The 51814-nt window shown below is 41.4% G+C and carries 40 protein-coding genes, 2 tRNA genes and 2 rRNA genes (2 of these 44 cut by a window edge); 26 read left to right on the top strand and 18 right to left on the bottom strand.

Annotation, left to right across the window (positions count from 1 at the left end; all coding sequences use genetic code 11):
• The 4 genes from OCV73_RS09130 to OCV73_RS09115 form a co-directional block, all read right to left on the bottom strand.
• Positions 1-1649: ribosomal RNA gene (locus tag OCV73_RS09130) — 23S ribosomal RNA — on the bottom strand (it extends 1226 nt beyond the left edge of the window).
• Positions 1650-1758: 109 nt separating this feature from the next.
• Positions 1759-1832: transfer RNA gene (locus OCV73_RS09125), tRNA-Ala, on the bottom strand.
• 20 nt (positions 1833-1852) lie between these two features.
• A tRNA-Ile gene (locus OCV73_RS09120) sits at positions 1853-1929 on the bottom strand.
• A gap of 116 nt (positions 1930-2045) precedes the next feature.
• Positions 2046-3572: ribosomal RNA gene (locus tag OCV73_RS09115) — 16S ribosomal RNA — on the bottom strand.
• The 16S and 23S rRNA genes sit together here with 2 tRNA genes alongside, the layout of an rRNA operon.
• A gap of 492 nt (positions 3573-4064) precedes the next feature.
• On the opposite strand from OCV73_RS09115, the gene panB reads away from it, so the two are divergent.
• Positions 4065-4883: a 3-methyl-2-oxobutanoate hydroxymethyltransferase gene (gene panB, locus OCV73_RS09110; protein WP_147551485.1), complete on the top strand. Its 819-nt coding sequence runs from the start codon at positions 4065-4067 to the stop codon at positions 4881-4883.
• Between the two features lie 45 nt (positions 4884-4928).
• Here the strand turns inward: panB and mscL are convergent, their stop codons facing one another.
• Positions 4929-5363: a large-conductance mechanosensitive channel protein MscL gene (gene mscL / locus OCV73_RS09105; protein ID WP_147551483.1), complete on the bottom strand. Its 435-nt coding sequence runs from the start codon at positions 5361-5363 to the stop codon at positions 4929-4931.
• A 341-nt stretch (positions 5364-5704) separates the two neighbouring features.
• Between mscL and gap the strand changes: the two genes are divergently transcribed.
• Complete coding sequence (gene gap / locus OCV73_RS09100; protein WP_147551481.1) at positions 5705-6715, top strand: type I glyceraldehyde-3-phosphate dehydrogenase; 1011 nt, start codon at positions 5705-5707, stop codon at positions 6713-6715.
• 249 nt (positions 6716-6964) lie between these two features.
• On the opposite strand, the gene OCV73_RS09095 is transcribed toward gap, so the two are convergent.
• Entirely contained in the window at positions 6965-7129 is a 165-nt protein-coding gene (locus OCV73_RS09095; protein ID WP_167551239.1) for a hypothetical protein, read from the bottom strand.
• A gap of 605 nt (positions 7130-7734) precedes the next feature.
• Here OCV73_RS09095 and OCV73_RS09090 point away from each other — a divergent pair.
• From OCV73_RS09090 to OCV73_RS09035, 12 genes are all read left to right on the top strand, one after another.
• Positions 7735-8421: an XRE family transcriptional regulator gene (locus tag OCV73_RS09090; RefSeq protein WP_147551479.1), complete on the top strand. Its 687-nt coding sequence runs from the start codon at positions 7735-7737 to the stop codon at positions 8419-8421.
• Positions 8422-8653: 232 nt separating this feature from the next.
• Positions 8654-9418, top strand: a complete 765-nt coding sequence (gene trmB, locus OCV73_RS09085; RefSeq protein ID WP_147551477.1) for a tRNA (guanosine(46)-N7)-methyltransferase TrmB — start codon at positions 8654-8656, stop codon at positions 9416-9418.
• Positions 9419-9464: 46 nt separating this feature from the next.
• The gene (locus tag OCV73_RS09080) at positions 9465-10568 is read left to right on the top strand and encodes an Mrp/NBP35 family ATP-binding protein (protein WP_147551515.1); all 1104 of its coding nucleotides are present in this window, start codon (positions 9465-9467) and stop codon (positions 10566-10568) included.
• 303 nt (positions 10569-10871) lie between these two features.
• The gene (locus tag OCV73_RS09075; RefSeq protein WP_167551237.1) at positions 10872-11336 is read left to right on the top strand and encodes a T9SS type A sorting domain-containing protein; all 465 of its coding nucleotides are present in this window, start codon (positions 10872-10874) and stop codon (positions 11334-11336) included.
• Between the two features lie 37 nt (positions 11337-11373).
• Positions 11374-12732, top strand: coding sequence for a hypothetical protein (locus OCV73_RS09070; protein WP_147551474.1), 1359 nt, complete (start codon positions 11374-11376; stop codon positions 12730-12732).
• A gap of 13 nt (positions 12733-12745) precedes the next feature.
• Complete coding sequence (locus OCV73_RS09065; RefSeq protein ID WP_147551472.1) at positions 12746-18826, top strand: FG-GAP-like repeat-containing protein; 6081 nt, start codon at positions 12746-12748, stop codon at positions 18824-18826.
• Positions 18807-19277: a hypothetical protein gene (locus OCV73_RS09060; protein ID WP_147551470.1), complete on the top strand. Its 471-nt coding sequence runs from the start codon at positions 18807-18809 to the stop codon at positions 19275-19277. Before OCV73_RS09065 ends, OCV73_RS09060 begins: the two co-directional genes overlap by 20 nt.
• 339 nt (positions 19278-19616) lie before the next feature.
• Entirely contained in the window at positions 19617-23279 is a 3663-nt protein-coding gene (cas9, locus tag OCV73_RS09055; protein ID WP_167551236.1) for a type II CRISPR RNA-guided endonuclease Cas9, read from the top strand.
• A complete protein-coding gene (gene cas1 / locus OCV73_RS09050; RefSeq protein WP_147551467.1) occupies positions 23272-24204 on the top strand; it encodes a type II CRISPR-associated endonuclease Cas1 in 933 nt (310 codons plus the stop codon). The genes cas9 and cas1 overlap by 8 nt, the downstream gene beginning before the upstream one ends.
• A complete protein-coding gene (gene cas2, locus OCV73_RS09045; protein WP_147551465.1) occupies positions 24205-24537 on the top strand; it encodes a CRISPR-associated endonuclease Cas2 in 333 nt (110 codons plus the stop codon). It begins immediately after the preceding gene.
• Positions 24538-24805: 268 nt separating this feature from the next.
• The gene (locus OCV73_RS09040) at positions 24806-26038 is read left to right on the top strand and encodes a site-specific integrase (protein WP_147551463.1); all 1233 of its coding nucleotides are present in this window, start codon (positions 24806-24808) and stop codon (positions 26036-26038) included.
• Between the two features lie 20 nt (positions 26039-26058).
• On the top strand, positions 26059-26451 hold the full coding sequence (locus OCV73_RS09035; protein WP_147551462.1) for a hypothetical protein: 393 nt from the start codon (positions 26059-26061) through the stop codon (positions 26449-26451).
• Positions 26452-26518: 67 nt separating this feature from the next.
• Here the strand turns inward: OCV73_RS09035 and OCV73_RS09030 are convergent, their stop codons facing one another.
• Positions 26519-27007 carry a hypothetical protein gene (locus OCV73_RS09030; RefSeq protein ID WP_167551235.1) on the bottom strand — a complete coding sequence of 163 codons (489 nt, stop codon included), beginning with the start codon at positions 27005-27007 and terminating at the stop codon, positions 26519-26521.
• Between the two features lie 33 nt (positions 27008-27040).
• On the opposite strand from OCV73_RS09030, the gene mobV reads away from it, so the two are divergent.
• The 4 genes from mobV (at position 27041) to OCV73_RS09010 (ending at position 30321) form a co-directional block, all read left to right on the top strand.
• The gene (mobV, locus tag OCV73_RS09025; protein ID WP_147551460.1) at positions 27041-28408 is read left to right on the top strand and encodes a MobV family relaxase; all 1368 of its coding nucleotides are present in this window, start codon (positions 27041-27043) and stop codon (positions 28406-28408) included.
• 100 nt (positions 28409-28508) lie between these two features.
• On the top strand, positions 28509-29081 hold the full coding sequence (locus OCV73_RS09020; RefSeq protein ID WP_147292164.1) for a hypothetical protein: 573 nt from the start codon (positions 28509-28511) through the stop codon (positions 29079-29081).
• Positions 29082-29444: 363 nt separating this feature from the next.
• Entirely contained in the window at positions 29445-29900 is a 456-nt protein-coding gene (locus OCV73_RS09015) for a hypothetical protein (RefSeq protein WP_147551458.1), read from the top strand.
• Positions 29884-30321 (top strand): hypothetical protein, encoded by a 438-nt coding sequence (locus OCV73_RS09010; protein WP_115501425.1) that lies wholly within the window; start codon positions 29884-29886, stop codon positions 30319-30321. The genes OCV73_RS09015 and OCV73_RS09010 overlap by 17 nt, the downstream gene beginning before the upstream one ends.
• Positions 30322-30412: 91 nt before the next feature.
• On the opposite strand, the gene OCV73_RS09005 is transcribed toward OCV73_RS09010, so the two are convergent.
• From OCV73_RS09005 to OCV73_RS08970, 8 genes are all read right to left on the bottom strand, one after another.
• Positions 30413-30919, bottom strand: coding sequence for a cupin domain-containing protein (locus tag OCV73_RS09005; protein WP_115501424.1), 507 nt, complete (start codon positions 30917-30919; stop codon positions 30413-30415).
• A 996-nt stretch (positions 30920-31915) separates the two neighbouring features.
• Positions 31916-32311 carry a type II toxin-antitoxin system HicB family antitoxin gene (locus tag OCV73_RS09000; protein WP_147551456.1) on the bottom strand — a complete coding sequence of 132 codons (396 nt, stop codon included), beginning with the start codon at positions 32309-32311 and terminating at the stop codon, positions 31916-31918.
• Between the two features lie 417 nt (positions 32312-32728).
• Positions 32729-34573, bottom strand: a complete 1845-nt coding sequence (locus tag OCV73_RS08995) for an SLC13 family permease (RefSeq protein WP_262512935.1) — start codon at positions 34571-34573, stop codon at positions 32729-32731.
• A 160-nt stretch (positions 34574-34733) separates the two neighbouring features.
• Positions 34734-35750 (bottom strand): 2-oxoacid:ferredoxin oxidoreductase subunit beta, encoded by a 1017-nt coding sequence (locus tag OCV73_RS08990; RefSeq protein WP_147551454.1) that lies wholly within the window; start codon positions 35748-35750, stop codon positions 34734-34736.
• Between the two features lie 3 nt (positions 35751-35753).
• Complete coding sequence (locus OCV73_RS08985; protein WP_147551452.1) at positions 35754-37607, bottom strand: 2-oxoacid:acceptor oxidoreductase subunit alpha; 1854 nt, start codon at positions 37605-37607, stop codon at positions 35754-35756.
• 150 nt (positions 37608-37757) lie between these two features.
• Entirely contained in the window at positions 37758-38954 is a 1197-nt protein-coding gene (locus OCV73_RS08980; RefSeq protein ID WP_147551450.1) for an alanine dehydrogenase, read from the bottom strand.
• Positions 38955-39030: 76 nt separating this feature from the next.
• Positions 39031-39600 (bottom strand): shikimate kinase, encoded by a 570-nt coding sequence (locus OCV73_RS08975; protein WP_147551449.1) that lies wholly within the window; start codon positions 39598-39600, stop codon positions 39031-39033.
• Positions 39601-39611: 11 nt separating this feature from the next.
• Positions 39612-40235 carry a tetratricopeptide repeat protein gene (locus OCV73_RS08970; protein WP_147551446.1) on the bottom strand — a complete coding sequence of 208 codons (624 nt, stop codon included), beginning with the start codon at positions 40233-40235 and terminating at the stop codon, positions 39612-39614.
• A gap of 79 nt (positions 40236-40314) precedes the next feature.
• Here OCV73_RS08970 and OCV73_RS08965 point away from each other — a divergent pair, with 79 nt between their 5' ends.
• From OCV73_RS08965 to OCV73_RS08950, 4 genes are all read left to right on the top strand, one after another.
• On the top strand, positions 40315-40974 hold the full coding sequence (locus tag OCV73_RS08965) for a ribonuclease H1 domain-containing protein (protein WP_147551444.1): 660 nt from the start codon (positions 40315-40317) through the stop codon (positions 40972-40974).
• Positions 40975-41017: 43 nt separating this feature from the next.
• Positions 41018-42238, top strand: a complete 1221-nt coding sequence (locus tag OCV73_RS08960; RefSeq protein WP_147551511.1) for a M16 family metallopeptidase — start codon at positions 41018-41020, stop codon at positions 42236-42238.
• Positions 42239-42725: 487 nt separating this feature from the next.
• Positions 42726-43712 (top strand): tRNA dihydrouridine synthase DusB, encoded by a 987-nt coding sequence (gene dusB / locus OCV73_RS08955; RefSeq protein WP_147551442.1) that lies wholly within the window; start codon positions 42726-42728, stop codon positions 43710-43712.
• 23 nt (positions 43713-43735) lie between these two features.
• Positions 43736-44491, top strand: a complete 756-nt coding sequence (locus OCV73_RS08950; RefSeq protein WP_147551440.1) for a GIN domain-containing protein — start codon at positions 43736-43738, stop codon at positions 44489-44491.
• 68 nt (positions 44492-44559) lie between these two features.
• On the opposite strand, the gene OCV73_RS08945 is transcribed toward OCV73_RS08950, so the two are convergent.
• The 3 genes from OCV73_RS08945 to OCV73_RS08935 form a co-directional block, all read right to left on the bottom strand.
• Entirely contained in the window at positions 44560-45648 is a 1089-nt protein-coding gene (locus OCV73_RS08945; RefSeq protein WP_147551438.1) for a WG repeat-containing protein, read from the bottom strand.
• A 126-nt stretch (positions 45649-45774) separates the two neighbouring features.
• The gene (locus OCV73_RS08940; RefSeq protein WP_147551436.1) at positions 45775-46722 is read right to left on the bottom strand and encodes a GNAT family N-acetyltransferase; all 948 of its coding nucleotides are present in this window, start codon (positions 46720-46722) and stop codon (positions 45775-45777) included.
• A gap of 13 nt (positions 46723-46735) precedes the next feature.
• Entirely contained in the window at positions 46736-47560 is an 825-nt protein-coding gene (locus OCV73_RS08935; RefSeq protein WP_147551434.1) for a 1-acyl-sn-glycerol-3-phosphate acyltransferase, read from the bottom strand.
• A 279-nt stretch (positions 47561-47839) separates the two neighbouring features.
• Here OCV73_RS08935 and rsmH point away from each other — a divergent pair, with 279 nt between their 5' ends.
• The 4 genes in view from rsmH to OCV73_RS08915 are tightly spaced (at most 24 nt apart) and all read left to right on the top strand, a layout consistent with a single transcriptional unit that may run on beyond the window.
• A complete protein-coding gene (gene rsmH, locus OCV73_RS08930) occupies positions 47840-48748 on the top strand; it encodes a 16S rRNA (cytosine(1402)-N(4))-methyltransferase RsmH (RefSeq protein ID WP_147551432.1) in 909 nt (302 codons plus the stop codon).
• A gap of 24 nt (positions 48749-48772) precedes the next feature.
• On the top strand, positions 48773-49147 hold the full coding sequence (locus OCV73_RS08925) for an FtsL-like putative cell division protein (protein WP_147551430.1): 375 nt from the start codon (positions 48773-48775) through the stop codon (positions 49145-49147).
• Entirely contained in the window at positions 49131-51233 is a 2103-nt protein-coding gene (locus tag OCV73_RS08920) for a penicillin-binding protein (RefSeq protein ID WP_147551428.1), read from the top strand. Before OCV73_RS08925 ends, OCV73_RS08920 begins: the two co-directional genes overlap by 17 nt.
• Before the next feature lie 13 nt (positions 51234-51246).
• A protein-coding gene (locus tag OCV73_RS08915; protein WP_147551426.1) for a UDP-N-acetylmuramoyl-L-alanyl-D-glutamate--2,6-diaminopimelate ligase crosses the window boundary here: on the top strand, positions 51247-51814 show its start. Its footprint extends 896 nt past the window's final position; the window shows 568 of its 1464 coding nt (coding positions 1-568); its start codon is at positions 51247-51249; the stop codon falls past the right edge of the window.

Here is a 51814-nt window from a genome sequence, read left to right as displayed (position 1 = left end):
ACTACGTGTGTCCGTTTAGGGTACGGGTGGTTATGGGATATGCTTAGCGGATTTTCTTGGAAGTCTGTTTACCACCGCTATCTGATTGCCCGGGGGCGCTCAGTACTATCAAGGTCGACTGAAAAGGCGGATTTGCCTGCCTTTCCATTATCTACACTCTTTAACCTGCTATTCCGTCTGCAGGCGGGTGTGTCACTGCTTCGTCTCCACATCGCTCTCATAACCAGTAACGGAATGTTGACCGTTTCTTCCATCGGATGCGCCGTTTGGCTATTCCTTAGGTCCCGACTGAACCTGATCCGATTAGCGTTGATCAGGAATCCTTAGTCTTTCGGCGAGGAAGTTTCTCGCTTCCTTTATCGTTACTTATACCTACATTTGCTTTTCCATTTCCTCCAGTCGTCCTCGAGGACGGCCTTCTGCGGCGGATGGAATGCTCCCCTACCATATCTTGCGATATCCATAGCTTCGGTAACCGGCTTATGCCCGATTATTATCCATGCAAAACTCCTCGACTAGTGAGCTGTTACGCACTCTTTAAATGAATGGCTGCTTCCAAGCCAACATCCTAGCTGTCTCTGCAGTCTTACTTCGTTAGTGCAACTTAGCCGGTATTTCGGGACCTTAGCTGATGGTCTGAGTTGTTCCTCTTTCGGACATGGACCTTAGCACCCATGCCCTCACTCCCGGAATCAATGAAATAGTATTCGGAGTTTATCAAGACTTGATAGGCGGTGAAGCCCTCGCATCTTATCAGTCGCTCTACCTCTATTTCACAATCTCCGAGGCTGCACCTAAATGCATTTCGGGGAGTACGAGCTATCTCCAAGTTTGATTGGCCTTTCACTCCTACCCTCAGGTCATCCGAAAGCTTTTCAACGCTTACCGGTGCGGTCCTCCAGTTAGTGTTACCTAACCTTCAACCTGCCCAAGGGTAGATCACTTGGTTTCGCGTCTACTCCTACTGACTCTGACGCCGCTTGGGACTCGCTTTCGCTTCGGCTGCGGAACTGAATTCCTTAACCTTGCCAGTAAGAGTAACTCGTAGGTTCATTATGCAAAAGGCACGCCGTCACAGCTGATGCTGCTCCGACCGCTTGTAGGCGCATGGTTTCAGGGTCTATTTCACTCCTCTGTTCGAGGTTCTTTTCACCTTTCCTTCACAGTACTGGTTCGCTATCGGTCTCTCGGGAGTATTTAGCCTTACGGGATGGGCCCCGCTGGTTCTCACAGGATTTCTCGTGTCCCGCGATACTCAGGATTCCACTGGGCTGCCGGCCGGAGTCGTCTACTGGGCTTTCACCGTCTCTGGCGCAACTTTCCAGTTGCTTCGACTTCCGTTCGTTTTGCCGTATCGTGGTCCTACAACCCCGCTCATGCCGAAACATCAGCGGTTTGGGCTCTTCCGCGTTCGCTCGCCACTACTTGCGGAATCATTTTTATTTTCTTTTCCTGCGGGTACTTAGATGTTTCAGTTCCCCGCGTTTGCTTCACACTTAGTGTGATGACAGTTGCCTGCCGGGTTGCCCCATTCGGATATCTGCGGATCTATGGATATTTGCTCCTCCCCGCAGCTTTTCGCAGCTTATCACGTCCTTCTTCGCCTCCGAGAGCCTAGGCATCCTCCATGCGCCCTTAATTACTTTCGTTTTGCCATCTGCTTAAGCAGACGGACGTAGGGTTCGATGTTTTCCTAATTTGCTCGTGTTTTGTTTTTACTCTTTGCTTTCAATATGTCAAGGATCTCTTTTTTTTTCGTGGAGAATAACGGATTCGAACCGTTGACCCTCTGCGTGCAAGGCAGATGCTCTAGCCAGCTGAGCTAATCCCCCAAACGGCCCTCTTGGCTGTCTGGTAGTCCCAGGCAGATTTGAACTGCCGACCTCTACATTATCAGTGTAGCGCTCTAACCTACTGAGCTATAGGACTGTCAAATCGACCTCTTCGGGCGTGATCTTTATACTTGCTAATTCCAACAGACAATGCGTAGTACAAGACTGAAAATCTTTTTCAGTCAACTTTTTCCGTTCACGATTCTTCTCCAGAAAGGAGGTGTTCCAGCCGCACCTTCCGGTACGGCTACCTTGTTACGACTTAGCCCCAGTCACCAGTTTTACCCTAGGACGCTCCTTGCGGTTGCATACTTCAGGTACCCCCGGCTCCCATGGCTTGACGGGCGGTGTGTACAAGGCCCGGGAACGTATTCACCGCGCCATGGCTGATGCGCGATTACTAGCGAATCCAGCTTCATGGAGTCGAGTTGCAGACTCCAATCCGAACTGAGACAGGCTTTCGAGATTCGCTCCACATTGCTGTGTGGCTGCCCTCTGTACCTGCCATTGTAACACGTGTGTCGCCCCGGACGTAAGGGCCGTGCTGATTTGACGTCATCCCCACCTTCCTCGCAGCTTGCGCTGGCAGTCTCGACAGAGTCCTCAGCTTAACCTGTTAGTAACTGTCGATAGGGGTTGCGCTCGTTATGGCACTTAAGCCGACACCTCACGGCACGAGCTGACGACAACCATGCAGCACCTCGACACAGACCATTGCTGGAGACAGACTTTCATCTGCTGTCCTGTGTCGTTTGAGCCCGGGTAAGGTTCCTCGCGTATCATCGAATTAAACCACATGTTCCTCCGCTTGTGCGGGCCCCCGTCAATTCCTTTGAGTTTCACCGTTGCCGGCGTACTCCCCAGGTGGAATACTTAACGCTTTCGCTGTACCGCTTACATTGTATCGCAAACAGTTAGTATTCATCGTTTACTGCGTGGACTACCAGGGTATCTAATCCTGTTCGATACCCACGCTTTCGTGCCTCAGCGTCAGTTGTATCCCAGCAGGCTGCCTTCGCAATCGGAGTTCTGCGTGATATCTATGCATTTCACCGCTACACCACGCATTCCGCCTACCTCATTTACACTCTAGAACGCCAGTTTCAACGGCAGTGTCCATGTTGAGCATGGAGATTTCACCGCTGACTTGGAATTCCGCCTACGCACCCTTTAAACCCAATAAATCCGGATAACGCTTGCATCCTCCGTATTACCGCGGCTGCTGGCACGGAGTTAGCCGATGCTTTTTCTTCGGATACTTGCAATACACTACACGTAGTGCACTTTACTCTCCGATAAAAGAAGTTTACAACCTGTAAGGCCGTCTTCCTTCACGCGACTTGGCTGGTTCAGGCTATCGCCCATTGACCAATATTCCTCACTGCTGCCTCCCGTAGGAGTTTGGACCGTGTCTCAGTTCCAATGTGGGGGACCTTCCTCTCAGAACCCCTATCCATCGTCGTCTTGGTGGGCCGTTACCTCACCAACTAACTAATGGAACGCATGCCCATCCGTAACCGATATTCTTTAACCTATTCCGCAGGCGCAAAATAGGTATTATGCGGTATTAGGCCGGATTTCTCCGGGTTATCCCCCTGTTACGGGCAGGTTGCATACGTGTTACTCACCCGTGCGCCGGTCGCCAGCAAAAGTATTGCTACTTCTCTGTTGCCCCTCGACTTGCATGTGTTAGGCCTGTCGCTAGCGTTCATCCTGAGCCAGGATCAAACTCTTCGTTGTATATCTTTTTTATTTCTTTTATACTTTCAAAGATTCGCTCCGGAACTCAAAACTCTAACTTATTGTTCTTGTCTTGACGTTGACTTTTTTTATTTCCCTTTTTCCCGACAGGGGGTTAAACCTGTCAAAAAAAAACGTCTCGTACTACTTTGTCTATTGTAATTATTTCAATGAACTTTTATTTTTGAACTATTCGGTTATTTCCCGAAAGCGGATGCAAAGGTAGGGCTTTTTATTTATCTCACAAACTTTTTCTGCCTTTTTTTGAAAAAAAATTCTACAACAATAATCAATATGCTGTAAATCAAATATTTATATCAAACAACGGAAAAACATCCTTCTATTAGACCTTTTGCTTCTTATTGCTTGACTATATATAAAAGAATGCACCGGACTGTAACTTTAACATATTTATGTACCTTTTCTTCGGTTGCATATAAAATAAATGTACCTTTGCCGTCCTATTTAAAACCCAAACAAACACTTAACGAAATGTCAACTTACACAGAAGATTTACGTAAAGTTACCACAAGACGTCTTATTGAGATGAAACAACGTGGAGAAAAAATCTCGATGCTTACAGCTTACGACTATTCCATGGCCACATTAATCGACCAGGCAGGAATGGACGTCATATTAGTCGGAGACTCGGCTTCCAATGTCATGTGCGGAAATATAACCACTTTACCCATTACCCTCGACCAGATGATATATCATGGCAGAGCCGTAATGAACGCGGTAAAACGTGCACTTGTTGTCGTAGATATGCCTTTCGGTTCTTATCAGGGAAACTCAAAAGAAGCAGTGGCTTCTGCCATACGTATTATGAAAGAGACAGGAGCCGATTGTGTGAAGTTAGAAGGCGGAGCAGAAATAAAAGAATCTATCGAACGCATTTTAAGCGCAGGAATTCCTATCATGGGACATCTGGGACTTACTCCACAATCTATAAATAAGTTCGGCACATACACTGTTCGGGCGAAAGAAAAAGCTGAAGCTCAAAAATTAATAGAAGATGCACATCTTCTGGAAGAATTGGGATGTTTTGCCATCGTATTGGAAAAAATCCCGGCAAAATTAGCTGAACAGGTCGCCAAAGAACTTACAATTCCTATAATAGGAATAGGCGCCGGAGGAGGCGTAGACGGTCAAGTTCTCGTAATGCACGACATGTTGGGAATCAACAAAGGGTTTTCTCCCCGATTTTTACGCCGGTATGCCGATTTGAATTCTGTAATAACCGAAGCGGTACAAAATTATATTAAAGACGTAAAGACTTCGGATTTTCCGAATGAAAAAGAACAATATTAAAAATAAAAAAGCCAGGATATTTAATTTAATCCCGGCTTTTTTATTTTATACTTTCTCATCTTTTTTCAATAGATCTCTTATTTCCGTTAATAACTTTACTTCATCGGAAGGTACAGGAGCCGAAGGAGCCGGAGCCGGTTCTTCTTTTTTTATCAGAAATTTATTTATCAGCCTTACAAATAAGAATATAGAAAATGCGATAATCAGAAAATCAAAAGATACCTGAAGAAAATTTCCGTAATTAAGAGTGACCGCCGCCTTTTCTACTCCATCGACCATTTCGGCCGGTTTTAATACCAACTTAAGATCGGTAAAATTTACCCCGCCTACCAATAAGCCAATCGGAGGCATAATAATATCAGCTACGATAGAAGACACTATTTTGCCAAATGCCGCACCTATAACGACACCGACAGCCATGTCTATAACATTGCCCCGCATGGCAAATGCTTTGAAATCGGACAAGAACGAACTTTTCATAAACGATATTTTAAATTAGACCTACCTTACTAACTTTCAAACTCATACATACCAAAAGAGAAATAAAGAAATTTTTCTTTTATTTTCACCTTGAGATGAAATGTTTTTAAAAAAAAGAGTTACCTTTGCAACGCAAATATAAAGAATAATGTTTAGCCTTATGAAGTACATCAAATATGTGATTTTTGTGGCATTTATTCTTCTGACCTGCTGTGCAACGCCTTGTGGTTGTTAAACACTCAAGGCAAATATAAAGTTTTTTAAACTTTAAACAACGACAGTTTCGGAAAAAATTAGGACAATATTTTTTTTAATTCAATAAACTCTAAAGTTTTATTACAATGATTAAAGTAGGTATCAATGGATTTGGCCGCATCGGACGTTTCGTTTTCCGTGCTGCTCAAAAAAGAAATGACATTCAAATTGTCGGTATTAACGACCTTTGCCCGGTTGACTACTTGGCATATATGTTGAAATATGACACTATGCACGGACAGTTCGACGGAACAATCGAAGCTGACGTTGAAAAGAATTTATTAATCGTAAACGGCAATCCTATCCGTATCACAGCAGAAAGAAATCCTGCTGATTTGAAATGGAACGAAGTTGGCGCTGAATATGTTGTTGAATCAACTGGTTTGTTCTTGAGCAAAGACAAAGCTCAGGCTCATATCGACGCCGGTGCAAAATATGTAGTTATGTCCGCTCCTTCTAAAGACGATACCCCTATGTTCGTTTGCGGTGTTAACGAAAATACATACGTTAAAGGCACACAATTCGTTTCTAACGCTTCTTGTACTACCAACTGTCTGGCTCCTATTGCAAAAGTATTGAACGACAAATTTGGTATCACAGACGGTTTGATGACAACGGTTCATTCAACTACTGCTACTCAAAAAACGGTTGACGGTCCTTCTATGAAAGACTGGAGAGGTGGCCGCGCTGCTTCAGGCAACATTATTCCTTCTTCTACAGGTGCAGCAAAAGCTGTAGGTAAAGTTATCCCTTCATTGAATGGTAAACTTACCGGTATGTCTATGCGCGTTCCTACTTTGGACGTTTCTGTTGTTGACTTGACTGTAAATTTGGCAAAACCTGCTACTTATGCAGAGATCTGCGCTGCCATGAAAGAAGCTGCTGAAGGCGAATTGAAAGGAATTCTGGGTTATACAGAAGATGCTGTTGTTTCTTCTGACTTCCTCGGCGATCCTCGTACTTCTATTTTTGACGCTAAAGCGGGTATCGCGTTAACCGACACATTTGTAAAAGTTGTTTCTTGGTATGACAATGAAATCGGTTACTCTAATAAAGTTCTCGATTTGATCGCTCACATGGCTAAAGTAAACGGATAATCTGTTACTTTTATAATTCAAAAGTCGCTTCATTACTGAAGCGACTTTTTTTATCTTACAATCTAATGAAAACTTATCCCGAAACTCCCAGACTTATTTTACGCGACTGGAACAATACAAACTTACTTCCATCCATTCGTATGAATCAAGACATCAGTTATGCAGTTTTTTCCAAAACCATTAACTGAAAATGAGTCTATACAATTCTACGATCTTCTTCTCAAAGAGATAAAGACCGAAGGATGCGGTTTATTTGCTGTGGAACGAAAATATGATACAAAATTTATAGGTTACCCGGGGCTTCATCAGATTGGCTTCGATGCGGACTTCACACCCGGCATTGAAATAGTCTGGAGCTGACATACGATGCACATGGGGAAAAGGATATGCGACAGAAGCAGCCAAAGGTTGCATAGAAAAGGCTAAACTATTAAAATAAATAAAATATACTCTTTCACTTCAATCCTCTATAAACACTCGGAACGTATCTTGAAAAAAATAGGAATACAAAGAAAATATAGTTTCGGACATCTGCAATTACCCCGGGAACATCGGCCCACACATATATTATACGATATAAAAATATAAAGGGAGCAAATGCCCCCTCATACTTTTTAGATCCGATAAGCTCAGCGATTCCCGTTTATCCATATGATAACACCCCCATCCGCAACACTATGCCTGCCGGAACACGCCCTATATATCTATTGAATATAACAAGAAACTTATGTAATTGTTATTATATAAATCATAAACAAAGTTGTAAAACCAAGTCTTGAAACTTGTATTTTTACCCCATTTCACAAGCCTATTCTTCCAAAATTATTAACTATTTTACCACAAGACTTTATTTACAACTTTGTTACTTTTTATTAATTTACACGCTATTTATTTTGTATATAATATATTATAATTATCTTTCGGAAAATATCAAGCACAAATATAATTGTTATTTTACTATATATCCAAATTTATTGTTGTAAATTTACCATACAAAATCAATTAATATCATATTGAACATGAAAAATGAAGATATCATTCAGAGAATAAAGCTATTAATACAGGAAAAAGGATTATCACAGGCGGAATTTTCGAAACAGATTCGCATAGATGCATCCAACTTTTCAAAACACATGAGCGGAAAGCTGCCTGTAAATGACTCACTTCTCAATAAGATAGTAGTAAACATGGGTATATCAAAGGAATGGCTCGTATCAGGACTTGGCCCCCAATCATATGCCGAAAGCATGAATCTTATAAAAACATTATCTGTCGCCCCCGATGCCATACACAACTCCCAACAACAAGGAGCCAAAGTATATGATATTGATGTGACAGCAGGCCCTCTATCGCGGGAACGAATGTTCTCCTCGGATTATGTTATTGGAAGTATAGATATACCCTATGTACGCCCGGACAGCCATATTGTAAAAGTTAGCGGTGACAGCATGAAACCTGTACTATGCGACGGAGATTATATTGCTATACGTGAAATCAAAAATACCGGTATCATTTTTTGGGGACACATATATGTTATTTTACTGGATGATTACAGGATGGTTAAGTATATCCGTAAACATAATGATCCCAAATGGATCATATTAAGGAGTGAAAATACAGAATATGATGATATAGAAATTCCAAAGAATGAAATACGGGACCTGTTTATCGTAGAAAATATCATACGCATCGACAGCCGCATGTAACCCCCTACATCTCAATACATATTTTCTTATCGAATTTATCCTGAACAGGGGATAAAGAAAGTGTAAAAAAGAAACATACATATTTACGCCCATTTCATTTTTCCATTGCCAAAAGAATAATATGTCTAAAACTGTAAAATATTTTTCAGCAATTAAATACCTCAATGAATATACCTTGTTACCATCCTATTCTTAAATCATTTTTGTATTTTTGCAAAATAAAACATACTACATGGGCAAAAATAAATTACAGAAATTCAGCGACATGGATTCATATCCTCACGTATTCCAATATCCTTTCGGAGCGTTGCAAGAAAAAGGATTCGATATGCAAGGACGATGGAATGAGTTATTTTTCAAAAACAACAACCCGATCGTTCTGGAATTAGGATGTGGAAAAGGAGAGTACGCAACCGGATTAGCGCGTAAATATCCTGATAAAAATTTCATCGGGATAGACATAAAAGGAGCACGCATGTGGACTGGAGCAAAGGAGGCAATAGAAGAAGAAATCACCAACGTAGCTTTTTTACGGACACATATTGAACTTATAGACCGATTTTTCAGTGAAGGAGAAATATCTGAAATATGGATCACATTCCCCGATCCGCAAATGAAAAAAACACGCAAGCGTCTCACCTCTACGCGTTTCATGGAGTTATACCGAAAGATACTCAGCCCTTCGGGTATCATACACCTCAAAAGCGACAGTCATTTTATGTACACATATACCTGCGAGATGGTAAAAGCCAATAACTACCCGGTACTCCTGCAATGCGAAGATCTGTACAATTCGGGAATAGACGACGATATACTGAGTATTAAAACTTTTTACGAACAACAATGGTTGGAAAGGGGTTTATCTATCAAGTATATCAAGTTTATTTGTGAACCACGTAATACATTGATTGAACCGGATACAGAGATAGAATATGACAGCTACAGAAGCTTCAACCGAGGGAAACGCAGTGGCAAGCAAAGTAATAAAGAAAAATGAATATATTCCTGCTTTATAAGGAAACATATAAAACACTTTTATCATGATAAAATTATATCCCAAACTGATATTGGACGCCCTTTCCAAAGTTCGGTATCCTGGAAATGGAAAAAATCTGGTGGAAGCGGAAATGATAGATGACAATATCCGTATCGACGGCAATAAAGTAAGCTTTTCCATCATTTTCGACAAACCTAACGATCCGTTCATGCGTTCGGTAGTAAAAGCAGCCGAAACAGCAATTATAACATACGTAAGTCCTGAAGTAGAAATTAAAGGCAATATAAGTGTAAAAGCAAAACAACTAAACCGGCCTGATCCACAGAACCCTCTTCCCGAAGTTAAAAATATCATTGCCGTTTCATCGGGCAAAGGCGGCGTAGGAAAATCGACGGTAGCATCCAATCTGGCTGTTGCTCTGTCACAACAAGGTTACAAAGTAGGATTACTGGATGCCGATATTTTCGGGCCATCGGTGCCTAAAATGTTCGGCACTGAAGAAGAAAGGCCTTACGCCGAAAATATCGGCGGAAGAGAACTAATTATACCTATAGAAAAATATGGCGTAAAAATCTTGTCAATAGGCTTTTTCGTAGATAAAGACAGTGCAGTAGTATGGCGTGGAGGAATGGCTAGCAATGCATTAAAACAATTGATTACGGACGGGGCTTGGGGAGAACTGGATTACTTTATACTCGATCTTCCGCCGGGAACCAGCGATATTCATCTCACCCTGGTCCAGACTCTCGGTATCACTGGAGCCATAGTCGTAAGCACACCTCAGGAAGTAGCCCTGGCAGACGCCCGCAAAGGGATAAACATGTTCACCGGAGAAAAAATAAATGTCCCTATACTGGGACTCGTAGAGAACATGTCATGGTTCACCCCGGCAGAGTTGCCCGAGAACCGTTATTATATATTCGGGAAAGAAGGATGCAAGAAACTCGCAGAAGAAATGAATGTGCGTTTATTAGGCCAGATTCCTATCGTACAAAGCATCCGGGAAGGAGGAGACGAAGGAAAGCCTGTTGCTCTGAATCCAAATAGTATTACGGGATTAGCTTTTGCCGATCTTGCCCGAACAGTCATTAGCGCAGTAAACGAACGAAACGAAAGAAAAGCACCGACACAAAAAGTAGAACTAGGCTAACTTATTTACCTTTTTTAAAATACCCGCTATCTGTCAAAGTTTTTTGACAGATAGCGGGTATTTTATATCTCAAGACACTTTTACGGAAAAATATATGACCGCACCATAACCGGCTATAATTTAATAAATCACCGACATTATAAATAAAAATAATAATTAAACGAGAAATAGAATTGCTTCTTTTAATAAATATTGTGTTATAACAATTCGTAATTAATAACAAAATATATTCATTTTTATTTGTATTTTATGTTTTATATAATTAGTTTTGATAATGTAAATAAAATTATATATATAACTACCGTGAAAACAAAAAATCCGAATCACTTGTTTTGTATTTTTATACTTATGTTAATGTTGCTTTATCATCAAGAAGCGGCAAGTATATCTCAAAATAAGATCCAATATGAATATGATGCCGCGGGAAATCGTATCTCAAGAAAATATGTTATATCTACGTTCAAAAAACCTCCTCTGCAACAATTTTCAGATTCAGTATACACAGAACAAATACCGGAAGAACAGCATATCTCAATCTATCCAAATCCTACAAAAGACATATTATCTGTAGGGATTTCAGGGGTTAGTGAAGAATGTACGATAAATCTTTCTCTTTACGATTCACAAGGAGCATTATTACAAAACATCACCGCTAGCCCGGAGGAATCTCCGATAAAAATAAACATGGCATCATATCTGGCCAATTGGTATATACTAAAGGTCTCCATCAAAGAAAAGAATAAATTCTTCAAAATCATAAAACAATAAAAATTATATATAGCCATCAATTAATCATATCAATAACATGAAAACACATTTTAGAACTTTATTCATTATCATTTTAGCTTTATTTTTTTCACAAGACTATTCGTATGCAGCCGAAGTAAGAACACACGATTTAAATCAATCAACCGGAACTGTTTCCGTTATATATGCCGATGCACAGTGTCCCGCATATCTGACTGAGACCTGGAACATCAATATTGGGGAAAGCAAACTCATTAAATTCAATTGTTCTGTAGATTTAGGTGGAGATGACAATCTCTTCATTTACGATGTAGACGATAATGGGAATGATATATTATTAGCCGGTCCCTATCCTTCAATTAAAGATATTACAACCAAAACCGCGAATGGAAAAGCGAAAATAGTTTTTACTACTCAAGATTATCCTGGCGGTGACGGGACTTACAGAGGTTTTACCATTAATTTTTCTCCGGACGAAAGTTATACTATAGCTAATGACGTACATATAACAGGCAACACCCTTATTGAAGGTAATATAGGAATCGGTGTTGCAAAACCTCTCGAAAAACTACACATAAACGGCTCTATCCAAGGACCTGTAAACATAAAAAACGGAAACAACAATATAAATATAGCTCCAACTGCCACCAATGTCAGAATAAGCACAAATAGTACCAGATTCTTATTCAGTAAACCGATCATGTTATCAGCCGGAGAAATAAATACTGCAGCCCGGCAAAATTTAAATTTATTAACAAACGGAACAAGCCGAATAACTGCTTTGTATTCCAACGGAAATGTAGGAATAGGGACTACCACTCCTAATGAAAAACTGACAGTAGACGGAAATATTTCAGTTGGAATAGAAAAAACCGGTGTTACAGGATACGGTAATAAAATTCTTTTTCGTGGTGTAGATTCGCCAGATGATGAAATGTCAATCGCACGATATAACACAGACCCAAACAAATCGGAACTTCGGGTAACTATCGCAGACGATCAGAGTGGCGAAGACAAGTTTGTGATTGGAAATGTGTATTGGGAAGCTCCGAGTCAATGGAGATCTTTTCTCTCTGTTGTAAACAATGGCCGGGTAGGTATAAACACTTCCAATCCTCAATATACATTAGATGTTAAAGGAACCATCCGGGCTGCCGAAATTAAAGTAGAATCGGTAGATAATTTTGCCGATTTTGTCTTCGAAAAAAATTATAAACTCCCCGATCTGAAAGAAGTTCATCAGTTTATTCAGAAAAACGGCCATCTCTCTGGCATCCCGTCTGCTGCCGAAGTAAAAGAAAACGGCATGAGTCTGGTAGATATGCAGATTAAGCTATTGCAAAAAATAGAAGAACTGACTCTTTATATCATCAAACAAGAAGAAAAAATTAAAGAACTGGAAAGTAAACTGCAATAAAGTTATCGGAAAAATGGGATCATCATATAAACGTCATCTTGCAATCATATTATTCTGCGGATGGTTATTAAGCGCATTTGGACAGCAGATCAGTTATGAGTTAAATACGAATGAATCCGGTAGCACCAAATCATATATAGCACGAGATTTTGTATCGTTAAAACCGGGCTTCGTATATACACCATCAACATCTGATAAACTGGACATATCGATTGATCCCGGACTATTATTTATTCCTACAGAAAATCTTTATGCCGAACCAGACGGTACCATATCTCCTCAAGGAGGAGCCGTCGGTTCGGTTACAGGACAATTTTCCGTTAATAACATAGGTGGAGCCACATATTCTATTCCCATAGAATGCCCGGCTGGGAACAATGACATACAACCATCCATGTCTCTTGTTTATAGCAGCATGGGACGGAACGGCATCATGGGCTGGGGATGGAGTCTAGGTAACCTTTCCATGATATCCCGTACCGGAAGTTCATTATACTATGACGGAAAAGTAACACCATTACAAATAAACGCACAAGATAATTTAGTTCTCGATGGTCAACGGTTATTATTAGTTTCGGGGAATAATCTGAACACAAATGCCAAATATCGCACCGAAATAGAAAACTACAATGATATATCTTTTAAATCACCCGGCTATTTTGAAGTAAAAACCAAAGACGGACTTACCATAGAATACGGTTCAACCACCGATTCCAAACTATCATTGTATAACAAAATATTAACCTGGTTTATATCAAAAGCAACCGATGCTAATGGGAACTATATAAAATATAGTTATACCAAAGATGAAAGTGCTGTCGATTATTGCGATGTAAGGTTGAGTAAAATAGAATACGGAGGAAACTCTATCGCAGATACTCCTCCTATGTACACTATAAATTTTTCATATAATGAACGGCCCGATGTCCAAAATGGATACATCTACAATATCAAAACTGTTATAACACGATTACTAAATCTGATTGAAATAAAAAAAGGTAATACCTTATTATATAAATATAATATTGCATACGATTATGACCCGGCACAATCAAAAGTAACCGCCATTAAACTAAGTAAACAAAACAGTCATTATAATCCTACTCAAATCTTATGGGGAACAAAAGACAATACATTGAGTACTCAAAGTTTGACACCCATCGATCTGTGCTCAAATGTCTCCAATCAATTTTATTACGCCGATTTCAACGGAGACGGACGCACAGATTTTTTAGTTTATAATAATGAAACATTCCGGATATCATTATATTTAGCAGATTCTTCATCAAACCAATTCAGCAATACCTCATATATTCAACTCTCTAATAAGACTGAAATCGATGACATATTGACCGCAGATTTTAATGGAGACGGATTTTGCGATTTCTTGTTGATAAAAAAAGATGGTAATAATTATAGTCATCAGTTATATACTTACAACGGTAATTCGTTCACATCCAGATGTTCTATGAGCAGTACAAAGAAAGCAATAGCAGGGGACTTTGACGGAGACGGAATACACGAGATATTAAATGAAGCCAACACCCAAGTTCTAAAATTCAATAATTATTCCTTTACATCGATAGGTGGAGGAGGAATTACTTGGGGAACACAAAATCATACACCAACATTCCCGAACAACAGATATCTTCTGGATTTTAACGGAGATGGAAAAAGCGATGTAATAATATTACACAACAATGGTTTTCGCATCTATACTTTACAGGAAAACGGCACTACTCCGACATTTGCACTTCTTATCAGCGGAGATTATCCAAATGTCAACACAGGTATCTACTTCGGAGATTTTAATGGGGACGGAAAAACAGATCTTCTGACCCAAAAGGTGGTACAATACGGAGGAGATGATGACAACGAAACAGCTATCCATTTTTCCAAAGGAAACAGTTTCGAAACAAAAGTTCTCCCTTTCATGCAAAAATACCTAATAAAACTGCATATAGGAGATTATAACGGTGACGGGAAAAGTGATTTTGCCTGTTATTATCAGGGAAATCTCGTTATCGGATTCAGTACATCCCGTACTTTTACGATCACGACTCATTCCAAAGCATTAATTAATAATGCAATAGTAGTTTCAGACTTTAATGGTAACGGACGCGATGATATTTTAGAAAACACCTATTATTATCCTTGTAATAGCGGTATGAGTAGAATGTCATTATACACTTATGGAAAAAATGATGAAAGTTTTTATGTCAAAGAAATTACAAACGGATTAGGACAAAAGACTCTTATCAACTATAAACCGACATTCGATACCGATATATACACATGTAATAATTATACATATGATTATCCTGTTTGTTTTCTCAACAGGGGTCTGAAAGTCGTTGACAATTATAGTGAAGGCAGCGGAGACATTATGTACGAAACCAAAATGAAATATAAGAACGGGAGAGTACATCTGCAAGGGAAGGGATTTCTTGGTTTCGAATCTGTGGAATCCTCCAATATCCCTCAGAATAAAGTCACGACAACCAATTTTAGTTATAACAACATATATTATGTTCCATATATAACCGGACAAACCGAGACTACAATCCATGGAGACTCCATCTCCTCTGTCAATTATGTTACAAATATAAACCCGTTAGGCGGAAAACGAATATATACATATATAGCGGAACAAACCGATAAAGACCATCTTACCGGATTAAGTTCAAAAAAACAAATTATAGATCTGGACGACACAGGAAACCCCCTTACGATAAAAAACACAAAGGGAGATATTACCGAAACACAGAATTTAAGCTACATACAAAAAGGAGGTTGGTGCAAAAATAAGATAAGCCATATGGCCGTTACGACAACATCAAGAGAAGGTAGTTTGACAAGAACTACAGATTTCGAATATGACGACCAAGGAAACATCATAAAAATGAATCAGGATCCAAACCACGATAATGGCCTTATCACGCAATACACATACGATATTTTCGGAAATGAAATACAAAAGGATATAATTGCAAACAACAAAAAAAGAACGACAAGAAAAACATATGATGAAAACGGTTATTTTTTGATCCGGGAAGAAAACGAATCAGGACAAACCAATACCTATGAATGGGATCAAAATACCGGTTTATTACAAAGCCAAACGGACCACCTGGGATTAACGACTTATTATAAATATAACGAACTCGGAAAACTTGTCGAAACAATATATCCCACAGGAGTCCGAACCGGAGAGCAGATATTATGGGCCTCTGCCGGGAGTCCCCGGAATGCAAAATTCTACCGACACACCGAGACTTCCGGAAAAGCACCTGTTACCATCTGGTATGACCCGTTCAGGAGAAAAATACAACAGGATTCTTATGGACTTAACGGAAACAAAATCTCAGTAATTACAGAGTATAATACCGATGGTACCGTATTCCGCGAATCCGAACCGTTTTTCGCAGGAAATACAGTTACTTGGGCTAAAACATATACGTACGATAACTTCAAACGGCCTGTTTCGGTAATCACTCCACAAGGCACGGTCTCCACAACATATAACGGGGCTACGACAATCGTAACTACCCCGGGAGAGACGAGAGAGACTACGGTCAACAGCGCAGGACAAACGGTCATAAGCAAACATAACGGAAAATCCGTCGTATATACCTATTATCCGTCGGGACAAATAAAAAGCACTACCCCGGAAGATAGACCATCCATCCGCATGGAATACGATCTGCAAGGAAACCGGATAAAACTGATCGATCCTGATGCCGGAACCATATATAATGAATACAACGGATTCGGAGAAATGATATCGGAACGACAAAAAATACATCTCGGCCAGGACGACGTCATTACTACATATACTTACAGCGATGACGGGCTGCTGCAACAGATCTCACGAAATGGGGAAAACACGGTTTATAATTATGATACATATCACAGGCTCAGTTCCGTAAATATAGAAGGGCAACATAAACAGGAACTGGGATACGACGATTTGAACAGGATTATCAGTATAAAAGAAAATATTAAAGGAAAAATATTCTATCAAATGACTGAATATGACAGGCTGGACCGTGTAAAAAAAGGTATTTACACTTCAGGATATTACACGACAAATATATATGATGAATACGGAAATCTTACGCAAATAAAAGATGTAAAAAACCGACTCATTTGGCAAGCGTTACAAAGTAATGCGAAAGGACAATTGACAAAAATGAAACGGGGAGACCGGGAATCTATATCAGAATTCGATAGCCGGGGATATCCCGTGTCCATGAGAACTCCGGGAATAGCAGATATGGAATTTTCATTCACCGATAAGAGCAACCTGGATTTCCGCATCGATAAAATTACCGGACATAAAGAGACATTCACATACGACGACCTGAACAGGCTGACAGGCTGGCATATTTATAAAAACAACATATGGCTTAAATCCGATAATATGACCTATAACCCTACAGGAACTATCGCTACGACCAGCACTCTTGATAACTATAGCTTAACCTATGGAGAAGGAAATAGCAAGCCCGATGCCCTGACATCTGTTTTGGGTACCCCATCCTCCATTCCGACAAACGATCTGACGATCGGTTATACCGATTTTAAGAAAGTTAAAACTTTAAGTGAAGGAGATAAACAATACGATATAATTTATGGGGTAGACGACCAGAGAAAATTATCGGTTTATACCCAAGGAAAAGTAAAAAAAATAACACGTTACTATATAGAAAATTATGAAGAAGAAATTAATTCTTCAGGAAATATCCGGAAAATTCATTATCTGCCCGGAGGAGCTGTTTATATCGAAAACGGAAGAGACAGTTTGTTATTTTTATATACCGATTACCAGAATAACCTATTAGCCATTACCGATGAAAACGGCAACGTCCTCGAACGTCACTCTTTCGATCCGTGGGGAAACCGTCGTAATCCCGAAGACTGGTCTCAAAAAGATTCCCGGCACGTTTGGTCGCTAAACCGGGGATATACCATGCACGAACATCTGGACGAATTCGGAATAATAAATATGAACGGACGGGTATATGATCCACTTACCGCCTGCTTCTTTTCTCCGGATCCGTTCGTACAAGCACCAGATAAGTGGTTAAATTATAACCGGTATGCCTATGGATTAAACAATCCATTAAGCTATATTGATCCATCAGGAGAAATAGTTTGGTTCATTCCTGTTATTATTGGAGCTGTTGTTGGTGCTTATACTGGAGCATCTATTCAATCAGGAACTGCGGCATTTTGGAATTGGAAATCTAATGCATGGCAAGGAGCCATTGCTGGTGCATTTGTAGGTGCAACTGCAGGTGGTATGTTTTCTGCGGCAATTGGAGCAGCAGGAATGACTACAACGGCAACAGTCGCAGGCCAATCAATAAATGTTGCTACTAAAGCATGGGGTGTTACAAGCTCAATTATCAACAGTGCTTCTATTAATATCGGCATGAATACTTTATCAGGAGGAGGATGGAATGGCGCATGGAAAGCAGGAATAACAGGAGCGGCAACAGGAGCATGGACAGCTACAGGTGGATTTGGTATGGTAAAAGCATTCGGTTCTAGTAATACTTTTGCAAAATTGGGAGGGAAACTTGGTTACCAAATGATAGGAACCGCCGGAAATTCCATGGGAAATAATTGGGCAAAAGGAGAAGATCCCTTCTCTAAAGTTACACTTGGAGTTGGACCTCTTAATCTTACTCTTGGCAAAGGAGAAAAATTGTTACAATGGCAAAATAATTTAGGTAATATTGCCATGAATACATTCGGATTTGCAAATTTAGCACTAGGAGGAAAAGTTAATTTCGATTGGAAAAATTTATCACTAAATTATACCGGTGGAATTATCGACAAATTCTATAATCCTAAATACTGGTACTCAGGAATGGGCGCACATTCTGTTATCGGTAACAGTAGGCTCTTTGAAGATCCAACATTATATCCGCATGAGTTACACCATTTATGGCAGTCCCGATCTTTGGGGGATATGTTCTTACCAAATTATGGATTACAAGGAATAAATGCCTGGCTACGAGGAGGTGAATTTTTAAAATCATATAATTATTTTGAAGATCAAGCAAATGAAAGCTATTGGTGGTAAATATATTTTGCACTCTCTTTTCGGTCTTTGCATTGGAATTCTATTTATTTCATGCGATTATTCCAGACCGCTCAGTATAAACGATGTAAAAAACTGGACGCTAACTTCCGAATGCGGAACTATAGCAATAAACGGTTTTAAGTTTTCAACCGCAATATTTATAGTTCAAGAATTTAATGGAGCATATTTAATTCAACCCGATTCATTAAAAATAAAGTTTTATCCTACGTCAATAAAAATGAAAAACATGAAATTCTCGATTGATGATAAAACGTTACACCATGACAAAATTAATAAGGCGGAAAATAAAACTATTACTTTGAATTTTAATCTGCATTCCGATGTTCCATACAGCACAGATACCGCAATGATGTTTATCTTACCATGCAACTATATTATCTGTAACAATAAACCTCTAATTACCGACACGATTAAAATTTATTTGAAATAAACATATTTATATCCAAATATCAAATGGAGTTTTCCCAGAAGCAATAATATGTATTTTTATCATTTAAAATAGACTGTATTGTACAGTCTATTTTTGTTCAATACAAAATTCTATTTACTATTGTGCTTTAAGTAAAAGGCGAGCGATAACATTCGTTACCCCCGCCTCACATGTTTACACAACGGAATTCTCCTTATTGTGATTAGTCTATTTTTTGTACCACAAATATAACAAAAAAAATCATATTTATACCTATTATTAAAAATAATTTATTATTTTAGAGAATTCCTTATTAAAAGGAAGAGGATAAAATATATGAGAAACCTGAAAATCAATAGCATGAAAAAAGTATTAGGATTGGATTTGGGGACCAGCAGCATAGGATGGGCCATTATACAAGCAGACGATAATAATAATCCTGCAAAAATCATAGATATGGGCGTACGTCTCATTCCGCTCACGACCGACGACGCTACTCAATTTTCAACAGGAAATACCATTTCCAAAAACCAGGACAGGACAAACTCCCGTACTGCACGCAAAGGATATGACCGCTACCAGCAGAGAAGGGAAAATCTGACAGGTGTTCTCAAAGCATTGTATATGCTGCCTGATGAAAATCTCATAAAGCTACCCGTATTGCAACTATGGGAATTAAGAGCCCGGGCCGCCACGCCCGGAGAAAAGCTCAGTTTACCCGAGATAGGAAGAGTACTGTATCATCTCAATCAAAAAAGAGGATATAAGCCGGTGAAAAACGATGAGTCCGGCAAAGATAAAAAACAGAGCGAATACTTAAAACATATTGCTTCCAGATATGATACAATTAAACAGTTGGACCTGACAATAGGACAATACTTTTATTCCCGGTTAAAAGAAACTGCTGTTACCCATGAAAACGGTACGTTCTATACCTACCGCATCAAAGACCAAATATTTCCCCGGGAAGCTTATATGGAAGAATACGACCGTATCATGTCTTGTCAGCAAAAATATTACCCGGATCTGCTCACCGAGAAAGTAATTAATAAAATAAGAAACGAGATTATCTATTACCAGAGAAAGCTAAAATCCTGCAAACATCTTATCTCACTGTGTGAATTCGAAAAAAAATCTTATCTCAATAATGCGGGAAAGGCCATATATAACGGCCCTAAAGTAGCACCCAAAAGCTCGCCGCTTTTCCAAGTCTGTAAAATATGGGAAAGCATCAATAATCTCACCCTGAAAAACAAGAAAGGAGAAACTTTCGAAATAACCCTGCAACAAAAACAGATGCTTTTCGACTATCTCGACAATAATGAAAAACTTACTTTGAAAGAACTTTACCGGATATTGGAAATATCCAAAGCCGACGGCTGGTGGGGAGGAAAAGCCATCGGACGGGGATTACTCGGCAATACGACCAAAACGGCATTGAAAAAGATACTGAAAGAATATCCTCTTTCTGATAGAATGTTGAGATTCCGGTTAGACGAAAAAGACTCCGGAATGGTAGATACAGAAACCGGAGAAATCATTCCCGTTATCAGTGCCGATATGGAAAAAGAACCTTTATACAGATTGTGGCATATTGTCTATTCCATTAATGATAAAGACGAACTGGCATCCGCACTGAAAAAACAATTCGATATTACCGACGAAGAAATAATTTCAAACCTATATAAAACCGATTTTGTTACCCCGGGATTCGGCAACAAATCCGCTAAAGCCATCCGGCGTATTCTACCTTTCCTGATGCAAGGGTATATGTACAGCGAAGCCTGTCAAATGGCAGGTTTCCGGCATTCCGAAAGTCTTACAAAAGAAGAGAACGAAAACCGGGAGCTTTCCCTCAAACTCGAACCCATTCAGAAGAACGAGCTCCGGCAACCTATCGTTGAGAAAATACTCAACCAGATGATAAAAGTTGTAAACGCTATTACTGACCGTTACGGGAGAATGGATGAAATACGGGTGGAGCTGGCCCGGGAGTTGAAACAAAGCCGGGAAGAACGAGCCAGGACCGACAAAAATATGCGTGAACAAGAAAAAAATAACAAACGCATTGCAGACAGGATAAAGGAGTACGGTTCCCCTAGCCTTAACCGCATACAAAAATACCGTTTATGGGAAGAAGCACAACAAAAATGTTTTTATTGCGGACAACCGGTAAACGTTCGGGAATTTCTCGACGGTTTTGATGTGGAAATAGAGCACATCCTGCCCAGATCCCGCTTCTTCGATAACAGCTTTAACAATAAAGTATGTTCCTGTCGCAAATGCAACCGGGAAAAGAATAACCGCACAGCTTACGATTATATGAAATCCAAGCCGGAAGAAGAGTTCAACAGCTACATTCAACGCATAGAGCTCTACTATAATGAAGGAAAAATTACAAGTACTAAACGGGAAAGATTGTTGACAACCGAGGCCGATATCCCTCAGGATTTTATAGAACGGCAACTGAGAGAAACCCAGTACATATCCCGTAAAGCAAAAGATATTCTTACCCGGATATGCCGGAATGTATCGACTACCAGCGGCAGCATTACCGACTTCGTAAAACATGTATGGGGATGGGACACCGTTCTTCACGATTTTCACTTCCCTGTATATAAAGAGATGGGAATGACAGAATTATATAAAAATCCCGATTCGGGACAAGGCCCCCGGGAAAAAATCATAGGATGGAACAAACGCATGGACCATCGTCACCATGCTATAGACGCACTGACAATAGCCTGTACCCGGCAAAGCTTCATTCAACGGATCAATCACCTCAATGCCCAATCAAAACAGGAGACCGGAGATTCAAACATATCCGATATTAAAGACAAGCCCGTAAACCTGGAAAAGTGGATATTATCCCATACTCATTTTTCAAAGCAAGAAGTCAAAAATCATGCGGCAGCCATATGTATTTCTTTTAAAGCCGGTAAAAAAGGAGCGACTGTAGGAAAACAGATAAAATATATAAACGGAAAAAGAAAAATATGCCAGACCGGAGTTATCATCCCTAAAGGGGCCCTGCACCAGGAATCGGTATATGGAAGAATAAATCTCACCGAAAAAGATCCGGCAACCGGAAAAAGCTCTGTTAAGGAAGAAATCGTTATCAAATACAAACTGGGAGTCGGTAACGGTTTCCTGTTCTCGGGAAAAGAAACTTATTCCTCGAAAAAAGTATTTAACAAAAAAACCGGAGAAATACAAAAAAAGACAGATGATAAAATAGCAAACGTACTTAATTCCATCGTCGATAAAAGAGCCAGGAAAGTTATACTGAATCGTCTGAACGAAGGATTTGCAGAAGGGAGTGATTACACCTGTGACGTCAAAAAAGCATTGGCAAACCTGAAAGATGTGGATACCCGTCCCGTCTTTATAGACCCCTACAAAACAATACCTGTCAAAAGCGTACGCTGCAAAGCCGGACTCTCGGCCGTAATTCCTCTCAGATACAATACGGCACATGAACCCATCAGTTTCGTAAAGCCTGCAAATAACCACCATGTAGCTCTTTATACCGATGAACAAGGAAAACTGCATGAACATGTAGTTACATTCTGGCATGCCGTAGAACGAAAGAGACACAAGATACCCATGATTATTATACAGCCACGGGAAGTGTGGAATAGCATACAGGAACAGAAAGACCTTCCGGAAGCTTTTCTTTCCTTACTTCCTCTTCCTGACTGGAACTTTCAGACCAGTCTGCAACAAAATGATATGTTCGTTCTGAATATGGATGAAACACTTTTCCGAGATGCAATAGAAGCAGAAAACTCTGCAGTTTTGAATCCTTACATTTACCGGGTGCAAAAACTTGCGAGCGGGGACTATTACTTCAGGCAACAATATGAAACAAGTGTAGAAGACAAATATAACGGGGTTAAAAACGTAGCTCTTTCCTCTCGTTTAGGAAAGGTTATACGAACCGGAGAAACAAACTTCTGGAAAAAAATGAATCCCCATAAAATAAAGATCGATATTTTAGGAAAAATTTCATCTTATGATTAAGAAAACTCTTTATTTCGGGAACCCAGCTTACCTGAGTCTTAAAAATTCTCAACTGGTTCTACATCTTCCGGAAGTTGAGAAAAATAAAAATCTTCCGGAAGATTTTAAAAAGAGTGCTGTACGGTCTATTCCCATCGAAGATATCGGAGTCGTAGTATTGGACCATAAACAGATTACACTTACACAGGGACTACTCGAAAGCCTGCTGGAAAATAATTGTGCCATAATCACCTGTGACAGTAGCCGGTTGCCGGTCGGACTTATGTTGCCTCTTTGCGGAAACAGTATTCAAAACGAACGTTTCAGGCAACAACTATCCGCCTCACTTCCCCTGCAAAAACAACTTTGGCAGCAAACCGTCCAAATCAAAATAGCCAATCAGGCGGCCGTCCTCCAAAAATGCAGAAATATTACTGTTGGCAATATGATAAACTGGTCCCGGAATATCCGCAGCGGAGATCCCGATAACCTCGAAGCACGAGCGGCTGCTTATTATTGGTCCAATCTTTTTCCGCATCTGCCCGGATTTACAAGGAACCGGGATGGCATTCCACCAAACAATTTGCTAAATTACGGCTATGCCATCTTGCGGGCCATCATAGCAAGAGCTCTCGTATCTTCAGGCTTGCTGCCGACTCTCGGCATTCATCACCATAACCGTTATAACGCATACTGCCTGGCCGATGATATCATGGAACCATATCGTCCCTACATCGACAAATATATTGTCGAAATAACCGATACGGAAACAGATTATACCATACTAAATCCAACAATAAAATCACGATTGCTCTCAATTCCTGTCCTTGACGTAACTATAGATGGAAAACGAAGTCCGCTCATGCTCGCCGCCAGCCAGACCACGGCATCCCTGTCCCGTTGTTTTTCTGGAGTATCACGCAAAATAATATACCCCGAACTATAAATGGAACTATTCAGTGAATATCAAATCATGTGGATACTCGTCTTTTTCGATTTACCTACCGAAACTAAAAAAGAACGTAAAATATACAGCGATTTCCGTAAGAAATTAATGCAAGATGGTTTCACCATGTTCCAGTTCTCGATATATGTAAGGCATTGTGCCAGCCGGGATAATGCGGAAGTTCATATGAAACGAATAAAGAGTTTGATACCCGAAACAGGTAATATAGGCATTTTGTGTATTACCGACAAACAATTCGGAAATATGGAAATATTCCAAGGCATAAAACAAAAGAAGGTTATTGCACCCTATCAACAATTAGAATTGTTTTAAAATAAACACATAGCGGAAAAGAAAATTTGAGCAAAGCGTAGCGAATTGGCTGAAACAGCGTTCGTTACGCTTTGTTTTTCTATGGGGCAGAGCCAACGGAAAGCCAACATGAAGCCAAACGGCGCAAGAGTTCAGTTACCACCTCATTACTCTCGTAACGGGTGCAGATTTCTTGCTAAAAGGTTCTTTTTCTGCGATTTGCGTAGATTTGCATAGCAGTCGGTAACTCACTGTAACTTAATTTTGTAACCAAAAAAAGGAGTGAGTTATGCGTAGTACATTCAAGGTTCTATTTTACGTGAAGAAAGGCAGCGAGAAGCCGAACGGCAACCTGCCTTTGATGTGCCGTATCACAGTGGACGGCGAGATTAAACAGTTCAGTTGCAAGATGGATGTTCCCCCACGCTTGTGGGACGTGAAGAACAACCGTGCTTCGGGCAAGAGCATCGAAGCGCAGAGAATCAACCTTGCGGTGGATAAAATCCGTGTAGAGGTAAACCGCCGCTATCAAGAACTGATGCAGACGGACGGTTATGTTACCGCCGCCAAACTCAAAGACGCCTATCTCGGTATCGGCGTCAAGCAGGAAACCCTGTTGAAGCTGTTCGAGCAGCACAACGCCGAGTTTGCGAAGAAAGTCGGGCACAGCAGGGCGCAGGGAACATTCCGACGCTATCAAACGGTCTGCAACCATATTCGGGAGTTCCTGCCCCATACCTACAAGCGTGAGGATATTCCGTTAAAGGAACTCAACCTCACTTTCATCAACGACTTCGAGTATTTCCTCAGAACGGAAAAGAAATGCCGTACCAATACCGTGTGGGGCTACATGATTGTGTTGAAACACATCGTTTCCATTGCGAGGAATGACGGACGTTTGCCGTTCAACCCCTTTGCAGGATATATCAACTCTCCCGAAAGCGTGGACAGGGGCTACCTCACCCAAACGGAAATACAAACGCTCATGGACGCACCGATGAAGAACGCCGCCCACGAACTTGTACGGGACTTGTTCGTCTTTTCGGTGTTCACGGGTTTGGCGTATTCCGATGTGAAGAACCTCACCGCCGACCGCCTGCAAACATTCTTCGACGGCAACCTGTGGATAATCACCCGAAGAAAGAAAACCAACACCGAATCGAACATCCGTCTTTTGGACGTTCCCAAACGTATCATAGAGAAATACAAGGGACTGGCAAGGGACGGTCATGTGTTCCCCGTTCCGAGCAACGGCAGTTGCAACAAGATACTAAAAGGGATAGGCAGACAATGCGGTTTCAAGGTGCGTTTGACCTACCATGTCGCACGCCACACGAACGCCACGACCGTGCTTTTGTCGCACGGCGTACCCATCGAAACGGTGAGCCGCCTTTTGGGGCACACGAACATAAAAACCACCCAGATTTACGCCAAAATCACCGCCCAGAAGATAAGCCAAGACATGGAAACCTTGTCGCACAAGTTAGAGGACATGGAAAAGAATATCTGCCGAGCCATTTAAAACCTTAAAACAGAACAGCGATGAAAGAAGAAAGAAACATCATCACGATAGACGAATACGGCAGTATCTCTTTGCCGACCGACATAGGTGCAACCGCCATGACCGAGTGGGAAATCTGCGAACTGTTCGGGGTTATCGCCCCGACGGTTCGGGCAGGGATAAAGGCACTTTGCAAGAGCGGAGTTTTGAGAGAGTACGACATAAAACGCACTGTCCGCATATCGGACAAATACAGTGCGGAGGTTTACAACCTCGAAACGATAGCCGCCCTCGCTTTCCGTGTGGAATCGTTCGGGGCTGCGAAAGTCCGCAAGGCATTGTTGGAGAGGATTATGCACGGGCGAAAAGAGAAAACAACGGTGTTCGTGTCTGTCGTTACCGACACCGAGCCGAGCCACCGATGGATGGCGTAACGGTCAGTCGGTCGGGGTATCAGTCCGTAATACAGTCATACGGTCATACATTCATACGGTCATACCGTCACACGGACGGAAAGGGGCTGTTTCCCGACCGCAGGCAAGCGGAGCAGTCATTCCCGTTTACAAAGGCAAAGCAAGCACGAGGCTTTACGTCGGCTTCAAGGTCAGGCGGCTGCGCCGTCAGGGGAACAATCTCCACCCTCATTCTTCGGGTAGTATTCTTCCCCTGAACCTTGCATCCGACCGCCCCATGCAAAAGAGCCTTTGAAAACGGAAACGACCGCCCCGCCACCCACCGACTGAAAGGGAAAAAATAAGGTGGGGTTATACGGGCAAGCAGGCGGCAGGGACAGCCACCACCGAAAGGCAGACGGATAGACAGACGGCACGCCGCAGGGTATTTACGGAGAAAATACCATAGCTTATTAGGGAATTTTCCGAGCCGCAATACTCCGTATCGCTGAAAATTCCCCAATAAGGCAAGGGGCAAGCCCCTCTGCACACCCCATCGGGGACGGCTTTTGCCGCCCCCGAAGATACAGAAAATCATTGTTTCACAAGTCAAGTAAGAAAGGAAAAATATATGGGTTTCGTAGTTTTACACATGGAAAAGGCGCACGGTTCCGACAGCGGAACGACCGCCCATATCGAGCGTTTCATCATACCGAAGAACGCCGACCCCACACGCACGCACCTAAACCGCAGGCTCATCGAATACCCCGACGGGGTGAAAGACCGTTCGGCGGCTGTTCAGAGAAGACTGGAAGAAGCGGGGCTGACACGTAAAATCGGCAGCAACCAAGTACGGGCAATCCGCATCAACGTGTCGGGAACGCACGAGGATATGGAGCGCATCGAACGGGAGGGCAGGTTGGACGAGTGGTGTGCCGACAATCTGAAATACTTCGCCGACACGTTCGGAAAGGAGAACATCGTGGCGGCTCACCTGCACAGGGACGAGGAAACGCCGCACATACACGTTACGCTCGTCCCCATCGTCAAGGGAGAGCGCAAGCGCAGGAAAAGGGAGGAACAGGCGAAGAAGCGATACCGCAAGAAGCCGACCGACAGCGTAAGGCTGTGCGCAGACGATATTATGACACGGCTGAAATTGAAGTCTTACCAAGATACCTATGCCGAAGCGATGGCGAAATACGGGCTGCAAAGGGGCATAGACGGCTCGAAGGCTCGCCACACGTCCACGCAGCAGTATTATCGGGACATACAGAAACTCGCCGACAGTCTGAAAGCGGAGGTAGTGGATTTGCAGCAGCAGAAAGAAACGGCACGGGAGGAACTAAGGCAGGCGAAAAAAGAGATACAGACCGAGAAGCTGAAAGGGGCGGCAACCACCGCAGCCGCCAACATCGCCGAGAGTGTCGGTTCTCTTTTCGGCAGCAACAAGGTCAAGACATTGGAAAGGGAGAACACCGCCCTGCATAGGGAGGTTGCCGACCACGAGGAAACGATAGAGGCACTGCAAGACAAGATACAGACCATGCAGGCAGACCACAGCCGACAACTGTCGGATATGCAGCAGAAGCACCGAAAGGAGATGGTGGACAAGGAAACGAAGCACAAGGAGGAAATATCGTTTCTGAAAACGGTAATCGCAAAGGCGGCGGCATGGTTTCCCTATTTCCGTGAAATGCTCCGTATCGAAAACTTCTGCCGCCTTGTCGGGTTCGATGAAAGGCAGACGGCAACGCTCGTCAGTGGCAAGCCGTTGGAGTATGCTGGGGAACTCTATTCGGAGGAACACAAGCGGAAATTCACGACCGAAAAGGCAGGTTTCCAAGTGCTGAAAGACACGACAGACAAAACGAAGTTAATCCTTGCCATTGACCGAAAGCCCATTGCCGAGTGGTTCAAGGAACAATTCGACAAGCTAAGGCAGAACTTGCACCGACCCATGCAGCCACAAAGGAAAGGTAGGGGGATGAAACTATAATTGGATTATTGCGCTGGAAAACAAAAAAGTACCGTTCATAAATGACTGATGAACGGTACTTTTTTGTAACTTTGCTATTGGATTTCAACACGATATTCTTATGAAAAAGTGGCAGAAAATATTACTAATATTTTGTCATATAGTAACAGTGTCTCTATTCGCTTATATTTTGATAAACGGCTTACAGTTACGTTGGCGGTTGGGATATGTTATATTTTGGATAGCCGCCCTGTCAGGAATAGCACTCTATTTTACACATTTCAACAAGTATATATGCAATGCTCTGATTAAGTTATATGCTTTTTGTTGGGTATTGCTCTCAATAATAGGCGGAGTAATTACATTCCTGACTTATGATTCGGTTTATTGTGAAACAGATGAATATATAATGAAGGAAGCAAAAGGTTTTATGGGTTTTGATACTGCAGTCTTATATAAAAAGTATGGATTACGTGAAATAGAGATTCACCGTTACGAGTTGGTTTTCCCGAAGTCCATTACTCCGATAGATTCTCTCGGTGCTATTATTATCTATGGCGAATATCCAGATGGAGAAGGTGGATGTGACAAAGGTGCGGTTGTATATCCGATGAATGATGAAATCTATTATAACAACATTGACAAAATCAAAGAATATGCCGAGCAATGTCACATTTCGTTTGACTCTCTCTAACATATAGCGGAAATGGAAGCAATAGACAACAGAACAAATCAACCAGTGAATAAACGGACGGCATTTTTGCGGTTTATGCGATATGTGTCGGTGTTCGCTGTCACACTATGGCTTATCGTGTTTTTAAATACTTCATTAAGCACAAATGAATGGCATCGGCTAACGTGGCTGGCATTGACGGTGTTCTTTTTCTTCATCACTTTACCGATACTTGGATTTTGGATATACTCTTTTATAAGGGCGGTAATAATGCGCACTAAGACAGATAACCTATTGCTTCTTTTTCATATTGCAGACTTAATTCTGTTAAGTGTGTCAATCTATTTAGGCAATCGGACATACCTGGATTGTAATGCCGACATTATGGCAGAACACTATGAAATGGAAGGTGATTGGATGAGAAATATCGCAAAATACGACCGTCTTATGTTGCCAGACAGTACTCGACTCGTTATCGAATTTGGTGAAGATGGATATATTCCGCAAGCAGATTATTTGGACGAGCGATTTCTGAGAATATTGAAGAACCATTTGGACGATGTAGGCTGTATAGGAATAGAAATAGATAACTATCAAGCTGTAGATTATACAAAATTCGGATTCCGCCGTGACGGGATGGGAATGTATTCATTCCGATTGTATGATACTCCTCTCACCCATGAACAGCAAGACAGCTTAAATGCTAACGAGTGTTTGGTTGTTTATAACGATTCTACTGTTTTTGAATTTGGTGGTGGAGTGATAGGCGTTCAGTATTTTGTTGGCAAGCAAGAATATTTGGAGAAGAAAAAACAAGGAGAGTATGAAACTAACCGATAGACGATTCTGGAAATTTGAGGCAATCGTGCTGATATGCACAAGTATCTGCATATTTATATTGTGGATAAACCATTTATTGTGGTTCAATTTCGCTGCTATTGCCTTTTGCTGTCTGTTTCTTGTTGGCGGTATCATGGCATGGAAACTATACAAAGGCAACCAATGGTGGAAATTGGCAGGGTATCTGTTTCTGATTACAACGGTACTTCTTGCCATTGTGTTGTTCAGCTTTGTATGGGATTGGAATGATAATGGCGAACGCCCTGCAAATTTATCTCCTGACGAAGGACACTACATAACCAATAACGAGTTGGTCGGAATTATAATGTTACTTTGGTTAATCTGCGTTCCTATTCTATCTTGTGCCATTTCATACATTGCCAAACGGGTATTATGTAAAAACGACAGAGGGGAACAATGAAAAAGAGATATTACAACAATATCCACTAAAAGTCCTACAATCCTTATGGTGGCTTGTAGGGCAGTTTCCTTTGAGGGATTATTCCTAAATCCTATTTTGTTTTATTCCTTAAATCATTCCATACTTTATCTATTTCGGTTTCTCCGTCAAAATAAGGATATTGTTCGCTTCTTCGGAATGTTTCCCCATTAGGTACAATGATAATTTTATCCGAGTCGGGATATTCACATATATCATGACCGATATATGAACGTAAATCAAGATAAGTACAAGGTTCATCGGTATGATTATAAAGTTGGTGTGCGCCAGCTTCTCCCGCCTCAAAAAACATTATATCCCCTTCATGTACTTCTTCAAACCCATCGGAAGTACGCAAAGTAGCAGAGCCAGACAATATAAGGAATATCTCTTCCGCATAACGATGAAAGTGATAGGCAGCACAATACTCGTGTGGATTAAGCTGACGTAAATCAAAATTCAGATATTGCGGTTTGATACCTTTTCTTTCACGTGAAATATCCGTAAAGAGACGAAATCCATCAATTTTATTAGGATTGGGTTGATAGTCCCGTTCTGTTTTTCTAATGATTGTTGCCATAACCAAATTCTACTTTGTTCAACAGTGCAAAATTAGCACTATTCTTTCAAAGAGAGGAGTTTATGCAAGAATAATTAGATAAATAATATTTGAATGGAATGCAAACACTTGTACTTTCAAATAATTATTCTACCTTTGCAAATAGAAAGAGTTATTTGACAGCATAGCACCGCAAATCGCTGAAATTCGCACGGTTGCTAAATCGTTACCACTACTTCTCAAATAATTCGCTAAAAGTTTATTCCTCAATTGGTTAAGTCAAACCGATGAAAATCTAAAATAATAAATCCTGCTTTTTACCAGCAGGACTTATTATAAACCAACAACTTTTTTTATTTCTAACATACAATATAAACAGATAATATACAATAACTTGCACACATCCTGCTGTTAGTTCACTATACTAAGTTACAAAAAATAGACTAATTACAACTACAATTTCAGTTACATAAAATACACTATAGCTGTTAGTTCACTATGCTAAGTTACAAAAAATAGACTAATTACAACTATAACACTCTTGCAAAAACAAGCCGACACGCTGTTAGTTCACTATGCTAAGTTACAAAAAATAGATTAATTACAACAGAAACGAATGAGGGGTCAGAGCAAAGCCCTTTTAACACAGGAATATTCATACCGAAAAGGAAATAAAAAATGAATATAGTTAAAATAAGTACGATTGTTGCGAGTGTGGTAACCGCCGTCAGCGGTTTTGAGTTCATCAAATGGTGGTCTATTTGCCGCGCATACGCCCGGCAAATAGAATGGATTGGGAGAGCGCGATATGAAAGTAGATAGCCTGTATAAGGAATTGCGGGATAGCCAGGCGCGAGAATTGGATTTAACGGAAAGATGCAACTCATTGGAATTGGAAAAGCAGCTTTAAATATACCGAAAATGTAAAGTGCGGGGATACGGAAATAGAAAACCGCCGGGCGATTATTAAAAAAAGCCCCGGAGTATTCCAGGGCTATACCAGATAAAATGTTGTAATCAAAAGGATATTTGAATCTGGTACAATTCATTTCCAAAACGCCGTAATGCCTCTATAATTTTTTTTGATGTTTTTTCGCTAGGACGCCGGTACCCATTTGCGTAATTCCATAGCTGTTTATTGTTAACGCCGCTTAACCGGCTTAATGCCGAAAAGGAAATAAAATCTGAATAATACCGCAATGCTCCCGATGTGTCAAACGTATAACAAATCTCGTAATTTCCCTTCATATCTTCGGGTATGTCTCCCCCTTCTTCAATATATAACGCAATAGCTTCTTTCAAATTATCTTTTAATTCGGTTATTGTATCTCCCGCGCTAAATATATTAGCGCCTTCAATCCATACGCCATACTGCGTTTTACCTCCCGTAATAATTGCTTTTACCTTTTTCATATATTTAATAATTAAATTACTAAGTAACAAAGAGCAGGGGCTGTTTAAGCACCATTTCCCTAACTAATTTCAACCGAAGACCTTCTGGAATTTCTTTTGAACCGTGGTTGGGTACTGCAACCTTCACACCGTTTTTTAATGACATGACTTCCGTTTTGTCGAATTCCTATCCAACCGTTTCGGTGTGCAATTTGTGAAATTCTTTGTACTTCATAATTTCAAATATCGTTTTTGAAATCTATCTGTATATCGCTGTCTAAGATATACCCTATGAATGCGTCTATCGCGTGCTGTTAGTTCACCATGCTAAGTTACAAAATTACAATATCAAAACCGATGTCCGGCATAAAATTTTCATTTTTCACCATATCTCTGCCTGTTAAGCTTATACCGAGTTATAAACCATTCATTATCTTATCAAAACGGAAATAGTAACGGTAATATAAAAACCATCACTACGCCCATAATAAGTTGCAAAGGAAATCCGACTTTTATATAATCCATAAAAGTATATTTACCGGCGGACATCACCAAAGCATTAGGCGGAGTAGAGAACGGAGAAGCGAAACACATACTGGCGGCAACCGTCACAGCGAACAGAAACGGATACGGACTCACCCCTGTATCTATCGCCGACTGCATTGCTATAGGCGCTAATAACACAGCCGTGGCGGTATTGCTAATAAACATAGTCAGAAGAGAAGTAGTAAAATAGATTCCCGCCAATAATACCAGAGGACCATAACCTCCGAGACCCGACACCAGACTTTCCGATATCAGGGCAGAAGTCCCCGTCTTTTCAAGAGCCAGGGACATGGGCAGCATAGCAGCGATAAGCACAATACTCTCCCAGTTTATAGTTCGGTAAGCATCCTCTACATTCCTCAGGCATCCGGTAAGTACCATCAGTACTCCCGCTATCATAATAGCTGCTACAGCAGGTACAATGTCAAACACCATAGCGACAATCATCGCTATCATAATAGCCGCGGCAGTAGGAGCTTTACGGTCTATCGTTACCTTTGCAGCTTCGGCATACGGCTGTCCCAGCACTACCCAGTCATTTTGTTCTTTACTCATACGGGCAATATCGGACCATTCCCCCTGAATTAGTAAAGAATCCCCGTTATGTATCTTCTGGTCTTTAAGATTATGTATGATATAAGTATCATGACGTTGTATTCCCAGAATATTCACACCGAATTTTTCCCTGAAACCGCAATCCTTTACCATAACATTCGCCAGCGAAGAATCCGGAAGCAGCAGAACTTCGGCAATGCCGATATTATGCAAGTCCATACCCTTTTCACCCGATTCATAAGTATCTTCTATTTCCAGCCGGTTATCTCCGGCCATACGCCCCGCCTGATCCGGTGTTCCGGTTACATACAAGACATCTCCTTTTTCCAGCACAGTATCCGGTCCGGCAGTTATCTGGTCCATAATACCTTTGAAAAAAGGCCGCCGGGTCTTTATAGGACGACGTATTTCCAGAATATTCACATCATATCGTCGGGTAACGTCTAACTCCTGCAGCGAATGTCCGGCGAAATCAGACTTTGCGGTTACTATCATACGAAACAACGTGTGAGCTAACTGATATTCTTTAATAAGTTCTTTTTGCGTTTTTCTTCCTTCATGTTCTTCATCTTTACTTTGTTCATTTTTCGACAAGAACCATTTACTTAACGGTATAAGAGCAAGGATACCTACGGTAATACAAATAAGTCCCACAGGAGTGAAAGAAAAAAATGAAAGGGGCTCTAAACCTCCGGATATAAGGGAGTTTTGAATAACCAGGTTGGGAGGCGTACCTATCAGAGTCATCATACCCCCCATACTACTGGCGAAAGCCAAGGGCATAAGAAAGCGGCTCGATGACACGCCGACTCCGGCAGAAAGACTCACTACAATAGGTAACATAAGCGCCACTGTACCGGTATTGCTGACAAACGCTCCTATAGCTGCCGTCACCAACATGATAAGAAGAAACAGCCTGAACTGGCTTTTCCCCGCCAACTGCATGATCCGTCCGCTTATCATCTTTGCCAGTCCTGTCTGGAATATCGCACCTCCCACAACAAACAGGCCTACCATCATAATGACGATGTTATTTGAAAATCCCGACAAAGCTTCTTCGGGAGTCAATATGCCGAACAAAATAAGCGAGATCAGAGAACATAATGCGACAACATCGGAACGTATCTTGCCGTTCATGAAAAACACAGCCGAAAAGGCCAGAATGATAAGGGTTATGATCATAAAACAAGGTATAAATTTTACGAAGGCTAAATTAATAATTATTTTTAGCACTACATATACCTTAACAAATAAGAGATGTCATTAGTTCTTAAAAAACAACATAATACAGGCGTTTTGGAATACTTTCCAAAACGCCTGTTAATTATCCGTACTATTATCTTTATTTTACTTCCCAGGTCTCACCGCTCAGCAAGAAATCTTTCAGACAAGAATAATTCTTACGGCCCTTTACCTCTTCCACCTGTCGTGCCACTTCTTCATCATACACCGGAGCTTCCACCGATCGTATTACCCCAAGTGCAAGAGGCAGTTCATGCCCGTCCATCATAGCCAGCTGCTGGTGCAGAAAATTTTCAGGCATTTTAGCATCATGTACCAAAATATCATCCATTGTTACTCCATTCTCCCCGATCGTCACGGCTTTGATCAGAAAACCGTCAAGTACCAGCCCCCTATTTTTATCTTTTCCGAACACCATTTTCTCGCCATGTCTCAATTGGATAGTACGGTCGGCCCGAAATTCCCGGTCAGTCACATAATTATGAACATTATGATTGAATATTACACAGTTCTGCAGCATCTCCACGACCGAAGTCCCCTTGTGGCGGGCGGCTTCTACCAACACCTCCTGAGACAAGGCCGTCTCTACATCCATAGAACGGGCAAAGAAATTCCCCCGGGCACCGAATACTAATTCCGCCGGAATAAACGGATCTTCTACTGTCCCGTAAGGAGACGATTTAGTAACAAACCCACGATCGGTAGTAGGTGAATACTGACCTTTTGTAAGACCATATATTTTATTATTCAGCAACACGATATTCAAATCTATATTCCGCCGTACGGCATGTATAAAATGATTACCCCCTATCGCCAGACAATCTCCGTCGCCGGTTATCTCCCATACGGTAAGCTCCGGATTAGCCACCTTTACACCGGTAGCTATCGCCGCCGCACGTCCGTGTATCGTATGAAAACCGTATGTATTCATATAATAGGGCAGACGCGAAGAACAGCCTATACCCGAAATAACTGCCGTAAGATGGGGAGGAACTCCCAACTCAGCCATTGCCTTCTGCAAAACATTTACGATGGCATGGTCTCCGCAACCCGGGCACCAACGCACATATTGATCGCTTTTATAATCCTGTGCCGTATATTGTTTATTCTCTTCCATTTTTTACTCCTCCAAAAATTTTGATATATTTTCCACCAGTTCACTTATCATAAAAGGCTGCCCTTGTATTTTATTATAACGGGCCGGAGCAAATCCCGGTATCTTACCGCCCAGATAAGAAGCAAACTGGCCGTTATTCAACTCGCAAACAATCACTTTCTTGTATGAAGTCAGTATCTTTTCAGCATTAGCAGGTAACGGACTGATATAATTGAAATGAGCGAGCGCCACCGACTTTCCGTTTTTATTCAATTCCTCTACAGCCGAGAACACATGCCCGTAAGTTCCGCCCCAGCTTACGACCAGCAAGTCGGCATCAGCATTACCCTGTATCTCCACCTCCGGTATACAATGAGATATATAATCTATTTTTGCCTGACGGGTACGCACCATTTTTTCATGATTCACCGGATCGGTAGATATCGCACTCGTCCTGTAATCCTTTTCAAGACCTCCCAGGCGATGCATAAAACCTTCCGTTCCCGGCTTGGCCCAGAAACGCACCTGAGTTTCCTCATCACGAACATAAGGTTTCCATCCCTTATCCAGCAATCCGGTTTGTACATAATTGGGAGTAATGTCGGGATATTCATCTATATCCGGGATACGCCATGCCGAAGAGCCGTTACCGATAAACCCGTCGGTCAGGAGAATAACGGGCGTCATATGTTCCAGTGCAATCTTAGCCGCATGGAAAGCCATATCGAAACAATTTGTCGGAGTGGAGGCGGCCATAACTACCAATGGACACTCGCCGTTCCGGCCGTACAAAGCCTGTAAAAGGTCGGTCTGTTCCGTTTTAGTAGGAAGACCGGTAGAGGGTCCACCACGTTGTACATCTACGATAACAAGCGGCAATTCTGCCATAACGGCCAAACCTATTCCCTCACCCTTGAGCGCCAGTCCAGGCCCTGAAGTAGAGGTCACGGCCAGATTACCGGCAAAGGCTGCACCGATAGCCGTACAAACGCCGGCAATCTCATCTTCCACCTGGATTGCTTTAACTCCCAGGTCTTTCCGTTTTGCCAGTTCATGCAATACATCAGTCGCCGGAGTAATAGGATAACTCCCGAGGAACAATGGCAATCCCGATTTTTCCGAAGCAGCTATAAGTCCCCAGGCCGTAGCCGTGTTCCCGTTCACATCGGTATATACACCTTTCTTCACTTCTGTAACCCCTTCTATGCGGTAAGTAGAAACCGATGCATGTATATTGTTTCCATAATTATAACCGTCGGCCATAACCTTAGCATTCGCCTCATATATTTCGGGTTTTTTAGCGAATTTGTTTTTCAACAGGTGTAGAGCCTGTTCCAGAGGACGGTCGAATAACCAACAAACAAATCCTAAAGCAAACATATTTTTGCAACGCAATATGGCCTTATTATCCAGACCGGAAGTTGCCAGGGAATCTTTCACCATCTGGGATATCTGTACCGGAACTATCTGCATATGAGCCACACCCAATTCTTTCATCGGATCGTCTGTTACAAATGCAGCCTTCTTCAGGTCACTTTCTTTAAAGCTGTCGGTATCGACAATAATAACTCCGCCGGGCTTCACAAACTTTACATTGGTCTTCAGAGCCGCCGGATTCATGGCAATCAGAACATCCGCCTTATCCCCGGGAGTATATACCCCCTTACCAATATGTACCTGAAAACCCGAAACACCTCCCAACGTTCCCTGAGGAGCCCTGATCTCCGCCGGGTAATCAGGAAAAGTCGAAATTTCATTTCCAATCTCGGCCGAAACATTCGAAAAAATATTCCCTGCCAACTGCATTCCGTCACCGGAGTCTCCGGAAAAACGAACTACTACTTTATCAAGGACTTTCACCTTAGTCTTTTCCAACATGATTACTATAAGTTTTTGATATATACAAAGCAAATATATTCTATAGCAACAAAGTAACAAAAAATTACCATGCCAGCCATATTTTTTGTCATTTATTTAATATTACAGCATTTATTCTTGCAATTTGTGCATATTTATCGGTTTTTTATTTCAAAACATAGAAACAAACAAACTCATGTCATAATAGGGAAAACCGCAACGTACGCTCAAATCATGATTTACTACGCGACCGCCATAAAGATAAACAGCCCGCCGGAATCCTTCACAAGACTCAATACGTCCTTGTACTCCGCCTTGCTCCCCGAACTCCAAGAATAGAGAAACAAACAAATTACTCATAGCCATCGCCGCCGTACGGGCAACCGTCGAACCCACACTGGAGAGGCAATAATGCAGGACTCCATGTTTTTCATACACCCGGTCACAAGGCCTGTCGCTACATAATGAAGTCTCGGAACAGCCTCCCCTGTCCATACATAGGTCGAACAGCAATGCACCCTTTTTCATCTCCTTCACATTCTCTTCTGTCAATTTACCTCCCGGCATTACTTCGGTACTAATAACGACATCGGCCGAATGTAATGCATTTTTCAACACATGAGGATGCAAGTTGGATGTGAATAAGGAATAATCTATCTCCTGGCGGGCTAAACGTAAACGATAAACGTCATTATCGAATAAACGCACCAGAGCTCCTTGCGCCAGGGCAGAATGTGCTGCAGCCCGGCCGGCAAGACCGGCACCTATGATAACAACTTCCGAAGGCGCTACCCCGGAAATGCCCCCCAATAAAATACCCTTGCCCCCCGACCGGTTGCTCATCAGTTCCGAAGCGACCACGACCGACGCCCGTCCCTCGACCTCTGCCAGCATATCGGCAAAAGGATAATGATGAGATTCGTTAGATATCAAATCATATGCAATGGCGATAATACGCTTTTGCAAAAGAATCTTCAAAACTTCAGGAGATTGATATTGAGGTTGCAGTAAAGTAAATAAAAGGGCACCCGGTCTTATAAACCCAGCCTCCTGCACAGACAACGGTGTCGTTTTCAACACAAGGTCGCAACGATATACTTCGCCTGTATTTACAATCTCGGCACCAGCCTCGGCATAATGGTAGTCCGAATAATTGATAACATTCCCGGCCTGGGACTCTATCCTCACCCGATAACCGTTAGCAACCAATATAGCCACGCCTTCGGGTGTGAGAGGAAACCTCTTTTCACCGTTACTCTCCTCTTTAGGCAGACCTATACATAAATGATTACGGGAAACCGGAGTTCCCAGCAACTGTTCCTGCGGATGTAAGCCACCGGCCGATTGTGGAGAATAACTATCTTTCATAGCGACATACAGATTTATTGAATACGAAGTTAACAAAAATATTCATCATGATTTCAGATTCGCATGATAAATTATATCAGGAATCTTCCTCCTCACATTGATCATTTTTTTTCCGATAATATTCTTCTATAAGAACAGACAGAAGGGCAGCCGATTTATCCAATTCCTCATAACCGTCCAAACGGTTCGCATCAAAAATCAGTCTGGACTTTTTATAGTGACAGGAACGTTGAGACAAAGCATTTCCAATAAAAAAACGTAACTCGTCATCGGCTTTAGATGCAACTAACGGACGCTTGTTCCTCGACTGTTTCAGTCTGCAGAATAAAGTTTCTTCGGAAGTATCGAGATACACAGTCAGACCACGGTCATTCATATAATCCATATTGCTATAAAAACAGGGAGTACCACCTCCGGTAGCAATAAGCACATTGTCAAACTCCCCTACCTCATGCAACATTTCCCTCTCAATTTCCCGGAAAGAAGTCTCTCCCCTTTCGGCGAATATCATAGATACGCTTTTATGATAGCGAGCCTCTATATAACAGTCCAGATCAATAAAGGAAAGTCCCGTTCTTTCTGCCACCTTCCGGCCCAAAGTCGTTTTACCGGCCCCCATATAGCCTACTAAAAAAACCCTTTTCATGTCCTTTTTGTTTATTTGAGTGCCGCATTCTTTTCCCTCCACGATATCCCGAAATCGTCAGGATCATACTCTCTCGCCATTCTCGACAATAGATCCTTATCTTCCTGTTTTTGAGGCAAATTATTAATAAAATCTTCCGCGTCTTCTTTCCTGCCGAGTGATATCAGCAAAATAGACTTATTCAATATATTATCCAGATTTACGGGATTCCGGCTTATCCGCTGTTCATAGATTTTTAAAGCCTCCTCCAGAGACTTGCGGGATAAATTCATCTCCTTACGATCATAATCGATCATTCCCCGCACCGTAAGAAAATAAGGTTTCAGATAATGATCGCCATTCCCGATCTGTTTCAAAGCCTCTCCGGCCGTGCGATATGCGCTTTCAGGCTCCCAGAGCAATAAATCGCATAATGTTTTATGGAAATACACATCCATATTACCGGCATCTTGTTCGATAGCCCAGGCGAAAAGAGACTGGGCTTCTACACATTCATCCCGGGTAATAGAATCTCCCTTGTTCACCAGAGCAAGACCTTCACGCAGCCACCGTTCCGAGTCTCTCTTCGAATTATCGCAAGCAGATAAAATACCCACGAACGCCAATACACAGATATATAATCTTATTCTTCGCATGTTTATAATGGTTTGAAAGACAAATATACACCATTTTTATCTACTTTTGCAATATTAAAATGAAAGCAACTGCATCCGTATGACAAAATATAAATATTATGTAGTATGGGAAGGACTGGCACCGGGAATATATGATTCCTGGGAAGAATGCCGCCAACAAGTAGAGAACGTAAAAGGAGCCAAATATAAAAGTTTCGATTCGCGTGAAGCTGCCATAAAAGCATTCCGGGGAAAACCGGAAGAGCATATAGGACTCCTGAAACAAATCGCCGGACATGCGGATAAAAAAAACGAAACAGTAAAACAAGCAGGACAAGCAAAACTCCCGGCCGCCGTTATTCCGGACAGCCTTGCCGTAGATGCCGCCTGTAGCGGAAATCCGGGAGACATGGAATACCGGGGGGTATATACTGCCACAGGAGAAGAAATATTCAGAATGGGTCCCATGCCGCAAGGCACCAACAATATAGGAGAATTTCTGGCCATTGTTCACGGTCTCGCACTTATGAAACAACGAAACATCTGCATACCGTTATATAGCGACAGCCGGAATGCCCTGGCTTGGGTCAGACAAAAAAAATGCAAAACACAACTTGTCGAAACCCCGGTAAATGCACCGATATTCGAACTGATAAGACGAGCCGAAAAATGGCTCCAAATAAATGTATATTCCAACCTGCTATTGAAATGGGAAACAAAAGAATGGGGTGAGATTCCGGCAGACTTCGGAAGAAAATGACAATATTATAGTCACTTTTGCACGCAATACGTACAGCACAGACATGCCCTACCAAACATATACATTATCTAACGGACTTCGAATTATTCATCGTCCTACGAGTTCTGCAGTCTCATACTGCGGCTTTACTGTCAATGCCGGAACCCGGGATGAATCAACCGGCAAATTCGGTCTGGCCCACTTCGTAGAACATATGATATTTAAAGGAACTACACATCGCAGATCCTGGCATATACTAAACCGGATGGAAACGGTAGGCGGCGAACTCAATGCATATACGACAAAAGAAGAAACCGTTATATATTCCGTATTTCTGGAAGAACATCTCTCGAGAGCAATGGATCTGCTGGCCGATCTGGTCATAAACTCTCAATTCCCGGCCCACGAACTTGAAAAAGAACGTGAAGTAATCCTGGACGAAATAAATTCATACCGGGATACTCCATCGGAACTTATCTATGATGAATTTGAAAACCGTTTATTCTCAGGACACGCACTAGGCCACAACATATTAGGAAGCCAGAAAGATCTGGAATCATTATGCTCCGAAGACGGTCACATATTCCTTACTCAACAATATCATCCGGGCAATATGATATTTTTCTCTATGGGAAAGACCGAATTTAAAAAAATCATCAGACTGGCCGAACATTTCTTTTCCGCCCTCCCTCTTTCTTCTCACAAGAACAACCGGATACCCCCCGGACACAATCCGCCATTTCACATACAGGAAAAAATGGAAACATTTCAGGCACATACTATCCTGGGTACCAGGGCATACCATATGTTCGATCCCAAGCGCCACTCTCTGTACTTATTGAACAATATTCTGGGCGGTCCCGGCATGAACAGCCTGCTCAATGTATCGCTACGAGAAAAGACAGGATATGTTTACAACGTTGAATCATCGGTAACTTCTTATACCGATACCGGAATATTTTCCATTTATTTCGGTTCAGATCCGAAAAACACGGAAAAATGCCTCCAACTCATACATAAAGAACTAAACCGCCTCAGAACTACCGCATTGACTCAGAACCAACTTAACGCCGCGAAAAAACAATTGTTAGGACAACTAGGCGTAGCCACCGAAAACAAAGAAAATACCGCACTGAATATGGGAAAGAATTTCTTGCATTACGGCTCCTGCAGTACCACGGAGGAGGTTGCCCGGCGTATCGAAAGTATCACTTCAAAAGAAATCCTGGAAACAGCAAACGAATTGTTTTCCGAAGAAAAACTATCCACCCTTATCTTTCATTAGAAAAAGAAAGAAGACCTCGCATGTAGTGCTACGAGGTCTTTTTCATCGGAGTTATAAATATTAGATCATAGTACCCTCATACCTCACGGTATCGTAATATACTTGTATCTAACGAAATAAATACGCACAATTCTGGTCGCACGTTATGCTTTTCATTCGTATCAGACTAATAAACTATGAGTAAACCTTTATTCTATGTCACAAATATAAAACATATAATTATTAAAAGCAAACATTTTTACCATAAAACGAAATAAAATATTTTTCATTATATTTCGTTTCAAACAAATATATGATTATTTAGAAAGATCAAAAAAAGAAAAAACCTTAATACAACCTGTAAAAACCTGTTTTTTCGTATCATATAAAGACTCGTAAAACCCTGCAATACAGGTACGGTCTCATTACGCTTCATCTTTTTTAAAAAAGAAAAAACCACATAAATCATAAAAATAAATTATCTTCGTCTTATATTTAGAGGATAATTATGAAAATAGGAGATATAGATTTCGGTAAATACCCCGTATTATTAGCACCCATGGAAGATGTTACAGATCCATCCTTCCGGTTATTGTGTAAAGAATTCGGGGCCGACATGGTATATACCGAATTTATATCCAGTGACGCACTTATCCGTAGTATAAATCGCACCCGGCAAAAACTGACGATTAGTAAAAAAGAAAGGCCCGTAGCCATGCAGATATACGGACGTGAAACCGATGCTATGGTGGAAGCGGCTCAAATATGCGAAGCAGCTCAACCCGACATTCTGGATATCAATTTCGGATGCCCGGTAAAAAAAGTTGCAGGAAAAGGTGCGGGAGCCGGTATGCTCAAAGACATACCTAAAATGCTGGAAATAACAGCAGCCGTCGTAAAAGCCGTGCAAATACCCGTTACGGTAAAGACTCGGCTGGGTTGGGACCATGAATCAAAAATCATTGTTTCCCTGGCAGAACAATTACAGGATTGCGGCATAGCAGCCTTAACCATACATGGTCGCACACGCAGCCAGATGTATACCGGAGAAGCAGACTGGGCCCTGATAGGAGAAGTAAAGAATAATCCCCGTATACACATACCTATTATCGGGAACGGTGACGTGACTACTCCCGAAGTGGCTTATGAAAAATTCAACCGTTACGGGATAGACGCCATTATGGTGGGCCGGGCATCTATCGGAAGACCCTGGATATTCCGGGACATAAAACATTTCCTGAAATACGGAGAACACGCACCAGCCCTCTCTTCAAAAGAAAAGCTGGATGTCCTGTACCGTCAGATACAGGAAAGTATAGACCGGCTGGACGAATATCGCGGGATATTGCACATAAGACGGCATCTGGCCACTACTCCTGTTTTCAAAGGCATTCCCAATTTCAAGGAAACGCGGATAGCCATGTTGCGCGCTAACACGAAAGAGGAATTATTAAAAATCATCAAGGACGTTGAAATCAATCAGCTCGATCAGTAATAATCTCACACATATATATTCTTATGAAAAAAATATTTTTGACAATAACGGCTCTGGCCATAGGATTCACCTTTTTCTGTTTTTCAGAAAACCGCACAGCAACAGAAAAGCAATATACTCAAAAGATACACGTAGATGATTTTTATAAAGTAAAAATCCTTAACAATTTCAATGTTATCCATCGTATAAATCCCGATTCGGCAGGCTATGTGGTGATCACCGGCGACACCGGAACTTCCGAATATATTTCGGTTAATTGTAAAAAAGGCGAACTAATCATAAAATATACCGACACCAAAAAACCGGAAGGAAATCTGGCAGACATCACCCTATATTCCACAGCCTTAGAATCGGCAGAATATAACGGAGACTTGCGAATGAATCTACCCGACAAACTAACCGGAAGCTTATTATCGCTTAAATTGACCGGAAACGGCTCCATACTGGCTCCCGACGTCAATTTCAGCATTGTAAAGGCATCCATACTCACCGGAAAAGGATATATAGACATCAGCGGCAGTTGCCGCGAAGCAGACTTATCGGTAACAGGTGTGGGAGAAATACGGGCACATAAATTAAAAGCCAGGGATGTACGATGCTCTATTTACGGAAACGCATCCATCGGTTGCTTTGCGGAGAAAACATTAAAGGCCAAAGCTACCGGAAATGGCACAGTATATTATGAAGGGAATCCCAACATCAAGAAAATTGCATTAGGAAATATAAAAGTATTACCTCTGTCCGGAAAAAACGAAACCCAAGAACAAAATACTCTGTAAAAAGAAACTAACCAATTCTTAATTACAATAAAAAGGAAAAGAGCTTGATCTCCTTTCCTTTTTCATTATTAACGCCGGACTACATCCGTAACGACAGAATTATAATATGACGAACTTTGGAGAGCTTGACTTAGATAATCATCAGAGATAGCGTTATATTGAGGATTGACAATAAAACGGCCGGACTTATCTATAAATCCATAACTGTTATCTACTCGTACTGCTGCTCTCTCTCCAATGAACGGATAAGCTTCCCGGAACTGTCTTTTAATCTTCATTCTCCCTTTCGTATCTATATACCCCCATTTCTTACGTATCTTAACAGGAGCCAGTCCTTCATCATAAAAATATCCGGTTTCTTCAAATACAGGTTTTATGATGATCTCACCCTTTTCATTACACCACCCCCATTTCCCGGCCTGCAATATCCGGAACCATTTTCCATCAGGCAACAACTTGTCGCCCTGCGATACAAAAATTTCTTTCCCTTCTCTATTTATCACCTTATATTTTCCGCCTTCTTTCACGACCGCAAGACTGTTTTGAGAAAACGGGAAAGCAGTTTCAAATTTCTTGTCGAAAATCAATGAACCGTCTCTCCTGATATACCCCCATCTTTTATCCCGGAAACAAACCGCCGCTATGCCATTTATAAAATCAGTAACTGCGATATAATCGGGAATAATAATCGTATTTCCTTTCCCGTCTACAAAGCCCCATTTCCCGTTCCTCAACGAATAAGCAGCCAATCCATCCCGGAATATACGAGTCTCATAGGCATCCCGTAGTGTAAACTTTAACCGTCCTTTCGTATCTATCAGGCCGGGTGCTTCATTCTGTCGGACTACCCAGGCTTTGCCTTCCGAAAACACGGAAGCCGACCGGTACACCGAAGGTAGGAGATAGTTTCCATCTTCATCCGCATATCCCCACTTTCCATCCGCTTGATCTTTTACCAAGAACATTCCGTCATATCCGAGAGATGATTCTTTATAATTAGAAACCAACATCTCCTTTCCGTCAGGCTGCACAAAACGGCAGCTATCTTCCCCGTATAACACCAGTAAATCTACCGACTCAAGCCGGGAAACCGGATCTTTTTTACAGGAAAAGCAGATACCTAATAAGATAACCCCCAGATATATTCCTATTTTCATAACCGTCGTAATTAAAAGTGCACACTACAAATATACTAAAATGCAGACAACATATATAAAATAATACTCCGGGATATGATAATTATGTCATATCCCGGAGTATTATTTTAGCCAAAAGGCTTTTTGTCACGATATCTTGATAGGCGGCAACTTATCATAAGTCTCTATATAACGACTGCGTTTTTCTTCCAGTATTTCTTTTACCGCAATAAGAATTCCTGTCTCTTCCACATCACCGAACTCATCGTTTATCGCCGTACCGAACATACGCATGGTAGGAGATAAACCCATATATGCATTTACTAAAGGCGGTATATTGTAACCCAGTGCACGCACCTGCTGGTTCAGCACTTTATAATCGTCTTTAAAAGAATCATATATGAACAGATCTTTCATTTTTTCCTCATCAGTATTTGTCTTTAAAGGCATACGCGGCCAAACTAAGTGCTGGGGGTCGGGAAAATGCTTGTTCAAAAAATAAAGGATCATATTTCTTCCCTCCGTAGAATACGAAGGATACATGGTTACTTTGCCGAAGAAGTATTCTATCTGAGGATAATCGACCGTCAATGCACCCAAACCGTCCCACAAATTATCCAAAGCGAAAAGACCTTTAGCTCCTGCCTTGGAAGACTGATATTCAAGTGTTACAAAAGAACGTCCTAACTCCAGAGTATGCGGCATATAATCCCTAATGAACTCAGGTGAAAAATCAAACATGTGTGATGTAGCGATACACGGCCTCCCGTTTTCATCATAACGGATATTTTCTCCCAAAATGAACCTATATCCCCCGATTATTTCTTCCGCCTCGGGATTCCAGACTATCAACTGCTGACAAGGCTCTTCCATGGTATCAAACTCGTCTATATCCATCGAACGTCCCGTACCTCCACCGGCGGTACGAAAAGCGATCTCACGCAAGCGTCCTATTTCACGCATAACATTCGGAGCGTTATTGCAATTGACGATATATATTTTATTATCACCCTTACGAGTATCCCTCATAAATCTTTCGAGAGTGAGCTCCGACTTCAATAAGTCCTTGTCCACCGGGGATATAAAATCTTCCATAGCAAACGTGCTTTTATTTTTTAATGTGATAAACTATGTCTTTAATATATTCTGCCCACTCCGCAACAGTCTTTGACTTATCCAAAGATTGCCAAGGAATAGGCTTACCTACGTAAACCCGAAAAGTCTTGTTCCGGCTTTTGAACATTTCACTTGGCAAATATATCATTTCTATATTGAATTTGAGACCTAAACGTTTACGAATTTGTGCAAACTTATAAAACCGACCGCTGTTAAGCCCGTCGAAATAAAGAGGGATTATATCCCGTCGGAATTGGACGGTTTTAGTTATAAATGCCTTTTTCCATTCCAGATCCCTGATATCTTTTCCTTGGCGGCGGGAAACGAGACCTGCAGGAAAAACCAGTATCTGATCATCCGATTCATATGCTTTATTAATGATCTCGGTAGACCCTTTTGCCTGTCCGCCATGTTTATTAATCGGCAAAAAAACAGGAGCCAAAGGCTTCACATTCATCAGCAGATCATTAACCATAAATTTAATTTTACCTTCATACTTCTTGCCGAACCAAGAAATTAATCCCATGCCGTCAAGCCCACCTAAAGGATGATTGGAAGCAAAGGTAAAACGACCCTCATCCGGTATATTTTCTTCACCGATAACTTTTATGGAAACATTCAGATCAGACAGGACAGCTGTTGCAAATTCCACCCCTTCTTTCCCATGATTCTCCCGCAATAATTCATTTAACCCTTCCTGGCAAATAACCCGTTCCAGATAACGAAAGGCAAAACCAGGTATCTTGGAAGCATACTTGGGAGCTTTATTTTTTACAATTTCTTCTACATCTAATTGCAGCGGTGACAAAGATTCCATAATTAATAAATATCGCACAAAATTACAGGATTTTTTATTCTTTATTATTCAATTACGATTTTTTTTATCCGATTTTAAACATAAAAACGATTTCAATACATTTTCCTCCATTGTAAAAGAATATTTCGTTCCCACACACAAGAAACCGAAAAGTATAAACAAAGAAAAATGTATGCTTGAAACGATTGAAAAAAATAAGATTTTCATAAAGAAGTATACAATAAAAATCCATATCTTTACACTCTAAAAAGCTTAGATATCTTGGGATTCGATAAAATCATGCAAAAGCCTATATATCATATACCTGCATTATTGAATGAATGTATGGCCGGTCTCAACCTGAAACCGGACGGGATCTATGTCGACGTTACATTCGGGGGAGGAGGACATTCCCGTGAGATATTACGTCTGCTGAATAATAGCGGCCATTTATATGCATTCGACCAGGATGAAGATGCTGAACAAAATATCATAGAAGACAAACGGTTTACATTCATACGCAGTAATTTTCGGTTCCTCAAAAATTTTATGAAGTTTCACCATGTCACGAAAATAGATGGAATCTTAGCCGATCTGGGGGTATCATTCCACCATTTTGACGATTCGCAACGAGGATTTTCTTTTCGCTTTGAAGGAAGACTGGACATGCGCATGAATAAACATGCAGATCTTACCGCCGAAGATATTATCAACACCTATAATGAGGAGCGTTTGGCAGACATCCTGTACTTATACGGAGAGCTGAAAACATCCAGAAAAATAGCTTCCGCCCTGGTAAAAGCCAGGAATACAGGAAAAATCGAAACGACAGAGCAATTACTGTCAATTGTAAAGCCTTTTATCAGCAATAAACAAGAAAAAAAAGAATTGGCACAACTCTTTCAGGCATTACGGATAGAAGTAAATCATGAAATGGACAGTCTGAAACAATTATTGCAACAATCGTCCTCTCTATTAAAACCCGGCGGAAGGCTGGTCATTCTTACCTATCATTCGCTGGAAGACCGCATGGTAAAGAATTTTTTAAAGACAGGGAATATAGAAGGACAAACTAAAAAAGATTTTTACGGAAAAATAAATACGCCGTTCAAGCTGATCAATAATAAAGTAATCACACCTTCGGATGAGGAAATAGAAAGGAATCCCCGGTCACGAAGCGCAAAATTAAGAATAGCAGAAAAAATATAACCGGAAATTATTAACGCTATAAGTATGGGAGCAAATGCAGAGAAAAAAACTGAAACCGGGATGACCGCTTTTCAAATTCTAAAAAAAACGGTACAGGGACGAATTTTCTCGGATGAGCTTTTTTATAAACACTGGAAGAACATCGGGATAGTCGTTCTACTGATATTTGCATTTATCAGTAACCGGTATTCCTGTCAATCAAAAATAAAAGAAATCAACACCCTGAAATATAAATTAACGAATGCCCGTTCGGAATATCTTAAACAATCGGCCCACTACAGAGGTATGATACGTCAGTCACAAATACAAGACTTAGTAGAAAAACAACAACTTAATCTGGGCATTCCCATGTATCCACCTTATAAATTGGAAAGAGAGGACTATGGCGAAAAAGACTAAAAACAGCGCACATATATTATTCAGATATTCTATCATTATAACGTTGACATTGATGTTTGCCGGCTGGATTATTACTAAGGCCGCACATACCTGCTTTATCGACGCCAGACACTGGAATGCAAAGGCTATGTCCGAACTCTCACGCATTGATACATTAAAACCGTATCGGGGTGATATTCTGGCTTCAGACGGACGCATCATGGCGACAGACATTGTACTATATCATGTTCTTATAGATTTTAAAGCTTCCAAATTCGATAAAGACACTATTTTCCTCAAAGAGCTTCCGGCCCTGAGCGAGGCTCTGGCCAGAAAATTTCCTAATAAAACAGCAAAGCAATATAATAAAGATATCCGCAAAGCTTACGAAAGAAGAGACAAAAACAGAAATTACGTTCTGGTAAGGGATGTTTTCGACAAAGATTTTCAAGAGATAAAAACATTTCCTTTTTTTAATCACAAAAGATATCAAAGGGAATTTGCATCTCATACCGGATTGCATATATGCCGTCCCGAGGATGCAAAAATACAACGGCTGAAACCTTTCGGTTCCATGGCTTCACGGGCCATCGGTAATGTGGATGAAAACCAGTGCGGTTCCAGCGGCCTTGAAAAATCATTCGATAACTTACTGAAAGGGAAACCGGGCCAACGTGTAAAAAAGCAAGTGACCAGCGGAATTATCGGCTGGGAAGAAACACCTCCTACCAGAGGAGTAGATGTGAAAACCACACTCGACATAGACATACAAGATATAACAGAACAATCCTTACTGGATATCATAAAGCCTATTAATGCACAATTCGGCGTTGCAGTAGTCATGGAAGTTGCCACCGGAGATATCAAGGCAATGTCAAATCTTACACGCACTTCCAACGGTGATTATTATGAAGGAACGAACGAAGCGGTAAGAGCATACGAACCGGGGTCTACAGTAAAAGCTCTGTCAATGATGATCGCACTGGACAAGGGAATCGTAAGACCGCACGACCTGGTCAACGTTCATAACGGAAGGTTCCCGTTTCCGGCAAACAAGCCGATAACCGACACCCATCCGCGAGCACAAATCACCGCAGAACAATGTATATGGTACTCTTCGAACATCGGATTATCGGTCATAACTTTAAAAGGCTTCGGAGACAACCCCGACGGTTTCGTAAAAGAAATCGAACGTATCGGGTTCACAGATCCTCTTAATTTACATATTCCCGGAGCAGTTATACCACAAATACGGCACTTAAAAAATAACCTGGAAGGAAAAATAGACCTTACCCGTATGTCTTACGGATATTCCACTGCCATACCGCCCATTTATATTCTCGCTCTGTACAACACCATAGCCAATAATGGCAAGTTCGTACGTCCCAGACTTGTAAAAGAGCTTATTAAAGAGGGAAAAACCGATTCGATATTCAATACCGAATACATACGGGAACAAATGTGTAAACCGGAAACAGCCCAAGCTCTCCAGAAAATGTTATTCGGCGTCGTATTCGAAGAAGGAGGAACTGCCCGGGCCGTTCGCTCGGACAAAGTAAAAATAGCAGGAAAGACAGGAACAGCGAAAGTGTCGAGGGGCAAAGAAGGATACAGCGGATACCGTATTACATTCTGCGGTTTCTTCCCGGCCGAAAATCCCCAATATTCCTGTGTAGTCACTATTTCGGAACCTGACCTTCCGGGTATGCCGTCGGCAGCCCGCTATTCCGGAGGTGTGTTGAAAAGCATTGCGGAAAAAATGTTCGCCATGGGCTTGTTAGATACCCATCTGGAGATTAAACGCGATACCGTCCGTCCTTTTGAACCTCGTATAAAAACCGGATCGGAAGAGGCCACATATACGGTTTGTAAAAATCTCGGGCTGATATATGACAAAGAACAACAAAACATCCAACACGACTTAGATAAAACATATACCTTCGTCCCTAATGTTACGAATATGGGTGCAAAAGATGCGCTATATATTCTCGAAAAGTCAGGGCTTAAGGTTGGTCTGAAAGGAAAAGGAAAAGTAAAAACCCAATCCATACCTCCCGGTACGGCAATTCGTAAAGGACAAAAAATATGGATTACATTAGAGATATAAGAAGCTATTTACAATGGAATTAAAAAAGTTAATACAAGACATAAAGCCCCTTTCACACCAGGGTAATCCTGTAGAAAAAGTAGCCGGGATAGATTCCGATTCCAGAAATATTCGCGATAATTTTTTATTTGTCGCCGTACGTGGAACGAATACCGATGGGCATGAATATATAGACAAGGCAATAGAACAAGGAGCGGTTGCAATAGTTTGCGAAGAAATTCCCGCGAAAACAGATAAAAAAATATTGTATATCCAGGTAAAAGACAGCGCAGAAGCACTGGCACGCTTAGCTTCAGCTTGGTACGGATATCCTTCACGTGAACTGGTCTTAACCGGAGTTACGGGAACAAACGGAAAAACTACCACGGCGACTTTGCTATATGAAATGTTTCGCTTGTTCGGAGAAAAAGTAGGCTTACTTTCCACCGTATGCAACTATATTGACGACGTAGCCGTTCCTGCCACGCATACGACTCCGGATCCTATCCAGTTAAACGGGCTTTTACGCAGAATGGTAGACTCCGGATGCACCTACGCCTTTATGGAAGTCAGTTCCCATTCAGCCCAGCAACGCCGTATTG

It is taken from the genome of Barnesiella propionica, assembly GCF_025567045.1.
Lineage (GTDB): Bacteria > Bacteroidota > Bacteroidia > Bacteroidales > Barnesiellaceae > Barnesiella_B > Barnesiella_B propionica.
Note: the sequence above shows the minus strand (reverse complement) of the source record. Positions and strands in the feature narration are given on the sequence as shown.

Excerpts from the sequence above, each read along its gene's own strand:
- OCV73_RS09000 (WP_147551456.1), bottom strand. The coding sequence starts at position 32,311 with ATGAAAAAGGTAAAAGCAATTATTACGGGAGGTAAAACGCAGTATGGC.
- OCV73_RS08975 (WP_147551449.1), bottom strand. The coding sequence starts at position 39,600 with ATGAAAAGGGTTTTTTTAGTAGGCTATATGGGGGCCGGTAAAACGACT.
- cas9 (WP_167551236.1), top strand. The coding sequence starts at position 19,617 with ATGAAAAAAGTATTAGGATTGGATTTGGGGACCAGCAGCATAGGATGG.
- OCV73_RS09040 (WP_147551463.1), top strand. The coding sequence starts at position 24,806 with ATGCGTAGTACATTCAAGGTTCTATTTTACGTGAAGAAAGGCAGCGAG.
- OCV73_RS09035 (WP_147551462.1), top strand. The coding sequence starts at position 26,059 with ATGAAAGAAGAAAGAAACATCATCACGATAGACGAATACGGCAGTATC.
- OCV73_RS09010 (WP_115501425.1), top strand. The coding sequence starts at position 29,884 with ATGAAACTAACCGATAGACGATTCTGGAAATTTGAGGCAATCGTGCTG.
- OCV73_RS08945 (WP_147551438.1), bottom strand. The coding sequence starts at position 45,648 with ATGAAAATAGGAATATATCTGGGGGTTATCTTATTAGGTATCTGCTTT.
- OCV73_RS09065 (WP_147551472.1), top strand. The coding sequence starts at position 12,746 with ATGGGATCATCATATAAACGTCATCTTGCAATCATATTATTCTGCGGA.
- OCV73_RS09090 (WP_147551479.1), top strand. The coding sequence starts at position 7,735 with ATGAAAAATGAAGATATCATTCAGAGAATAAAGCTATTAATACAGGAA.
- OCV73_RS08980 (WP_147551450.1), bottom strand. The coding sequence starts at position 38,954 with ATGAAAGATAGTTATTCTCCACAATCGGCCGGTGGCTTACATCCGCAG.
- OCV73_RS08925 (WP_147551430.1), top strand. The coding sequence starts at position 48,773 with ATGGGAGCAAATGCAGAGAAAAAAACTGAAACCGGGATGACCGCTTTT.
- OCV73_RS09020 (WP_147292164.1), top strand. The coding sequence starts at position 28,509 with ATGAAAAAGTGGCAGAAAATATTACTAATATTTTGTCATATAGTAACA.
- OCV73_RS09030 (WP_167551235.1), bottom strand. The coding sequence starts at position 27,007 with ATGATTTTCTGTATCTTCGGGGGCGGCAAAAGCCGTCCCCGATGGGGT.
- gap (WP_147551481.1), top strand. The coding sequence starts at position 5,705 with ATGATTAAAGTAGGTATCAATGGATTTGGCCGCATCGGACGTTTCGTT.
- OCV73_RS09070 (WP_147551474.1), top strand. The coding sequence starts at position 11,374 with ATGAAAACACATTTTAGAACTTTATTCATTATCATTTTAGCTTTATTT.
- OCV73_RS09060 (WP_147551470.1), top strand. The coding sequence starts at position 18,807 with ATGAAAGCTATTGGTGGTAAATATATTTTGCACTCTCTTTTCGGTCTT.
- OCV73_RS08985 (WP_147551452.1), bottom strand. The coding sequence starts at position 37,607 with ATGTTGGAAAAGACTAAGGTGAAAGTCCTTGATAAAGTAGTAGTTCGT.
- OCV73_RS08960 (WP_147551511.1), top strand. The coding sequence starts at position 41,018 with ATGCCCTACCAAACATATACATTATCTAACGGACTTCGAATTATTCAT.
- OCV73_RS08965 (WP_147551444.1), top strand. The coding sequence starts at position 40,315 with ATGACAAAATATAAATATTATGTAGTATGGGAAGGACTGGCACCGGGA.
- OCV73_RS08970 (WP_147551446.1), bottom strand. The coding sequence starts at position 40,235 with ATGCGAAGAATAAGATTATATATCTGTGTATTGGCGTTCGTGGGTATT.
- OCV73_RS08995 (WP_262512935.1), bottom strand. The coding sequence starts at position 34,573 with ATGATCATAACCCTTATCATTCTGGCCTTTTCGGCTGTGTTTTTCATG.
- panB (WP_147551485.1), top strand. The coding sequence starts at position 4,065 with ATGTCAACTTACACAGAAGATTTACGTAAAGTTACCACAAGACGTCTT.
- OCV73_RS09095 (WP_167551239.1), bottom strand. The coding sequence starts at position 7,129 with ATGCAACCTTTGGCTGCTTCTGTCGCATATCCTTTTCCCCATGTGCAT.
- trmB (WP_147551477.1), top strand. The coding sequence starts at position 8,654 with ATGGGCAAAAATAAATTACAGAAATTCAGCGACATGGATTCATATCCT.
- mobV (WP_147551460.1), top strand. The coding sequence starts at position 27,041 with ATGGGTTTCGTAGTTTTACACATGGAAAAGGCGCACGGTTCCGACAGC.
- OCV73_RS08940 (WP_147551436.1), bottom strand. The coding sequence starts at position 46,722 with ATGGAAGATTTTATATCCCCGGTGGACAAGGACTTATTGAAGTCGGAG.
- mscL (WP_147551483.1), bottom strand. The coding sequence starts at position 5,363 with ATGAAAAGTTCGTTCTTGTCCGATTTCAAAGCATTTGCCATGCGGGGC.
- OCV73_RS09015 (WP_147551458.1), top strand. The coding sequence starts at position 29,445 with ATGGCAGAACACTATGAAATGGAAGGTGATTGGATGAGAAATATCGCA.
- OCV73_RS08950 (WP_147551440.1), top strand. The coding sequence starts at position 43,736 with ATGAAAAAAATATTTTTGACAATAACGGCTCTGGCCATAGGATTCACC.
- cas1 (WP_147551467.1), top strand. The coding sequence starts at position 23,272 with ATGATTAAGAAAACTCTTTATTTCGGGAACCCAGCTTACCTGAGTCTT.
- OCV73_RS08935 (WP_147551434.1), bottom strand. The coding sequence starts at position 47,560 with ATGGAATCTTTGTCACCGCTGCAATTAGATGTAGAAGAAATTGTAAAA.
- cas2 (WP_147551465.1), top strand. The coding sequence starts at position 24,205 with ATGGAACTATTCAGTGAATATCAAATCATGTGGATACTCGTCTTTTTC.
- OCV73_RS08990 (WP_147551454.1), bottom strand. The coding sequence starts at position 35,750 with ATGGAAGAGAATAAACAATATACGGCACAGGATTATAAAAGCGATCAA.
- OCV73_RS09005 (WP_115501424.1), bottom strand. The coding sequence starts at position 30,919 with ATGGCAACAATCATTAGAAAAACAGAACGGGACTATCAACCCAATCCT.
- OCV73_RS08920 (WP_147551428.1), top strand. The coding sequence starts at position 49,131 with ATGGCGAAAAAGACTAAAAACAGCGCACATATATTATTCAGATATTCT.
- dusB (WP_147551442.1), top strand. The coding sequence starts at position 42,726 with ATGAAAATAGGAGATATAGATTTCGGTAAATACCCCGTATTATTAGCA.
- rsmH (WP_147551432.1), top strand. The coding sequence starts at position 47,840 with ATGCAAAAGCCTATATATCATATACCTGCATTATTGAATGAATGTATG.